The sequence below is a fragment of the Streptomyces sp. NPDC040410 genome (assembly GCF_055595715.1).
This window is the reverse complement of sequence record NZ_JBVIVK010000002.1, coordinates 57672-114528: the sequence shown is the minus strand read 5'-3', so window position 1 is coordinate 114528 and position 56857 is coordinate 57672. Positions and strand designations below refer to the sequence as shown.

The window sequence follows — 56857 nt, the reverse complement described above, 5'->3', positions numbered from 1 at the left end:
TGCCGGGCCAGGCGGTGACGCTCCGCGGCCTGCTGCTCGGCACCGGCCAGCCGGTCCCGCGTGGCGGCCAGCGCGACCTCGGTCCAGCGGTGGGGGGAGATGTCCTGGTAGGCGCCGCGCACCGCGACCAGGAGCCCGGAGGCGTCGCAGAGGGGTTCGGCGACCAGCCGCAGGTGACGGACCACCCCGTCGGCGCGCCGAAGCCGGAAGGTGATCGCGCTCTCCTCCCGCTGGTGCAGCACCGTGCGCAGGAAGCGCCCTACGGCGCCGGTGTCGTCGGGGTGCGTATGTCCGGAGAGCTGGTGCAGCGGCACCGGGGCCGCGCCGGGCGGCAGCCCGTACAGGGCGGACAGCTGCTCGGTCCAGGTGATCTCACCGGTGGTCAGGTTCTCCTCGAAGGCACCGATCTGGCTGACCCGCTGGGCGTGCTCCAGCAGTTCGGCCAGCCGGGCGTCGCCCTCCGGGAGCTGCCAGCTGAGCAGCACCACATCGCCGAAGCGGGCCAGCCCCACGGCAGCGATCACGGCCGGTGGCGCCGGGCTGCCCGGGAAGGTGAGCACCGTGCTCTGGCTGCGGTACGCGGTCCCGGTGCTGTGCACCCGCTTGATCCGCTCGAACAGCCCGCCCTCCGCAGCGAACAGCGGATACGCCTCTAGCAGTGGCAGCCCGGTCAGCGAGCTACGGGGACGACCGGCCGGGTCGGTGAAGCGCTCGTTGGTGTGTTCGATCATGAAGTCGGTGATCCGGCCGTCGCGGTCCCGCAGTGGCCGCAGCAGGGCGGCGGAGTCCAGCAGGCCGTCGAGCAGTCCGACGAGCCAGGCGGCAGCCCCGCCGGGAGGGCTGACCGACTCCACGACGTGGTCGGAGAGTGACAGGGCGGACAGCTGGGCCAGGGCGTCCAGCTGCCGCTGGAGGGCGAGCGCGGGGTGGGGGCCGGGCCAGTGGACCTCCAGGACGCCCACCCGCTGACCGCCGCCTTGAGCAGGCACGACGGCCCGTGTGCCGCTTCTGCCGCCGGCGATGGTGGGCGGCAGCGTGGCGCCGGACTCGGTGATCCACAGCGTTCGGTCCTCGGTGATGGCCTGCTGGGCCGGCGTGCCGAGCCCGGGCGGTACATAGCGCCAGCGGGCGGCCTCGGCCGGGCCGAACCCTGCCTCTCCCGCCAACGTGAGGGAGCCGTCGGGGGCGGCCGACCACAGGGCGGCGGCGGTGGCGCCCAATGGCCTCAGGCCCCGGTCGAGGAGGGCGCGGGCGAGAGCCTGGGTGTCGTCACCGGCCAGGATGGCGGCGGCCTCCGCCGTACGCAGCCGCAGGGCGGTCCCTTCGTCCTGCGGGCCCGCGGTTCCCTCTGCCGTCCGGCCCGTGCCGGGCGTGGCATGGGCGGCGCGGGCTTCCGCGACCGCGCGGGCGGTGGCGTCCGAGGCTGCCTGGTTGACGATGTCGGCGGCCAGTTCGGGCAGGGCCGTCCGGGCGTCGGAGGCGAGCCTCTGCAACTGCCGTGCGGCTTCGGCCGGAGCGCAGTTCAGCCGTTCCACCAGGACGCCCTCGGCGAGTTCCACCAGAACCCGGGCCTCGCGGTCCTCCCGCAGGGCGCGAATCTCGGTACTCAGCCGGTCGACCGCGGCCGCCAGCCCGGCCGCTCCGGTCTCACCGGGTGGTGCAGCACGCACGGCGGGTTCGGAAGGGGGCCGCTGCCGCGTGGGGTCGCGCTGCTGATCCACCATGGGGGTCACTCCTCGGCCCGGAGATCCGGGCGGGCGGCTGCTCGCCCGGTACCCAGCCCAAGCACATCACAGGTCGAGCCAGCGGCGCATGCAGGTGACGAGCTGCTGCGCGTCGACGGGCTTGGGCACGTAGTCGTCGGCCCCGGCGGCCAGGCACTTCTCCCGGTCACCGGACATGGCCTTGGCGGTGACCGCGATGATCGGCACACGGCGGCGCCTGGGCAGGGCGCGGATCGCCGCGGTGGCGGCGTAGCCGTCCATCTCCGGCATCATCACATCCATCAGGACCAGGTCGATGTCCTCGTCGGCCAGTGCGTCGACGCCTTCCCGGCCGTTCTCGGCGTGCACGACGCGCATGCCGTGCAGCTCCAGGATGCTGGTGAGGGCGAAGACGTTCCGGGCGTCGTCGTCGACGATCAGTACGGTGTGGCCGGCCAGCGCCTCGGCCTCCGGATGTGCGGGCTCCGGCATGGTTCCCGGCGTGTGTACCAGCGGCAGGGCGTCGCCGGGGCCCTCGGCGGTCAGGTGCAGCACGATGCGTTCGCGCAGCTCGTCCAGACTGGTGAGCACTTCGAGCGGCTGGGCGCCGGCGCGGGCCCGGAGCCGGTGCTCCTCCTCGGCCGCGGGCGCCGGGTGGCCGCAGTGGACCAGGACGGGGACATGGCGCAGGGCCTGGTCGGCGTCGAGGAGATGCAGCAGTTCGCCCGCACCCTCGCAGGGCAGGCCGCAGTCCACCACTGCGCAGTGGTGGGTCCGGCCGGCCAGTGCGGCCGCCGCCTCCCCGGGGTCGGCGGCGGTGCCCACCCGGACGGGCGAGGGGACCCCGGGCAGATCGGCGACGGCGCTCTCGGTCAGCAGGGACAGCAGCCCGCGCGGCCTGGCCTCGACGACCAGCACGCGGCGTTGCGCGGGTGGCGCCCCGTCGGCGTCCGCGGCGAGGCCGACTTCGCCTGGGCGTCCCAGGCCGCCGGGCGCGGTGCCCAGGCGGTCGCGTGGCTCGGCGCCGGGCACAGCCGCAGCAGGGGCTGATGCGGCTGCCGGTGGGGCCGCCGCGTCCTGGACGGCGGGGTGCACGGTCGGCAGGTACAGGGTGAAGCAGCTGCCCTCGCCGAGGGTGCTCCGGGCGTGGATGGAGCCGCCGAGCAGGTAGGCGATCTCGCGGCAGATGGACAGGCCGAGGCCGGTTCCTCCGTACTTGCGGCTGGTGGTGCCGTCGGCCTGCTGGAAGGCTCCGAAGATGTTCTCCAGGTGCTGGGCCGAGATGCCGATGCCGGTGTCGCTGATTCGGAAGGCCAGGGCGGGGCTGCCGCGGCGGACGGCGTCGGGCAGGTCGGAGGCGCCCGTGTCGACGGTTTCGATCCGCAGCTCGACATGGCCTGCCTCGGTGAACTTCACCGCGTTGGAGAGCAGGTTGCGGAGCACCTGGCGCAGCCGGGACTCGTCGGTGACCAGTTCGAACGGGACTCCGGCTGCCGTGACGACCCGGAACTCCAGTCCTTTCTGGGAGGTCAGGGGGCGGAAGGCGGCCTCCAGGTAGTCCAGCAGCTCACGCAGCTGGAAGCGCTCGGGGCTGATGTCCATCTTCCCTGCCTCGACCTTGGACAGGTCGAGGATGTCGTTGATCAGCTGGAGCAGGTCGGAGCCGGCGGAGTGGATGACTTCCGCGTACTCCACCTGCTTCGTGGTGAGGTTGCGGCCGGGGTTCTGGGCCAGCAGCTGGGCGAGGATGAGCAGGCTGTTGAGCGGGGTCCGCAGCTCGTGGCTCATGTTGGCCAGGAACTCCGACTTGTACTTGGAGGCACGGGCGAGCTCCCGGGCCCGGGCCTCGAGCTCCTGCCGTGCCTGCTCGATCTCCAGGTTCTTCGTCTCGATGTCGCGGTTCTGGCTGGCCAGCAGCGCGGCCTTCTCCTCAAGCTCGGCGTTGGAGTACTGCAGTTCCTCCTGGCGGACCTGGAGTTCCTCCGAACGGGCCTGAAGCTCGCCCGCGAGGCGCTGGGACTCGCCCAGGAGCTCGTCGGTGCGGGCGTTGGCGATGATGGTGTTGACGTTGACGCCGACGGTCTCCATCAGCTGGTCCAGGAAGGCCCGGTGCACCGGGGTGAAGCGGCCGGTGGAGGCCAGCTCGATGACGCCGAGCACCTGCTCCTCCGCCATGACGGGCAGCACGACCAGGCTGGCGGGGGCCGCATCGCCGAGGCCGGAGGAGATGGTGACGTAGTCGGCCGGGACGCGGTCCACCGCGATGGTGCGTCGGCTGCGGGCGGCCTGACCCACCAGCGACTCGCCGAGGCTGAACCGGGTGGGGCGGCGGGAGCCCTCGGGACGTCCGTAGGAGTCGATGAGGCACAGCTGCACGCCTTCGTGGGTGTCCTCGGTGAGGAAGAAGGCGCCGTACTGGGCGGAGACCAGCGGCACCAGCTCGTCCATGATCAGCCTGGCGACGTCGGCGAGATCGCGGCGGCCCTGTATCAGGCCGGAGATCCGGGCCAGGTTGGTCTTGAGCCAGTCCTGCTCCTGGTTGGCCTGGGTGGTCTGGCGCAGCGACTTCACCATGGCGTTGATGTTGTCCTTGAGCTCGGCGACCTCTCCGGAGGCGTCCACGGTGATGGAGCGGGTGAGGTCGCCCTCGGCCACCGCGCTGGTGACCCCGGCGATCGCGCGGACCTGCCGGGTGAGGTTGCCGGCCAGCTCGTTGACGTTCTCGGTGAGCCGCTTCCAGGTGCCCGAGACGCCCTCCACTTCGGCCTGCCCGCCGAGGCGGCCCTCGCTGCCGACCTCGCGGGCCACCCGGGTCACCTCCGCTGCGAAGGAGGACAGCTGGTCGACCATGGTGTTGATGGTGGTCTTGAGTTCCAGGATCTCCCCGCGGGCGTCCACGTCTATCTTGCGGGTGAGGTCGCCGCCCGCGACGGCGGTGGTGACCTGGGCGATGTTGCGGACCTGGCCGGTCAGGTTGTTCGCCATGGAGTTGACGCTGTCCGTGAGGTCCTTCCAGGTACCCGCCACATGCGGCACCCGGGCCTGGCCGCCGAGGATGCCGTCGGTGCCCACCTCGGAGGCCACCCTGGTCACCTCGTCGGCGAACGCGGACAGGGTGTCGACCATGGTGTTGATGACCTCTGCGAGTGCGGCGACCTCCCCCTTGGCCTCGACGACGATCCGCTGGGAGAGGTCTCCCCGGGCAACGGCGGTGGCCACCTGCGCGATGTTCCGCACCTGGCCGGTGAGATTGGACGCCATGACGTTGACGTTGTCGGTGAGGTCCTTCCAGGTGCCGGAGACCCCGCGGACGGTGGCCTGGCCGCCGAGGTTGCCCTCGGTGCCCACCTCGCGGGCCACCCGGGTCACCTCGTCGGCAAACGCCGAAAGCTGGTCGACCATCGTGTTGATGGTCTCCTTGAGCTCCAGGATCTCCCCGCGAGCGTCCACGGTGATCTTCTGGGAGAGGTCGCCGCAGGCCACGGCGGTGGCCACCTGCGCGATGTTCCGCACCTGAGTGGTGAGGTTGCCCGCCATGGCGTTCACCGACTCGGTGAGGTCCTTCCACGACCCCGACACGTCCGGCACCCGGGCCTGCCCGCCGAGGCGGCCCTCGCTGCCGACCTCGCGGGCCACCCGGGTCACCTCGGAGGTGAACCGTGACAGCTGGTCCAGCATGCCGTTGAAGACCATGGCGATCTCGCCGAGCAGCCCGTCGCCGTCTTCGGGGATCCGGGTGCGGAAATCGCCGTCCCGGACCGCAGTCAGACCGGCGAGCAGTCGGCGCAACCCGGTCTCGTCCATCTGGCAACCAACGCTCGTAGGTCCGTCCCGCGTGGCTGCTTCGGAAGCCTCAGCCATCTCCGCTCCCGCCGTACTGATCCGCCCGCCACCGGCCGGCCGGCCGGCCGGAAGGCAGCCTGGAGGAGCGGCCCTCGGCCCGCCCGGAGGCTGCCCGGCGGTCGCCCCGTCGTCTCCAGTGTGCCCCCGACGAGGCATGGCGGACAGCGCGCGCCGAGGTGCCACCGTGGCGCCCGTGGGCCGCCGACCAGCGCCTCACGGCAGGGGCGGTGTCGGACGCTGATCAAATAGTCGGCGCGCGGGTCGAGTGGGCGTCCGTCCGGTCGTGAGAACACGACGTCGTGGTCTTGCCGCCGTTCGCCGGCGGCGTCCCGCATCGCCTCTTGCTGGGTCTGTGGCCGTGATGAACCAGCACCTGAGCATGGATCCCGTCCCGCCGTCCGGGCTGTGTCCCCAGATCCCACCGGCTGTGGACGCCGTCATCCTGCGGGCCCTGGCCAAGAACCCCGAGGAGCGTTTCAGCAGCGCGACCAGGATGCGCCAGGCCCTGACCGAAGTGCTCGAAGACAGCGCCCCGGCACCAGCCACCGCCGCCGCTGGTGCTGCGGCAGGCCCCGGCTCCACGTCCGCCTGGCACGAGGCGCCGACCTCGGTTCTGGCCCCTCCGGCACCGCAGACCGCCGTACTCGATGCCCCAGAAAACCCTCAGAGCGGGGCAGGCACCGCCACACGGCCCGACTCGGCCGCCGCCGGGGCGGGCAGGTCAGGGCGCCCTGGCCTGCGGACTGACACTGACCGGGATGGGCGCCAGTTGGCTTGGGTGGGGCGGCGACGAACAGGTGGGCCCTGTACGGGGTCGTCTGGGTTCTGGCCATGGGTGCTGCCATCGTCATCGAGATACGACTCCGCCGCCGGGCCTGACATTCGGCCCTCCGCAGTCGTCCCGCGTCGCTCAGAGGGTGAGGCTGCGCCGCCCGTAGGCGTTCGGATCGCGGGACCGAGGCGGTAGGTTGATCGGATGTCGACCCTGCCGTTGATCATGTTGCTGTCGGGAAGTCTGCGAAACGGCTCCACCAACGAGGCCGTGCTGCGCACCGCGCAGGCCGTGGCGCCGTCCGTGGGGGTTGGCACCGTCCTGCACGAGGGCTTGGCCGACCTTCCACACTTCAACCCCGATGACGACGCCGACCCGTTGCCGGCTCCGGTGGCCGGGCTGCGGGCGGCGATCCAGCGGGCGGACGGGATCCTGATCTGCACCCCGGAGTACGCGGGCACCCTGCCGGGTTCGTTCAAGAACTTGCTGGACTGGACGGTCGGCGGCACCGAGATCTGCGACAAGCCGGTGGCCTGGGTCAACGCCGCCGCCCCGGGCCGCGGTCAGGGCGCGGAGGCCACGCTGAGGACGGTCCTGGGCTACACCGGCGCGGACATCGTGGAGCCGGCCTGCGTGAAGATCTCGGTGGACCGCGTCAAGGCCGACGCGGAGGGGCTCATCGCCGATCCGGGCGTGCGCCGGCAACTCGGCGACGTGCTCAGGCTGTTGGCGAGCGCGCGCCCGCGGCGCTGAACGACTGCGAGGAGCCGGGGGGACCGGGCTTCGAGAGTCATCGCCGCAGCAGCCGGATGCGGTCGTACGGCATGTGTTCGCGTCGGCAGTTCTGCCAGGTGCCGGGTCACGCGGAGGTCCGCCCCTCGCGTGACCCTGTGGAGGCGGCGGAACATGCCGTACTGCTTGGCGAGGGCCGCGGCGATGGCTGTCCCGCGGCGGTGATCCCGGGTTCCTCGGCGGTGGTCCCGGGTTCCTCGGCGACGGTCGCGCCTTCCGGACGGCGATGCTCCGTCAGATCGAGGACCGGCCGGCCGGGTCCTTCTTCGCACACGAGGAGACGGACCTGGCCTACCGGGCCGCGGACGCGGGCCGGCGGATCCGGTACGCGCCCGAACACGCTCGTAGGGGTCCGTTGGGCGGCCGGGCCGCGTGCCTGGTTCGGTGGGTTCGCGGAGGGTGTACGGGAGTCGGCCGGTGAGCGGCGGCCGATGCGCTGGGGGGACGGTGTGGCGGCTCCGCCGGCTGGGGCGGCCACCCGTCATCTGATGCGGGCCGGCGAGCGATTGGACGAGGGTCCCGGTCGTTCACCTCCGCCGACCGGGACCCTCTTGCGTCCCCGGATCCGGCCGCGACGGCGGCACTCCCCCGAGTTGCGCGTCATACGCGCGCGCCCTCCGGCCAGATCCGATGAAGTGATCACATCAGGCCGCACCAACGAATCGCTAACATGTGGCCAACGGTTCTCCCATTGGCGGGAACCGCCCTGCAGGGAGCGGAACTCCGCCAGGACCGCAGGCGCGCAAGAACGCGGTACCGCGGGTCCGCGGGACCCCGGGACGCAATGACGTCGGACCGCAAGGCCGGAAGGCACGCAGGAAGGCAGTGGACGGCGTGATGGGGTGCGCGCTGCGGTTCGGGCTGCTGGGGCCGCCGGTCCTGTACGACGCCCAGGGCGGTTCCGGCGAAGTCCAGCAGGGCGTGCGGACCATCCGAAGTCCCAAGGCACGGGCCCTGCTCGCCGCCCTGCTGCTCGAAGCCGGCCGGGTCGTCTCCGTCGACTCGCTCCAGGACGCGCTGTGGGGCGGCGCCCCGCCGCCGTCCGCCCGGGCCTCGCTGCACAACCATGTGACCAGGCTGCGGCGACTGCTCGACGCGCCCGAGCGGCTGAGGGCGGTGGCGCCCGGCTATCTGCTGCGGGTCGAGCCGGGCGAGTTGGACGTCCACGTCTTCGAACGGCATGTCGCCGCGGCGCGCGGGGCATACGCCGCCCGGAACTGGGAGCGGGTCGTGCGCGAGTGCGAGGCGGCGCTCGCGCTGTGGCGGGGCACGCCGCTGAGCGGCCTGCCGTCCGACTTCGGCGGGTACGCCTTCGTGCAGCGGCTGGAGGAGGCGCGGCTGCTTCTCCTCGAGTGGCGGTACGACGCCGAGCTCACCGCCCCCGGCCCACGACTCGACGCCCTCGTACCGGAGTTGGCGGCGCTCGCCGCGGAGCATCCGCTGCGGGAGGCGTACCACCGCCAGCTGATGCTCGCCCTGCACCGCACGGGCCGGCAGGCCGAGGCCCTGGCCGTCCACCGCGACCTGCGCACCCGTCTCGTCGAGGAACTCGGCATCGAGCCGGGACCGACAGTTCGGGAGGCGCATGTGGAGGTGCTGCGGGGCGCTCCCGACGCCGTCGCCTCCGATGCGGGCGGCAGACACGCCGCCGCGGGCAAGGCCGGCAGCCACGCCGCCGCCCACATGGCCCGCCCACCCGCCGCCGGCACGGCCCGCCTGTCCCCCTCCGGCACTGCAGACCCGGCAGCCGCCCCCGCCCCCACGGCAGCCGAGCGCGCAGTCCACCCGGCGTCCGAGCGCCCGGACACCCCGCCCACCGTCGTCCCGCCGCCACCGCGCCCTGCCCAACTCCCGCCGCCTCCCGGCCAGTTCACTGGCAGAAGCGCCGTACTGGACGGCCTGCGCCGCGCCGTCACCGCCGGCGGGCAGCCGTCCGTCGCCGTCATCAGCGGCATGGCCGGCGTCGGCAAGAGCGCGCTCGCCCTGTATGTCGCGCACGGGCTGCGGGAACGCTTCCCCGACGGCCAGCTCTACGTCAACCTGCACGGCGCCACCCCCGGCATGACCCCCCTCACGCCCGGTCAGGCGCTCAAGGCGCTGCTCCGTGACCTCGGCGCCGAAGCCCGCCGCACCCCCGAACACCCCGACGCCGCCGCTGCGTTGCTGCGCTCGCTGCTCGCGCCGACCCGCACGCTGATAGTGCTGGACGACGCCGCGAACGCCGCGCAGATACGACCGCTGCTGCCCGCCGGCGCCGGGTGCGCGGTGATCGTCACCAGCCGTTCGCCGCTCACCGCGCTCGACGGGGCCCGCCGCTTCCCGCTCGCCCCCCTGAGCGACGAGGACAGCGCGGCGCTGCTGCGGGCTGTCTCCGGCCGGGACGCCCTCCACGCGGGCCACCCCCTCGTCGAACTCACCGGCCGCCTCCCGCTCGCCCTGCGCGTCGTCGCCGCCCGGCTGGCCGCGCGCAGCGCCCTCACCGCGGACGCGTTGGCCGGCCAACTGGCAGCGACCGAAGGACGGTTGCAGCACCTGGAGTACGACGACCTCAGCGTCCGCCGCTCCCTGGCCGTCGCCCATGACGCGCTCGCCGCCTCGGACCGCCGCGCCGACCGGGACGCCGCAGTCGCCCTGCGCCGCATCGGCGGCCTCGACCTCCCCGCCTACGGCGCCCCTCTCCTCGCCCGCCTCATCGGCACCGACACGGCCCGCGCCGAGGCCGCCCTCGACCGCCTCGTCGACGTGGCCCTCCTGGAGGAGACCGCGTACGGCCGCTACGCACCCCACGACCTGGTCCGCGACTTCGCCCGCGAACTGGCCGGATCGGAACCCGACGCCAGCGCCGCCGAGGACGCCCTGAGCTGGTACGCCGCCGTCGCCGAACGCACCCTCACCGCGATCGTCGAACCGGGCCGCGACCAGGACGACCGCCGCCGGCCCACCGCGGCGCAGCTGCGCGAACACGCGGTGCACGTCGCCGCCGCCCGGCCGTTCGGCAGCTCCGAAGAGGCCTTCGCCTGGGGTGACCTGGAGCTGGAGAACATCGTGGCGCTGGTGGAGCGGTACGCCGATGCCCCCGACGACCGCACGGCCTCCCGCGTCTCCGCCCTCCTGCGCCTCTTCTTCCCGTACCTCCTGCGCAGCGGCCGTATGGCCGAGATGGAGGTCCTCGGCCGGGCCGCCCTCAAGGTGGCGCGGCGGCTCGGTGACGAGGCGGCCGAGGCGTACGCGCTGGGCGACCTCGCGGGCGTGCACTTCCTGACCGGCCGGCAGAGCGAGGCCCTCACCCTCAACGACCGGGCCCTGACGATCTGGCGGCGGCTCGGCGCGGTGTCCTGGATGCGGCGGTGCCTCAACAACCGCGGGCTGCTGCTCGAAGGGCTGGGCCGCTACGCCGAGTCCGCACGGGCGCTGCGCCAGAGCCTGGAGTACTCACGGGAGCTGAACGACCCGCACGGCGAGGCCGTGACATACAGCCACCTCGGCAACCTGTACGAGCACACCGACCCGCGGGCCGCCATCGAGCACCACCGGCGGTCACTCGCCATCGGCGACGAGATCGGCAACGTCATCGTGCAGCACTCCGCGCACTGCAATATCGGCTACGCGCATCAGGCCCTCGGCGAACCGGCCGCCGCCGTACCCCACTTCGAGGAGAGCCTGCGCATCCTCGGCGGCCGCGGTGACTGGCACGGCGAGTCGCAGACCCGGCTCGGCCTGGTTCGCTCGCTGCAACTGCTCGGACACGCGGAACGGGCCCGCCGGGAGTGCGCCGAGCTGCTGCGCCGCGCGGACGCCCGCGGCGACCACTACACGGGCGCTCTCGCCCGCCACCAGCACGGGCTCCTGCTGCGGGAACAGGGGCGCGCCGGGGAGGCGTACGAGGAGTGGCGGTCGGCCCTCGACGCGCTGGACGGGACGGACGAGAAAGCGCTGGTGGCGGAGTTGAGGGAGTTGCTGGGCGCAGCGGGTTGATCATCGCGCGGCAGCGCGCCGACCGCGGCCCGCCGCTCACCACCGGCCGGCGCAACGCCCGACAGCTGCCGCCCGCCACCGGTCGGCGCAACGCCCGACAGCTGCCGCCCGCCACCGGTCGGCGCAACGCCCGACAGCCGTCACTCGCCACATGGGTGCAACGCCCGACAGCTGCCGCCCGCCACCGGCCGGCGCAACGCCCGACAGCTGCCGCTCACTTCGCGTCCGCATAGCACTCCACCACCGCCGTCGTGAACGGAAACCGCACCGGCGTCTCGCCGAACGTCAGCCGGCCCGCCAGGTCCGCCGCCTCCCGGATCGCCGTCACGACCGCCTCGGCCTCCTCCTCCGGACAGTGCACGATCACCTCGTCGTGCTGGAAGAAGACCAGCTCGGCCGCCATGTCCGCGCAGGCCTGGCGCAGCGCGGCGAGCAGCAGCAGGGCCCAGTCGGCGGCGCTTCCCTGGACGACGAAGTTGCGGGCGAAGCGGCCGCGGGCCCGGGCGTCGGTCGAGGCGTATCCGGGAACCCACTCCTGCCCGCCCGCCTCGTCCTCCGTCGCCGGGATACCCGCCTCCTCCGCCGCGTCGTCGCCCGCCCCGGCCGCCGGCGGGCAGGTCCGCCCGAGCCAGGTGCGGACGAGCCGCCCCTCCTCGCCCGCGCGGGCCGCGTCGTCGACGTACGCGACCGCCCTGGGGAAGCGGCGTCTGAGCGCGGCGAGGTTCTTGAGGCCGTCGCCGGAGGTCTGGCCGTAGACCGCGCCGAGCACGGCGAGCTTGGCCTGGGCGCGGTCGCCGGAGAAGGCCCGGTCGGAGACGGACTGGTACAGATCGCTCTCCCGGCCCGCCACCTCCATCAGACCCGGGTCACGGGAGATCGCCGCCAGCACGCGTGGCTCCATCTGGTCGGCGTCGGCGACGACGAGCCGCCAGCCGGGGTCGGCCACGACGGCACGCCGGATGACCTTGGGGATCTGCAGGGCGCCCCCGCCGTTGGTGACCCAGCGGCCGGTGACGGTGCCGCCCGCGAGGAACTCGGGCCGGAACCGGCCGTCGCGCACCCAGTCCTGGAGCCAGGACCAGCCGTGCGCGACCCAGATGCGGTACAGCTTCTTGTACTCGACCAGCGGCTTCACCGCCGGATGGTCGATCGACTCGATCTCCCAGCGGCGGGTCGACCTGATCCTGATTCCCGCCTGCGCGAACGCCTTGATGACGTCGGCGGGCAGGTCGGGCCGGACGCGGCGGCCGAAGGCGGCGGACACCTCGTCCGCGAGCTCGGCCAGACGGCGGGGCTCGCCACCGCCCGCGTACCGCTCGCCGAGCAGTTCGTGCAGCACCTCGCGGTGTACGTCGGCGCTCCACGGCAGTCCGGACCGGTTCATCTCGGCGGCGACCAGCATCCCCGCGGACTCGGCCGCCGTCAGCAGTCGCATGCGCTCCGGGTGGGCGGCCCGGTCGTGCCGGCGCTGCTGGTCGGCGTACACCTCGGCGAGGTCGGCCAGCGGCAGGTGGACGGTCTGCGGTTCGAAGAGCGGGGACTGCGATCCGGGTTCGGCGGACCTCTGCGGCGGGTCGGGCGGTACGGGGCCGCCGCGCAGCCGGGCCAGGGCGGCGGCGGCCGAGCGGGGTTCGCCGTACCGGCCCTCGTGGCCGAGGAGGAGCGTCTCCGCGTCCTCGATGTCATAACACCGCTCCACTCGCACCCCCGTGGCGAGCAGACGCGGATAGACCTCGGCCGTCGACCGCCACACCCACCGCGTGACCCCGGGCCGCCCGCGCACGGCCGCGGCGAGGTCCGCCTCCCGCAGGACGGGCCCGGCGGGCAGCCCGCCGGGACCGAGGGGGGCGATCTCCACGCCACCGTCCTCGGCCGGAGCGAGAGCCCACCGGTCGGCCATGCTGCGAGTGTGGCAGGGGGGTCTGACAACGACCCCGGCCCTGCTCGGCCCGGCTTTGGGCGAGCCCTCACGGCTGCCTTCGCGCCCGACCCCGGCCCTGCTCGGCCCGGCTTTGGGCGAGCCCTCACGGCTGCCTTCGCGCCTGCTCGGCGCGGGGCCGCCCTTGCTCGGCGCGGGCCCACCCTTGCTCCGCGCGGGCCGCACGAGCCTCGCGGCCGGGGTCGGCCGCCATCCTCGAAGCCGCCCAGGGGGCGGGCGGCCGACTTCCGGGGAGTGAGACGATCGCCGGGTGAGTACGCCCAGCACCGTCGACCGCGCCTTCCAGGCCGCCCTCTACGCCGACACCGACTCCGCTCTCGACACCGGCGCGTCCCTGCTCGCCGCCGACCTGTCGGCGGACGCCGAACTCGCCTGGCGCGGCGAGGAGTTCGTGGCGGCGGCCTGGCGGCGCGGCTGGCAGCCCGCGGACGTCGTACGGATCGTGCGGCGTGAGCTGGACGACGTGCACACACGCCTGGTGTCGGCGCTGATCCACGCGCAGGCGTCGCAGGACCGGCCGCGTGGCCCCCGCTGGACCGCGCAGCTGGCACAGCTCGCCCAGCCGGACGGACCCGCCACCGAGGCGCCGCCCCGCGCCGACCGCTTCACGCACGCCACCGCCGTCCTGGAGCTGTACCGCCTGCTGCTGCGGCTGCCCGCGCTGCAACCGCTGGAGGAACCGCGGGAGGAGCCGCACCGTGAACGGCGGCCCGAGTCCCGCATGCTGTCCCGCATCCGTGCCCTGCTCGCCAAGGCGGAGGCGACCGGCTTCCCGCAGGAGGCGGAGGCGCTCAGTGCCAAGGCGCAGGAGCTGATGGCCCGGCACAGCATCGACGAGGCGCTGCTGGCGGCGCGGGCGCCGGCCGGGGACGCGCCCGGCGCCTGCCGGATAGGCGTCGAGCCGCCGTACGAGCAGGCAAAGGCGGTGCTGCTGGACGCGGTGGCCGGCGCGAACCACTGCCGGGCCGTGTGGAACGAACCCCTCGGTTTCTCGACGGTCGTCGGTTTCGAGGCCGACCTGGAGGCGGTCGAACTCCTCTACACCTCCCTCCTCGTACAGGCCCAGAGCGCGCTGACGAAGGCGGAGGCCGCCCAGCGGGCGGGCGGCCGCAAGCGGACCAAGACCTTCCGGCAGTCCTTCCTCGCGGCCTACGCCCACCGCATCGGCACCCACCTCACGGCGGCCGCCGAGACCCGGGTGGCCGCGGACCTCCTCCCGGTCCTCGCAACCCGCGAGATCGCGGTCGGCGACCGTCTGGACCGCCTCTTCCCGGAGACGACCACGACCCGCCTGCGCGGCGTCAGCGACGAGGCGGGCTGGACGGAGGGTTCCGAGGCGGCCGACCGGGCGCGGGTCAGGGCCCGGCGACCACTGCGCTGAGACCCGGGCCGCCCTTCTGAACCTCGGTCGCGCGCCCGCCAGGGACGCCGCCGCCGACGACCTCAGTCGCCCGCCTGCTGGAAGGGGCTCACCGAGGCGTCCGGTTCGCCCACGGCCTTCAACGCCACGTCGCCGTACGACCACGGGAAGCTGTGGGTGTCCGTGGCGCCGGGCAGGCTGAACTTCACCGTCTTCACGGCGAGGCTCTTCCCGCCCCCCGCCTCGCCCCGTACGTAGGTGATCGTGAAGGACACGGCGGCGCCCTTCGCGAGGGTCAGCTTCCGGGCCTTGGCGGCCTCGTCCGGTGCGACGGTGGCGGAGGTGCCGCCCGCGTGGAGGCCGACGGCGGGCAGGCCGTCGAGAGTGCACCCGGAGCCGCGGTTGGTGATCGTGACGGGGACGTTGCCGGTGTCGCCGGGGGCGGGAGCGGCGCTGGCGGGCCCGACGTCCACCGCGACCTCGTCGATCTTGCACGCCGTCTTGTCCTGGCCCGCGGAGGAGCCGTCGCCGCTGTCCCCGCTGTCGTCGCAGGCGGTCAGGAGGAGTGCCGCGGTGAGGGCGGTGACGGCGATGGGGATGGCGCGCATGTGGGGTCCTCCGGGGCGGGACGTCGGTACGTCGGTGATCTCGGGCATGGATCATCACGCACGGACCTGGGCGCCGGTTGCCCGCCCCGGCTGAGAGTCCCGTGCGGGCGCCCTACGACCCGAGGCCGGCCGTGGGCAGCCCCGACGGCAGCGTGCCGCCCTCGCTCTTGGTGTACGTCTCCGCGCCGAGACCGTTCTCCCAGGTCACCTTCAGCGTCTTCGTTCCGACGGAGTCGACCATGCCGCTGGACCGGTCCTTGCTGCGGTCCGTGCACTCGAGGTGGATCATCTGCATCCCCGCCTCCTCGCCCGCGGTGCCGCTGCACACCGTCCCGCCGGTGGTGAAGAGCCCGGCCCGGGTTCCGGTGATCACCAGCGCCACGGCCTTGCCGTCGGTCGTCGCGAGCCAGCTGCCCTCCAGCTTGCCGGCGGGGGACGCGGACGCCGACCCGCCGGTGCCGCCGCCCGTGTCCGCGCTCGCGGACGCGCTCGCGTCTGCCGGCGTCTCGTCGTCCGGGCCGCCGTCACCGCTGCACGCGGTCAGCAGCAGCGTGCCCGTGAGGCCCGCGGCTGCCGCGGCCGTCCGCGCCCGCCGACGGGTCGGCCGGCGCGAGGGACGCGGGACGGTCGCCGAAGTCGCCGTAGTCACTGGAAGCTCCCAAGCTGTAGCCGGTCGGGGCCGCCCGCAGCGGTCGGGCCCGCTGCCGGTCGGCCTTTGGCCGGAACGATCGCAGCAAGTTACCAGGGGGTCTACCAGGACGACTTGCGGACCCCCGGCAGATACCCGGCATGCGCCTGCTCCCGCAGACTCACCCGGGACAGCCCGAAGGCGCGGAAGTAGCCGCGGGGCCGCCCGTCCACCTGATCGCGGTGGCGTACGCGGGTGGCGCTCGCGTCCCGTGGCTGCCGGCGCAGTTCCCGCCCGGCGGCGAGCCGGTCGGCCTCCGTCGACGACGGCCGGCGGAGGATCTCTTTCAGCTCGGCACGGCGCGCGGCGTAGCGGGCGACGATCTCCTGTCGCCGCTCGTTCTTCGCGATCTTGCTCTTCTTCGCCATCAGACACGCACCCCCCGGGCCCTGATCCGGACCACGGCCGCCTCGATGCCGATCGCGTCGACGGTCTTGATCCCCTTGGCGCTCAGCCGCAGCCGTACGTACCGGCCCTCGCTCGGCAGCCAGTAGCGCCTGGACTGGATGTTGGGGTCGAAGCGGCGCGCGGTGCGCCGGTGGGAGTGGGAGACGCGGTTGCCGAAGCCGGGCTGGGCGCCGGTCAGCATGCAGTGCGCGGACACGGGTGACGTACCTCTCCTGGGTCGATGCCGTCCATTGTGATGCTAATGGAATTCATTTTCAGTAAGATACCAGCATGGCACGCAACGAACTCCGCCCGGTCATCAGGCTCCGGTCCACCGCCGGGACCGGCTTCACCTACGTGACCCGCAAGAACCGCCGCAACGACCCGGACCGGCTGACCCTGCGCAAGTGCGACCCGGTCCTCGGCCGTCACATCGACTTCCGAGAGGAGCGCTGAACCGCCATGCGCAAGGGAATCCACCCGCCATACGGCCCCGTCGTCTTCCGCGACCGCGCCGCGAACCACGCCTTCCTCACCCGCTCGACGATGACCGGCAGCAGGACGATCGAGTGGGAGGACGACGCCACCTACCCGGTCGTCGACGTCGAGATCTCGGACGTCAGCCACCCCTTCTGCACGGGCACGGCCCGCGTCGTGGACACCGCCGGGCGCGTCGAGCGCTTCGAGCGCCGGTACGGGAAGCGGGGCGGGGCATGAGCCTGTCGGTCGTGATCGTCGGCGGGCTGCACGCCGACGCCCGCGGCGCGGCCGTCGCGCGGCTCCTCGCCGACGTGCCCGGCAGCGTCGCGCTCCACCACGACCTGGCGACGGCCGCGGCCGGCACGGTCGTACGGACCCTCCGCGACGCCACCGGCGTCCTGTCCGTCGGCGAGACGCCCCTCGTCAACGACTGCGCGTGCTGTGCCCTGCGCGAGGACCTGGTGCCGGAGCTGCGCCGGCTCGCCGAAGGCGGCGCGACGAGCCTCGCGGTCGTCGAGCTGTGGGACTCCGTCGAGCCCAAGGCCATGGCCGAGGTGATCGCGGCCGGCGGGCTCACCGTCACCGGCGTGATCACCGCCGTCGATCCCGCGCTGCTGCTGCCGTGCCTCGGCAACGGCGACGACCTCGCCGAATGCGGACTCGCCGCCGCGGCCACCGACCGGCGGACGGTGGCCGACACCTTCGCACGCCAGCTGGAGTACGCCCCCGTCCTTGCCGTGGCCGACTCCCCGGAGGCCGACGACGAGGACCGCGAGCTGCTCGCCCAGCTGCATCCGACGGCCCGTCAGGTCCCGATCGGCCACGGTGACCTGACGGGCGCACGGTCGAGCGACCTGGCGGGCGCACCGTCCGGTGACCTGGCGGGCGCACCGTCGGCACTCGCCCGGGCCGCCCTCGCCGGCTTCGACGTGGAAGCCGCGGCGGCCGCCCAGCACCCCGCCTGCGCGCTCCTGCCCGCCGAGGCCGACGCGCACGGAGTGTCGACGCTGGTCTGGCACCGGCGCCGCCCCTTCCATCCGGAGCGGCTGTACGACGCGCTGGAGGACATCGCCTGCGCGGCCGCCCGCAGCCGGGGCCGGTTCTGGCTCGCCGACCGGCCCGACATGCTGCTGCACTGGGACGCCGCGGGCGGGGCCCTGTGCGTGGAGAGCGCCGGCCCGTGGCTGGCCGCCCTGCCGGACGCGGCCTGGGAGATGGTCCCGCCGGTGCGCCGCGCCGCCGCCGCGCTGGACTGGCACCCCGCGCACGGCGACTGCTGCCAGCACCTCGTCTTCACGTCCCCCGGCCTCGACCGCGACGGCCTTGAGCGACTTCTCGAGTCCTGCCTGCTGACCGACGCCGAGTACGCCGCCGGGCGCGACGCCTGGAAGCGGCTCCCGCCCGCCTTCGACACCCTCCTGGAGGTCTGACCACTCATGTCCCGCAAGGCCGACCGCAAGCCCGCCACGTCCCGGCCCAGCCCGCTGGACCAGGCCGTGGTCGAGTACATCGACTACAAGGACACTGATCTGCTGCGGAAGTTCATCTCCGACCGCGGCAGGATCCGCAGCCGCCGCGTCACCCGGGTCACGGCACAGCAGCAGCGGCTGCTGGCCCGCGCGATCAAGAACGCGCGGGAGATGGCGCTGCTGCCGTACTCCAGCCGCTGAAGGCGGCCCACAGGCAGGTCCCACAGGCAGGTCCTACAGGCAGGTCCCACAGGCAGGTCCCACAGGCAGGTCCTACAGGCAGGTCCCACGGGCAGGAGATGCCCCGGTTGGACGCATACGGCATCTCCTGCCTATCTCCGACCGAGCCCGAACTGCTCGTGCAGTGGCAGATGCAGAGTGCCGAGAACTTTCGGCCGGAGGCCGGGCACCGCAATCGAATGACCTCGGTACCGCGCCCGGACCTCGGTACCGCGCCCGGACCCGAGCTGCTCCAGCGTGGTTGACGTGCGGTTTTCTCGCCTTCGAGGTTGAGCGGATGCTGATCGTCCGCTGGGCCGACGCGGATCCGGCCGGTGCCGTCGACCGGACGATCACGTGGACGCCGGAACATGAAGGCCACGGAACGCGTCTGGTTCTAGTAGCAGGGTGGTCGATCCGGGCGATCCAGCTCAGTTGCGGCGCGCGGGATCATGGGCGGAGGCCGGCTGTCGCATGTACTGCGAGCGCCGGGGCAGACGCTGGAACGAGTTCGGTAAGGCGGTCGTCAAAGCCGTAACCGCAGGACCACCCCACGTGCACGTGCATCTGCCCATGCGTCTGCACATGAACAGGGTTATGATCCGGGTCTGTTGAGTACTGCATCAATGGCACACCAGCCAGTGCACCACCGGGGAGCGACCTGTGGACCACGACGTTGACGGCGTGTACGGGGGGTACAACGTGATCGACGTGCACAACGGCATGGCGGCCACGCACCTGCAGGGGGTGGCCTGGCAGAAGAGCCGGCACAGCAACTCGCAGGGATCCTGCGTGGAGTTCGCCCGGCTGCCTGGTGGAGACGTGGCCGTGCGCAACTCCCGCTTTCCCGACGGTCCCGCGCTCGTCTACACGCGCGCGGAGATCGAGGCGATGCTCCTGGGCATCAAGGACGGCGAGTTCGACCACCTGATAGCGGGCTGACGGCGGCCCGACCCGCGGAAGCCGCCGTCGGCGAACGGCTCCCCACGGGGCGCGGCGGAGTCTTGCGGTGCGTGACACGGGCTCCACGGTGTGTGACGCGCGTAGAACCGTGGCGTCAGAAGGTGCCGCGGTTCATCATTCGGCCGACTGGGGCTCCAGGAGGAACAGCGCCCAGACGACCTTGCCGCCCAGCGTGCCGGCGAGCGGGTGCCAGCCCCAGCTGTCGGCGAAGGAGTCGACGAGGAAGAGGCCGCGGCCCGACTCCGCCGAGCAGTCGTCGGCCGCGCGCGTCACCGGACTGTCGTGACTGGGGTCGCGCACCGCGCACACCAGCCGCTCGGTCCAGCGCATCAGGTGCAGCCGCACGGGCTGTTTCTGCTCCGGCACCCGCGGGGCGTTGGCCGGCAGTGCGTGCCGCAGGGCGTTGGTGACGAGTTCGGAGACCACGAGACAGACGTCGTCGAAGAGGTCGCCCAGCTCCCACTGTTCCAGCGTTCTGCGGGTGAACTGGCGTGCGTCGCGCACCGCTTCGTAGCGGGCGGGCAGAGCGCAGGAGGCGGCGCTGGACACGGCCGCGGGGTCCAGCGGCGGAAGGCCCTGCCGTAACGGCTCGAGCATGGTCGATCCATTCGTCCCCATGCGAGGCACTCCCGGGAATTCGCGGTCGGTGCGATGCAGCGGTTGCGCGGGACCATGGTTTCGGATGCGTACAGCAGATGCAAGGGCAGATGCACGTGCACGCGACCGAAATGGGCCCTCCCGTACCGCTTGTTGGTCATTTTTTCCGCCATATTCGCGTCCCGTGCTTGTCACTTCCTCCCCGCAACCCACCCCGGTCCTGTGCGGAATCTTTGACTTATTGCCATCTCTGTAATCGGGCGAGTACTGCTCGGAGTGATTTAGTGGCAGACTTCGGCCCCTGAAGACGGTTGGGGAGGCTGGCGAACGTGAGCGCGGGAGAGCCCGGATCGGTGGTGCGGCGCATGCTGCTCGGCTCGCAACTCAGGCGACTGCGTGAGGCGCGCGGCATCACGCGTGAAGCTGCGGGGTACTCGATCCGTGCGTCCGAGTCGAAGATCAGCCGGATGGAGCTGGGCCGGGTGAGCTTCAAGACGCGGGACGTGGAAGACCTGCTGACGCTGTACGGCATCACGGACGAGGCGGAGCGCAACTCACTGCTCTCCCTCGCCAGGGAGGCCAACGTCGCGGGCTGGTGGCACAGTTACTCGGACGTGCTGCCGAGCTGGTTCCCCACGTATGTGGGCCTGGAAGGCGCCGCCTCCCTCATCCGTGCCTACGAGGTCCAGTTCGTGCACGGACTGCTGCAGACCCCGGCGTACGCCCGCGCGGTCGTGCGGCGCGGCATGAAAGGCGCGAGCGAGGAGGACGTCGAGCGGCGCGTGGCACTGCGCCTGGAGCGGCAGAAGTACCTCCTGTCGGACAGTGCCCCGGAGTTCCACATCGTCCTGGACGAGGCGGCCCTGCGCCGGCCGTACGGCGACCGTGAGGTGACGCGCGGCCAGCTCCAGCACCTGATCGACCTCTCCGAACGGCCCAACGTGCGGCTGCAGATCATGCCGTTCAGCCTCGGCGGCCACTCCGGCGAGTCCGGCGCGTTCACCATCCTCAGCTTCCCGGAGTCCGACCTGTCGGACGTCGTCTACCTGGAGCAGCTCACCAGCGCGCTGTACCTGGACAAGCACGAGGACGTCGCCCAGTACGAGAAGGCGCTCAAGGAACTGCAGCAGGAGAGCCCGGGACCGGACGAGAGCCGGGACCTGCTGAGGGGGCTGCTCCAGCTCTCCTGAGGGTTCTCCCCATGTCCGCCTGCGGATCCCGTGCGCCCACCCCAACTCACTTGAAACACAAGTACGATGACGTGTGATCAGACCGTGAAGCTGATCAGGGTGTCTGCTTCGTCTGCTGCGGCTGCGTCCGCACGGCAGCAAGGGATTGAGGGATCACATGTCGTCGTCCTACTTCACCGACCTGGCCCAGCAGTACATCGACGGTGAGTGGCGCCCGGGCACAGGCTCCTGGGACATCATCGACTTCAACCCGTACGACGGCGAGAAGCTGGCGTCGATCACCATAGCCACGGTCGACGAGGTCGACGACGCCTACCGGGCGGCCGCGCGCGCCCAGAAGGAGTGGGCGGCGACCAACGCCTACGCCCGCCGCGCCGTCTTCGAGAAGGCCCTCAGAGTGATCGAGGAGCGCGAGGAGGAGATCGCCGAGGCGATCATCGCCGAGCTCGGCGGCACGCGTCTGAAGGCCGGCTTCGAACTCCACCTCGCCAAGGAGTTCCTGCGCGAGGCGGTCCACCTGGCGCTGCGCCCCGAGGGCCGGATCATTCCGTCGCCGATCGACGGCAAGGAGAACCGCGTCTACCGCGTGCCGGTCGGCGTCGTGGGCATCATCAGCCCCTTCAACTTCCCGTTCCTGCTGTCGATCAAGTCCGTGGCGCCCGCGCTGGCCCTCGGCAACGCCGTGGTCCTCAAGCCGCACCAGAACACCCCGATCGTCGGCGGCTCGCTGGTCGCGAAGGTCTTCGAGGAGGCCGGCCTGCCCGGCGGCCTGCTCAACGTCGTCATCACCGACATCGCGGAGATCGGCGACGCCTTCATCGGACACCCCGTCCCGAAGGTCATCTCCTTCACCGGCTCCGACAAGGTCGGCCGCCACGTCGCCACCGTCTGCGCCTCGCACTTCAAGCGCTCGATCCTCGAACTCGGCGGCAACAGCGCGCTGGTGGTCCTCGACGACGCCGACCTCGACTACGCCGTCGACGCGGCCGTCTTCAGCCGGTACGTCCACCAGGGCCAGGTCTGCATGGCCGCCAACCGTGTCCTGGTCGACCGCTCGGTCGCGGACGAGTTCACCGAGAAGTTCGTCGCCAAGGTCAAGACCCTCAAGGCGGGCGACCCGCGTGACCCCGAGACCATCATCGGCCCGGTCATCAACTCCTCTCAGGCGGACGCCATTTCGGCCGCTGTGGAGCAGGCGATCGCCGAGGGCGCCACGGCGCTGGTGCACGGCGCGACCACCGACAACCTGGTCGAGCCCTCCGTTCTCACGGGCATCCCCGCCGACTCGCCCCTGCTTCAGCAGGAACTGTTCGGCCCGGTCGCCTTCCTCGTCCCGTTCGACGGCGAGGAGGAGGCCGTACGCCTCGTCAACGACACCCCGTACGGCCTCAGCGGCGCGGTCCATACCGGTGACATCGAGCGCGGCGTGAACTTCGCCAAGCAGATCGACACGGGCATGTTCCACGTGAACGACGGCACGGTCCACGACGAGCCGATCGTCCCCTTCGGCGGCGAGAAGAGCTCCGGACTCGGCCGCCTCAACGGCGAGACGATGCTGGACGCGTTCACCACGCTGAAGTGGATCTCGGTCCAGCACGGCAGGAGCGGCTTCCCGTTCTAGGAAGAAGGTAGAGTTGTTTGGAGCGAATTCACGCCTTACCTGGCCTTCCCGCCGGAGGTAAGGAGGGTGGTCTACTCCACGATCCTGATCGAGTCGATCAACGCCCGGCTGCGGGAGACCACCCGCAACCGCGAGCACTTCCCCTCCGACCAAACCGCGTTGAAGGTGCTCTACCTCGCCGTCCGCGAGCTGATCACCCCCAAGCCCGCGATACCAACCACGTCGCGGCAAACTGGAAGACGGCGCTGAACCAGTGCTCACTCGTCTTCGAGGACCGACTCAACGCCGTGTGACCACCGAGGACTTGGCGGCGCGGGCCTCTTGTGGCGGGTCCGAAGCGTCGTGGTGCTGCCGGTCCCGGAGACCCTCGCCGACGGCTCCTACCTGTCGGAGATCGTCGCCGCGCGGGACAACTACCGGCGCGCGGACCCCGAGCGGGTGCGGGTGATCGAGTACACCGTCGGCCCACGCGGCGGTGACGACACCGTCTACCGGCTGATCACCACCCTCCTCCACCCCGTCCAGGCACCGGCCGAGGGGCTTGCCGCCCTGTATGCCCCATGGCGGGAGATCGAGAACACCCTCGACGGGATCAAGAGCCACCAGGGCGTCCCGGGGCTGGTGCCACGTTCCCAGAACCCAAGCGGCGTCGAACAGGAAATCCATGCGTTTCTGCTTGTCCACCACGCGCTGCTGGACCTGATGCACCAGGCCGCACTCAAGGCCGGCCACGATCCCGACCGGATCTCCTTCACCCGCACCCTTCGCGTCGTCCGCCGCCACGTCACCGGGCAGGCAGCGCTTTCCCCCTCGCGACTGGCCCGGTCCATCACCCCTGAGTGAGCTCACCGACGCCTACTGCCCGCACGGCGGTTGCGCTCCAACCCCCGCGTGATCAAACGCAAGATGTCCAACTGGGCTCTCAAACGAACCGAGCACCATAGCGCACCCCGGCCACACCCCCCGGACGGTCAGGCTTTTCGGGCCAACCAAAGCCACCTCGACCAGCCGGAAAACAACCTAAATCACCGGTACTGTCGCTAGGCCGTCTTTCCCGCGCCACCGCCGCTGAACCAGCGCGCGATCCCGGCCAAGGCCGCCTGGTACGACCCCTGGTGGTCGACGGCCCCCATGTCGAGCATCCGCACCGTCGCCCCGCGCTCGGCGAGGGTGCGCGCGCACGCCCGGGTGTTGTCGATCGGCACTTCCGTGTCGTCGTCACCGGCGTACAGCCGCACCGGCACGTCCGGCTTCCAGTCGCACGTGCGGTCGTTGGCCTCCAGCGCCTCGCGCAGCCCCCCGGTCGGGTGGCCGAGCTGCCGGTAGAAGTCGTCCGTCAGCAGCTCCTTCACGTTGGGCGCAAGCTGCCAAACGATGTCCTCGAGCTCGTGCCGCCCGTCGAAGAGCTGCTCCACGCGCCCGGCGTACGGCTGCCGGAACACCTCCGCCGGGTCCTTGTAGATGCGGTGCAGCCGGTTCTGCGCGACGAGGAAGTAGGAGATGTAGAACACCCCGCTGATGTCGTCGATCCGCCCGTCGGTGAGCGCGGGGACCTCGGTGCCCAGCAGGTCGTACGGCCCAGACACCGGCGCGAGCGCCTTCAGCCGGAACCCGGGCGCGTCCCCGCCCTGTACCGCCCTGGCCACCGCCATCGCGACCTGCCCGCCCTGCGAGTACCCGGTCACGTACAGGTCGTGGTTCACCGTGCGCCCCAGCCGTCCGACCGCGGTCCGGGCGGCCCGCAGCATGTCCACGGAGGCGGTCACCGAGGAGCGCGTGTCCATGTACGGATGCGGTCCCGGACCCTCGCCCAGACCCAAATAGTCGGGGGCCGCCACGGCGTGCCCGGCGGAGGCGAAGAGATACGACTGGGCGCGGGCGTCCTCGGAGACGGAGGGGGCGTGGGCTCGATTGACCATGGTCCCGTGCGCGTCCGAGACGAGTCCGAGGCTGGGGCCGCCACCCTCGGGGAGGGTGAGCAGCCCGGTGGCGGTGGTGGGCCGCCCGTACGGGTCCACCGTGCCGTACGTCACGCGGTACGCCCGGACACCGTAGCGCAGCGAGTCGGTGCCGACGTGCATCTGCTCCAACGCCTGCGCGATCTCCGCCTTGCTGTGCGTGGCAACCGGTACGACGGAGAGGACCCGGCCCCTGCCGCCCGCCCGGCATCCCTCGTCGGCTAAGGCGGCCGGAGCCGCGGCGGCGCCGACGAGCACCAGGGCGGCGAGCACGGCTGCCGTCCCCTTCCACACACCCCAACTGGAGTGCGGCGCAGTTGACTTTAGCGTGTCCTTTGTCATGCCTCGAACGCTATGCGCCCTACTTCTCCAGGCAGGTGCCCGTCGCTTCGTGGATATTGCCCGTTCAGATGTCGGAACCACACGGGTTCGTTCAGGTCATTGCATGATCGGCATCTCCCGTTAACCGAATGAGGCGGCTGCGGTGCCCGAACCGACAACAGCCACGATCCGATGGTCGATTTCCCAAAGGTCATCCAAGCAGGTAGTCGGCGACCGCCGTGTCGGTGACGATGCCAGGATCGACCGAGGGACGAACCAGGTCGATCCGGTGCTTCGGAAACTGGTCGTCAGACTGGAGGAGGTGGTCAGATCGGCGACTGTCCGGGGCGCTCCCGCGGCGGCTACACCACCAAGATCCACCTCGCCGCCGACGGACGATGCCGGCCCCTCGCCCTCCTGCTGACACCAGGACACTTCGGCGACGGCCCCCAGCTCGAACGCGTCCTGAACCAGGTTTCCGTGCCCCGCACCGGTGTCGGACGACCCCGCACCCGGCCCGACCACGTCTTGGCCGACAAGGCATACACCGCCCGCAGAAACCGCCGCTACCTGCGACGACGCGGAATCTCACACACCATCCCCGAACGCCTCGCCCAGCAAAAGCACCGGCGCAACCGCGGTTCCCAGGGCGGCCGACCCACCGGGTTCGACAGCGAGCGCTACAAGAAGCGCAACACCGTTGAACGCGCCATCAACCGGCTGAAGGGCTTCCTGGCCGTCGCCACACGCTCCGAGAAACGCGCCTACACCTACCTCGGCACCGTCACCCTCGCAGCCCTCATCATCTGGCTCCGCACATGATCCGAGAAACAGCGCCTGGTGCCGCGTCGCGACGGGACCACGCGGCACCAGTACTGCAACGGTGCTTGCCGTGACTGCCGGCCGGCTCAGTCGTGGCCCTCGGACGCGTCCTGCGGCTCCTCCGGTGCGGACGGTGCGTGCGGTGCGGCGGACCGGGCGAGCGCGGCGAGGTCCGGGACCATGGCGGCCAGTTCGTTCAGGAGCCTGCCCATGTCCACCACCTCCGGCATCGGGTAGACGAAGCACACCCCGTACTTCGCGTGCGAGACCGCCGGTGCGGCGAACCGCGTCAGCCGCTCCGGCAGATCCGAGGCGTAGAACCGCTCGGTCATCGCCGCCCGGTCGTCGCTCATCACCAGGTACGGAATATCCCCGGAGAAGCGGAGGTCGAGCTCCGCCGCGCTCCAGTGCCGCTCCAGACGCAGCATCGGCCCGCTGTCCGGCACGTCGAAGCAGACGACCAGCCAGTGCTGCATATCCCGTTGCCTGACGGGTTCCCAGAGCCTGGCGACGGTGACCACGTGCTCGCCGAGCGGGCCGGCGACGGCGGTGCCGTAATGGGTCCGCAGCAGCCAGGGGAAGTGGCCCGCGTACCCGGCCCACGGTCCGCCGTCCCTGGCGGGCACGAGCCGCCTCCAGCCGGGACGTTCGGCCAGCACGCGCATCGCCCGGTCCGCCTTGCTCGCCCGGCGGCCGGTACGGAACGCGAAAGTTCCTCCGACGACGAACGGCGCCAGGATGATGACCGACCACATGATCCACGGAAACATGGAAGCTGACGTCCTTCGCTCAGACCGGGGAAGTACGTGGGCACGCAATCCTCGCCGGAGCGGGCGCGTCGGCACATCGGGGGTTCTACGTAGGGGCCTACGCAGACGCACGTGGTTCCTCTCCAACCCGGTGCCATCGACGATCAGGACAGCCCGCGCGCCTGTGTCGAGGGGGCGAGCGCGCGGAGGCCCGAAGGGCTGAGGACGGGCGGGGCCCCTCGACACGGGCTGTAGCCCCGGAGACGAACCGAGCCCCAAAAAGACAGAGGACAGAAACTGTCCGCAAGGGCCCGTAGCTTCGTCGGTGTCAGGCAAACCCAAGCCGTCGGACCCGACGAAAGGCAGCCGGTCATGGTCACTCACGTGCGAGCAGAAGCGCAGGGCGACGAGCGCGGAGCGCTGCTCTCCTTCCTGGCGGAGCAGCGGGGCGGCATCCGCCGGGCCCTGCTCGGACTGACCGAGGAGCAGGCCGCGAGCAAGCCCAGTGCCAGCGGCCTCTCGCTGTCCGGCCTGCTCAAGCATGTCGCCGAGGTCGAACAGGGCTGGGTCGCCCGCGCGAAGGGCGAGCCGCCGGCCGTCCGGCGGGACGAGTCGAACTGGCACGAGTGTTTCGTCCTCACCGAGGGCGAGAGCGTGGAGCAGCAGCTCGCGTACTGGGAGAAGGTCGCCGCCGAGACGGAGGCGTACGTCCGCTCGGTCGCCGGTCTCGACGACACCTTCCCGCTGCCGAACGACCCGTGGTTCCCGCCGGACGAGCGCGTCTCCGTGCGCTGGCTGGTTCTGCACCTGATCCGAGAGACGGCCCGGCACGCGGGTCACGCCGACATCATCCGGGAGTCGCTGGACGGGAAGACCGCGTTCGAGCTGGTGGCACAGGAGCAGGGCGCCTCCTGGGGGTGATGTCCGCGGGCCCTACGCTGGACCGCATGTCAGCGATCCGTCTTCTCGTGCTCGGCGCGGTCCGCCAGCACGGGCGGGCCCACGGCTACCAGGTGCGCAACGACCTGGAGTACTGGGGCGCGCACGAGTGGTCCAATGCCAAGCCCGGCTCGATCTACCACGCGCTCAAGCAGATGGCGAAGCAGGGCCTGCTGCGCGCGCACGAGATCGCCCCGTCCACGGCCGGCGGCCCGCCGCGCACGGAGTACGAGATCACCGACAAGGGCATCGAGGAGCACCTCAGGCTGGTGCGCGAGGCGTTGACCTCGTACGACCAGAAGATGGACATCAAGTCGGCGGCCATCGGCTTCATCGTCGACCTCCCGCGCGGCGAGGCGGTGGCCCTCCTGAAGGAGCGGATCCGCCGTATCGAGGAGTGGCGCTCGGCGGTCACCGAGCACTACGTCCCCGAACAGCTCGGTCACATCGGGGAGATCATGAACCTCTGGATCCACACGGCCGACGCGGAGGCCGAGTGGACCGGGGGCCTGATCCGGCGGATCGAGGGCGGGGCGTACACGTTCGCGGGGGAGGGCGAGCCTTTCGTCGGCGTGCTGGCGGAGGGGCAGGAGAACCCGTACGCGACGGGGGAGCCGCATCCGGGAGATGCGCGCTAATCAAGTTTGACCAATCGGATCGAACGCGCTACGTTCGTCATGTAGTCAAGTTTGACTAGAGGGGAGTGCGGGCACGTGGCCGACACGGCGATCACCGTCGAAGGCGCTCACAAGACGTACGGCGACAAGAAGGCACTGGACGGGCTCGACCTCCGGGTCGCCCGCGGCACGGTGCACGGAGTGCTCGGGCCCAACGGCGCGGGCAAGACGACCCTGGTCCGGATCCTGGCGACCCTGCTCCGGCCCGACGCGGGCCGGATCGAGGTGGCCGGGCACGACATCGTGACCGAGGCGCAGGCGGTCCGCTTCCGCATCGGCCTGCTCGGTCAGCACGCGGCGCTCGACGAGGAACTCGGCGGCCGCCAGAACCTGGAGATGTTCGGCCGCCTCCACCACCTGGGCGCCCGCCACGCGCGCGTGCGGGCCGGAGAACTCCTGGAGCGCTTCGGCCTCGGCGACACCGGCCGCAAGCCGGTCCGCGCCTACAGCGGCGGCATGCGGCGCCGCCTGGACCTCGCGGCGTCCCTGATCGGTACCAAGGACAGCACCGAACCGGGGGTGCTGTTCCTCGACGAACCCACGACGGGCCTCGACCCGCGCGGCCGCGCGGAGGTGTGGGCCGCGGTCCGCTCCCTGGTCGGCGGCGGCACGACGGTCCTGCTCACCACCCAGTACCTCGAAGAGGCCGACCAGCTCGCCGACCGCATCTCCGTCGTCGACCACGGCCGCGTCATCGCCGACGGCACGGCGGACGAGCTGAAGGCGGCGACGGGCGGCGACCGCATCGACGTGGTCCTGCGCGACGCCGGCCAACTGGGCGCGGCCGTTGCCCTGTTGCCCCTGCCCAAGGACGGCATCTCCGTGGACGCCGACCGCCGCCTGCTCAGCGCCCCGGTCACCGACCGCATGGCGGCGCTCTCCGGCGTCGTACGGGCCCTGGAGGAGGCCGGCATCGAGGCGGTGGACGTCGCCCTGCGCCGCCCGACGCTGGACGAGGTGTTCCTGCACCTGACGGGACGGGACGACCGTACGAAGGAGGCCGTGTGACCACCTACGCGCTGACCGACTCCTGGACCATGACGCGCCGCGAACTCGCCCACTGGGCACGGCAGCCGGTGCAGGTTCTGGTCGCCCTCGTCTTCCCGGTGATGCTGCTCCTGATGTTCGGCTACCTGGTCGGCGGCGGCCGGGGCGTGAGCGGCGACTACCTCGACTACCTGGTCCCCGGCATGCTCGCCCTCACCATGGCCTTCGGTCTGGAGGGCACGATGCTCGCCGTCACCCAGGACCTCAACAAGGGGGTGATCGACCGCTTCCGGTCGATGCCGATGGCCAACGGGGCCGTCCTGGTGGGCCGTTCGGCGGCGGACATGCTCCAGTCGGCGCTGGGGCTGGCGGTGATGACCGGCGTCGGGTACGCACTGGGCTGGCGCGCGCACGGCGGACCGGCGGCCTTCATCGCGGCCATGGGCCTGCTCCTGCTGTTCCGCTTCGCGATGCTCTGGATCGGCATCCACCTCGCCCTGGTGGCCGGAAAACCGGAGCTGGTGCAGGCCGTGCAGATCCTGGTCTGGCCGGTCGGCTTCCTGTCCAACGCGTTCGCCACCCCCGGCTCCATGCCCGGCTGGCTGGGCACGGTGGTCGACTGGAACCCGATGTCCCAGACCGCCACGGCGGTACGCGACCTGTTCGGCGGCCCCGGCGGCGAGCCGGGGCACGTGTGGGCGGCCGTCGTCTGGCCGCTCGCGCTGCTGGCGGTGTTCTTCCCGCTGGCGGTACGGCGGTTCGCGCGCCTGAGCCGCTGAAGGCACCTGACGTTCCCTAATGGTGGAACCCGGTGGCGGCGCCCTTGTCCTGCGCCTGGGGACGCTCCTGCCGGCGCAGTTCCGGCAGGAGCTGTCCCAGGTCGTCCATGAACAGGTCGGCGAGGTCGGTCGAGAAGCCGTTGCGGCACACGACCCGCAGGACGGACAGGTCCTCGCGGTTGGGCGGGAAGGTGTACGCGGGCACCAGCCAGCCCCGTTCGCGCAGCCGCCGGGAGACGTCGAAGACGTCGTACGCCTTCACGTCCGGCGCGGTCGTGAAGGCGAAGACCGGCAGCTCGTCGCCGCGGGTCAGTAGCCGGAAGTCGCCGAGCGCCTCCACCCGGTCGGCGATGCTGCGGGCCACGTTCCGCGTGGTCTGCTGCACGGCCCGGTAGCCCTCGCGGCCCAGCCGCAGGAACGTGTAGTACTGCGCGGCCACCTGCGCGCCGGGGCGCGAGAAGTTGAGCGCGAAGGTCGGCATGTCGCCGCCCAGGTAGTTGACGCGGAAGACCAGCTCCTCGGGCAGCGCCTCGCTGTCCCGCCACAGCGCCCAGCCGACACCCGGGTAGACGAGCCCGTACTTGTGCCCCGAGGTGTTGATCGACGCCACGCGCGGGAGGCGGAAGTCCCACACCAGGTCCTCGTCCAGGAACGGCGCGACCATCGCGCCGGACGCGCCGTCCACGTGCACCGGGATGTCGAGGCCGGTCCGCTGCTGGAGGTCGTCCAGCGCGGAGCAGAGGTCCGCGATCGGTTCGTACGACCCGTCGAAGGTGGAGCCGAGGATGCCCACGACACCGATGGTGTTCTCGTCGCACAGCTCGGCCGCCGCCTGCGGGTCGAGATGGAACCGCTCGCCCTCCATGGGGACCAGGCGGGCCTCCACCTCCCAGAAATTGCAGAACTTATCCCAGCAGACCTGGACGTTGACCCCCATGACCAGGTTCGGGCGGACGTCCCGCCCCGGATACCGGTCGGCGTTGCGACTTGCCCACCGCCGTTTGAGCGCCATCCCGGCGAGCATGCACGCCTCGCTCGACCCGGTCGTCGAACAGCCCACGGCCGCCGAGGGGTCGGGCGCGTTCCACAGGTCCGCGAGCATCGCCACACAGCGCCGCTCCAGCTCGGCGGTGCGCGGGTACTCGTCCTTGTCGATCATGTTCTTGTCCCGGCACTCGGCCATCAGGATCCCGGCCTGCGGCTCCATCCAGGTGGTGACGAAGGTGGCGAGGTTCAGCCGCGAGTTGCCGTCCAGCATCAGCTCGTCGTGCACCACCTGGTAGGCCGTCGTCGGCGGCAGGGGAGCGTCGGGGAGCCGGTGTTTGGGCGGGGCCTCGGTCATGCCCCCGACCGGATTCGCCTCGCCGAAGAAGGGGTTGACGGACATCGGGCGCTCGTCGGGCTGCTCGGGTCCCTTGTGCAGCGGCATGACGTGTCTCCTTGAGAGGTTCAACGGGGATCAGCGGACGGAGGTTCCGTCCGCGCGCAACTGCATCTGCGGCCGCCCGGTGACCAGCAGCCAGGCGGGCAGCGAGGCGATGCACAGGACGGCGAGGATCGGGGGCGAGGCCACCAGGACGGCGGCCGTGAACAGGCTCACCCACCCCTGCCGGGTGATGGCGAGAAGGGTGCCCAGCACGCCGGCGGCGACACCGATCGCCTCAGGCACGGACGGCACCAGGGCGTGGGCGCCCAGGCCGAGGGCGGCGCCGACGAAGACGGCCGGGAAGATCCGCCCGCCCCGGAAGCCGCAGGACGCGGCGACGACCAGCGCGGCCAGCTTCACCACCGCCATCTTGGTGAACTCCCCGGCCGACCAGCCGTCGGGATCGCTCGCCAGCTCCCCGACCTCCTCCAGGCCTTTGAAGAGCGTCAGCTGGCCGCCCAAGGCTCCCAGAAGGCCCAGCACGAACCCGCCGGCCGGAAGCGCGAGCATGGGGTGCCGGAGGCGGGAGAAGGCCCGGTGGACGTACGGGAAGGCGTACACGGCGCACATGCCGAGCACCGCCGCCACGGACGCGATCACCACCGCGGCCAGCAGATCGCCCCAGCCCGGATGGCCGAACGGGGGCAGATGCAGGTCGAAGGCCGGCTCGGTCACCAGGTCGGTCGTGACGGCGCCCGCGGCGCCCGCGGCGAGTGGCGCGAAGACGCTGTCCCACAGCGGCCCCCGCATCCGGCGCCCGGCCATCGCCTCGGAGATGACCAGCGCCGCCGCGACCGGTGTACCGAACAGTGCGCCGATCGTCGCCGCCTCTGCCAGCACCACCCACACCTCTCCCGGGCTGCGGGGAAACAGCTTGCGGCCCGCCCAGAACGCCAGCCCGACGTTCACGGCGATGATCGGGTTCTCCGGGCCGAGGCTCGGTCCGCCCGCCAGCATCAGCGCCGCCGCCAGCAGCAGGCCCGGGAGCACGGCCGGCGGGAGCACGGGGGCGTTCAGCCCGACGGTGGCCGGGTCGGGCCCCGCATGCCCCGGCACCTTCCACACCACGAGACCCACGAGGATGCCGGTCGAGGTGAGCACGACGAGCATCCACAGCACGGAGTACCTGCCCACCCCCAGCGCGTCGGGCAGGTCCTGCCACAGCACGTCCTGGAGCTGCTCGGCCGCCGAGTCCACCCCGATCAGCAGCAGACTCGCCCCGACGCCCACGACGAGGGCGGGGAGGATCAGCGGCAGCAGAGTGCGCGCCGGTGTCGCCGGGGCGGTGGGCGCCTGCGGCGCGGTGTCCTGTGCCACGGGCTCACCATAAGCGGGCAAAACAGACAGAACATCTTGAGTGGGCGGGACTTGCACCTCACGTGGCGTAAGGCATCAGCGTGGAGGCGTACCGAGAAGGGAGCGGACGAAGTGAGCTACTCCGTGGGACAGGTCGCCGGCTTCGCCGGGGTCACGGTGCGCACCCTGCACCACTACGACGACATCGGCCTGCTCGCCCCGAGCGAGCGCAGCCATGCGGGGCACCGGCGCTACAGCGACGCCGACCTCGACCGGCTCCAGCAGATCCTGTTCTACCGGGAGCTGGGCTTCCCGCTCGACGAGGTCGCCGCCCTGCTCGACGACCAGGCCACCGGCAGAGCCGACCCGCGCGCGCACCTGCGCCGCCAGCACGAACTGCTGACCGCCCGGATCGAGAAGCTGCAGAAGATGGCCGCGGCCGTGGAGCACGCCATGGAGGCACGCACGATGGGCATCAACCTCACACCGGAAGAGAAGTTCGAGGTCTTCGGCGACAAGGACCCCGAACAGTACGCCGAGGAGGCCGAACAGCGCTGGGGCGGCACGCAGGAGTACGCCGAGTCGCAGCGCCGGGCCGCCCGCTACACCAAGGACGACTGGAAGCGCATCCAGGCCGAAGCGGCCGCATGGAGCGAGCGCTACGCCGCCCTCATGGCCGCGGGTGAGGAGCCGTCCGGCGAGGCGGCGACGGACCTGGCCGAGGAGCACCGGCAGCACATCTGCACATGGTTCTACGAGTGCTCGTACGAACTCCACCGGTGCCTTGCCGAGATGTACGTCTCGGACGAGCGCTTCAAGGCCTTCTACGACTCCGTGCGGCCCGGCCTCGCCGAGCACCTCAAGGAGGCGATCCTGGCGAACGCCGCCCGCCGCACCGCGTAGCGGCCCCCGGGAGGCCTACTCCCGGGCCAGCACCACCGCCGTGCCGTACGCGCACACCTCCGTGCCCACGTCGGCCGCCTCGGTGACGTCGAAGCGGAACATCAGGACGGCGTTCGCGCCACGCGCGCGTGCCTGCTCGACGAGCCGCTCCATGGCCTGGTTCCGGGTCTGCACGAGGGTCTTGGTGAGCCCCTTGAGCTCACCGCCGATCATCGACTTCAGCCCCGCGCCGATCTGGCTGCCCAGGTGCCGGGAGCGCACGGTCAGTCCGAAGACCTCGCCGAGGACCTCCTGCACGCGGTGGCCGGGTACGTCGTTCGTGGTCACTACGAGGACGTCGGGCTGGGGACCCTGACCGCCGCCGTATTCTTCGATGCCCATGGTCCCCAGCTTTGTCCCAGCCGGGGCACAGTGCATCCTGGGAGGGCCATCGGAACCGGGGCCGCCGGTGCCGCGTTGGTACTTTTGGGGCAGCCCGCCCCAGCCCGCCCTCCCCTGCAGGAGCCACAAACCCGTGACCACCCTTGCGCTCGGCCCCGAGTGGATCAGCCCGGACTACCTGATCGAGACCTTCAGCCTGGCTGGCATCCTGCTGATCGTCTTCGCCGAGTCGGGGCTCTTCGCCTTCCTGCCGGGCGACTCGCTCCTGTTCACCGCGGGCCTGTTCGTGGCCCAGGGGCAGTACATCAGCCAGCCGCTGTGGCTCGTCTGCTTCCTGATCGTGCTGGCCGCCGTCCTCGGCGACCAGGTGGGATACATGATCGGCAAGTTCCTGGGCCCGAAACTCTTCAACCGGCCGGGCTCCAAGCTCTTCAGACAGGAGAACCTGGACAAGGCCCACGAGTTCATGGAGAAGTACGGCCCCAAGGCGATCGTCCTCGCCCGGTTCGTGCCGATCGTGCGCACCTTCGCCCCCATCGTGGCGGGCGCCGGCCGCATGAAGTACCGCACGTTCCTCACGTACAACCTCATCGGCGGCGTGGCCTGGGGCACCGGCGTCACGCTCGCGGGTTACTGGCTCGGCCAGATCGACGTCATCAAGAAGAACGTCGAGGCGATCCTCGTCCTGATCGTCCTGGTGTCCGTGGTGCCGATCATCATCGAGTTCCTGCGTGAGCGCTCCAAGAAGAAGCGCGCCGCCGCCCAGGCCCCGGCGACCGCCCGGCATCAGCCCCCGGTCATGGACGACGCCACGACCCGGCTGCGCCGCATCCCCCCGACCGACCAGCCCCACAACGACCGGCAGCAGTACGGCAACCAGGGCGACCACGGCCAACAGCAGTACGGCTACGACCAGTACTACGGCCAGACCCCCCAGCAGCAGCCCTACGCCCAGCAGTACCCCCAGGGCTACGCCCAACAGCCGTACGACGCCCAGCAGAACCAGCAGCACCCGTACAACGAGGGCCACTGAAAACCCGGTCAGGGGCACGGGGCTGCGACGACGTACGGCTCCGCCGCGTGGGCACCGGTGCTCAGAACCCGCGCGTCCGCTTGGCGGCCCGCCGCTTGTCGGCGGAGCCGATCCGCAGGAACATCCGCGAGATCTCCGACCCGAGATTCACGCCGATGGCGATGGCCATCGCCAGTGCCACCGCCTTCGTCAGCGACACCAACCCCTCGTCCACCTCGTTCTGCGCGATCGACAACAGCCCGAAATACGTGGCGGACCCCGGCAGCAGGGGCCCGATCGCGGCGGTGGTGTAGGGCAGCGCGGACGCGAACCGGTACCGGGCCAGCAACTGCCCGAACAACCCCACCAGACCCGCCGCCGCGGCCGTGGAAGCCACCGGTGAGATACCGCCGGCGTAGTGCAGCGCGCCGTACACCGACCACGCGACACCCCCGTTCAGCGTCACCGCCAGCACGGTGGACCGCTCCTGCTGCAGGAGCACGGCGAAGGTCAGGGACAGCAGCATCGACGCGCCGATCTGCCACAGCGGCCGTTCGGCGATGTTCAGGGCCGCGTCGGGGTTGAGGTGGGCGCCCACCTGCACGCCCACGTAGAGCATCACCAGCACGCCGATGACGATGCCGACGAAGAAGTACATGACCTCCAGCAGGCGCGCCGACGCGGTGATGTAGAAGCCGGTCAGCCCGTCCTGGACGCCCGCAACCAGTGCCCGCCCGGGCAGCAGCGCGAACAGTCCACCGGTGATCACCGCGGACGCCTCCACGTCCACATGCGCCAGCGTCAGCGCGATCCCGATCGCGGCCGGCGGCATGGCGGCCACCGTGAACTGGTAGAACTCCGGCAGCCCGCGCCCCGCGCACAGCCAGGCCAGCCGGTCGCCGAGCATCGCGCCGAGCGCGGCCGCGACGAACACGATCAGGTCACCGCCGACGAGCACGGAGGCCGCACCCGCGAGCAGACCGCTCGCCCCGGTGAGCACCCAGGTGGGGTACGGGTGCCGGTTGCGGCGGATCTCCGCGAGCCGCCGGTAGGCCTCCTCAAGGGAGATGTGGGTCTCCGGGTCGCTGAGGTCGTCCACCAGCCGGAACACGGCCGCGAGGCGTGTGTAGTCGGTGGCCCGGCGGCGCACGGTCCGGGACGCCGTCACCGGGTCGTCGACGAGGGAGGGCTGGTACGAGATCGACAGCAGGGTGAAGGTGACGTTCGGTTCGCAGCGGTCGAGGCCGTAGGAGCGGCAGACCGCGAACATCGCGGCTTCCACGTCCTCCGCGCCCTCGCCGCCCGCCAGCAGGAGTTCGCCGATACGCAGCGTCAGGTCGAGCACGCGCGGGACGGCGGGGCCCACCTCCTCCGCCTTGGGCACCCGCTCCGGCGCGGGCCGCTCGGCCACCGGCATCCGCAGCATCGTGCGCATCCGGTCCTGCCAGGGCACGTCCTTGGTCAGGCTCACCGTGGGGATGCCCCCGGGCGGCGTGAACGCCGCCGGCGCCTGCCTGTCACTGTAGGTGCGCGGCGGGCTGAAGGCCGACCCCTCGGCGTCGGCGCCGGGCGGCTGCGGGACGTCGAGCCCGTCGGGGAGGGCGAACTCGGACGTCGTCTCCGGCTCCGCGCGGTCCCTGGGCACGGCGAGCCCGTCCGGGACGGCGAACTCGGACGTCGCCGACGACTCGCCGTCCGCCGACGGAGGTCCCGGAGGTGCGAACACACTCCTCGCCTCGTCCGATCGCGGCTTGCGGTTCTCCGCGTCCGTCACTCCCCAGCGCTCCCTGTACGACCCGTCCAGCAAGCCTCAGTATGCGCACAGACGCGCAACGGGCCGCACGCGTACGCGTGCGGCCCGTTCGCGACAGAGGGCTCAGTGACCGCCCTGCTCCTTGAAGCGCTTGTAGGACCGCTCGATCTCGGCCTCCGCGTCCGTACGGCCCACCCAGTTGGCGCCCTCGACCGACTTGCCGGGCTCCAGGTCCTTGTACACCTCGAAGAAGTGCTGGATCTCCAGGCGGTCGAACTCGGACACGTGGTGGATGTCGCGCAGGTGCTCGACACGCGGGTCGTGCGCGGGCACGCACAGCAGCTTGTCGTCGCCGCCGGCCTCGTCCGTCATCCGGAACATGCCGATGGCGCGGCACTGAATGAGGCAGCCGGGGAAGGTCGGCTCGTCCAGGATGACCAGCGCGTCCAGCGGGTCGCCGTCCTCGCCGAGGGTGTTCTCGACGAAGCCGTAGTCGGCCGGGTAGCTGGTCGAGGTGAAGAGGCGACGGTCCAGGCGGATCCGACCGGTCTCGTGGTCCACCTCGTACTTGTTCCGCGAACCCTTCGGAATCTCGATCGTGACGTCGAACTCCACCGGTGGCTCCTCCATGATCAGCACATAGTTCTGGTGGTTAAGTGTCCCTCACGCAGGTGTGTGATCGCGAAAGGGGCTGGTGATCGTGCCAGAGCTGAGGCCTTGGCGGACCGCGAGACCGCACGTGGTGCGGGCCGCGAACGCCGTACGACCGCGTCTGGCACGGGCCGCGGCGGCCGCGAAACCGCAGGTCGCGCGGATCACGAGGCCGAAGACCTGGCAGTACACCGCCGGTGCCGCCACCGCCGGGCTGGCGCTGGCCGCCGCAGTGGTGACCGCCGCCGGCCCCTGGGACTCCTCCGGTCAGCGTACGGCGGAGCGGGACAGGGCAGCAGCCCAGGGGGGCACGGGTGGCACAGATCACGGCGGGGAACCCGGCTCCGGTACGACGTCCTCGGCACCCCGACCCGCCCCCAGCGCCGTCTCCGTCCTCACCGGCCTCGGCGGCTCCGCCGGCACCGTCGAGGCCGCACCGGACGCGAAGGCCCTCGCCGCGGCCCTGGACCCGCTCCTGAAGGACGCCGCGCTCGGCACCAGCCGCGCCGCCGCGGTCGTGGACGTCGCCACCGGCGAACGCCTCTACGGCACCGGCGCCGACGTGTCGCTGACCCCCGCCTCCACCACCAAGATCGCCACCGCCGTCGCCGCCCTGTCCGCCATGGGCGCCGACCACCGCCTCACCACCCGCGCCGCCTTCGAACCCGACACCGACGAACTCGTCCTCGTGGGCGCCGGCGACCCCACCCTCACCGCCCACGAGGACGCCGAAGGCTGGGCCAGCCTGCGCACACTCGCCGACAGGACCGCGGCCGCCCTGAAGAAGAGTGACGTGCGCGAGGTGACGCTCTCGTACGACACCACCCTCTACTCGGGCCCCCGGACCCACCCGATCGGGGCCAACGACAACCTCGCCCCGGTCAGCGCCCTGATGGCCGACGAGGCCCGCACGGACGACTCCACCAGCGGCCCGGCGGCCCGCGTGCCGGATCCGGCGGCGGACGCGGCCCGCACGTTCGCCGACCTCCTCGGCGACCACGGCATCAGGACGACGTCCCCCGGCCCCTCCAAGGCCACCGGCCGCGCGAAAACCCTCGCCGCCGTCTCCTCGCCCCCGCTCTCGGACCTCGTCGAACGCATGCTCACCAACAGCGACAACGACATCGCCGAGGCCCTCGCCCGCCAGACGGCCGTGGCGACGGGCACACGCGCCGACTTCGCCGGCGCCGCCGCCGCCGTCAACGCCCAGCTGAAGAAGCTGGGGCTGCCGATGTCCGGCGCCGCCTTCCACGACGGCAGCGGCCTCGACCGCGCCGACCGGCTCACGGCGAACCTGCTCACCGCGCTGCTCGTCAAGGCCGGCGATCCCGCCCACCCCGAACTCCGCCCGGCCCTCACCGGCCTTCCGGTGGCCGGTTTCACGGGAACCCTGACCAGCCGCTACACGGACGGCGCGGCAGGCATCGTACGAGCCAAGACCGGCACCCTCACGGGCGTGAACACCCTGGCCGGAACGGTCGTCGACCAGGACGGCCGCCTCCTGGCCTTCGCGTTCCTGGCCTCGGACACGACGGATCGGGAGGCGGCCCAGTCGGCACTGGACAGGACGGCGACGGCGCTGGCGGGATGCGGCTGCGGATAGCCGCCGCCACAGCACGGCCTGCCCCCAGCGGCAGTGCTCACGTACGGTTGACGCATGACGAGCATCGGTGGTGCTGCTTCATCCGGCATGGTCGACTGGAATCTCGCGGTGGCGACCGCGACCCGGCTCGTACGGCCGGGTCCCGAGGTGAGCCGTGACGAGGCCCGCGCCATCGTCGCGGAACTGCGCCGACACGCCAAAGCCTCGGAGGAACACGTCCGGGGCTTCACTCGTATGGGCACGGAAGACATCCACGACACCCCGGTACTCGTCGTCGACCGCCCCGGCTGGGTCCGGGCCAACGTCGCCGGATTCCGCGAGATCCTCAAACCGCTCCTCGACAAGATGCAGGAGCGGCGCGGCAACACGCCCGGCGGCGCGGTCCTCGGCGCCTTCGGCGGCAAGGTCACCGGCGTCGAACTCGGCATGCTCCTGTCCTTCCTGGCCTCCCGCGTCCTCGGCCAGTACGAGACCTTCGCCCCGGACACCCGCGAACTGCCGGCCGGCCGGGGCGGCGGCGGCCGACTGCTGCTCGTCGCCCCGAACATCGTGCATGTCGAGCGCGAACTCGACGTCCAGCCCCACGACTTCCGCCTGTGGGTGTGCCTGCACGAGGAGACGCACCGCACCCAGTTCACGGCCGTGCCCTGGCTGCGCGACCACCTCGAGGGCGAAATCCAGTCTTTCCTCGGGGAGACCGACGTCGACCCCATGACTGTCCTGGAACGCATCCGGGAAGCCGCACAGTCCCTCGCCGGCGGCCGCCCCGAAGGCGAGGAGGACGACGGCGGACGCTCCCTCGTCGAGATCGTGCAGACCCCGGCCCAGCGCGAGATCCTCGGCCGCCTCACCGCCGTGATGTCCCTCCTCGAAGGACACGCCGACTTCGTGATGGACGGCGTCGGCCCCCAGGTCGTACCGACCGTCGCGGAGATCCGCGAGAAGTTCCAGCAGCGGCGCGCCAAGGGCGCCTCCCGGCTCGACCTGGCCCTGCGCAAACTGCTCGGCCTGGACGCGAAACTCAAGCAGTACCGGGACGGCGAACGCTTCGTACGGGCCGTCGTCGACCAGGTCGGCATGGACGGCTTCAACCGCGTGTGGACCTCCCCGAACACACTTCCGACCAAGGCCGAGATCGCCAAACCGGCGGACTGGGTCGCCCGGGTGCACCGCAAAGCCGAGTCGTGAACGCCGCGGGGCATGGTGAAACTAATCCGGCCGACGGCAGGCGAACGCCCCTTCAATCACCCGTTGGAGGGACCGTGAGCCGTGCGTAGGCGTGCAATGCTCGGGGAACGACCCGGTTCTGTCACCATCGACACACTCTGAGTGACCGAGCTCGGGCTCACCCCCCGACAACCTCATGAAGGGAACCGGACATGGGTCCCCATCCTGCGGTCGCGGCGATACGCCTGGCAGTGCGCCACGTCCTCCACGACATCCTCAACGACCACCAGACCACCGAGATCCTCGCCACCCCCGCACCGACCCCGCACGAGCGCCCCCCGTCGCCGCTCGTGCTCGTGGCATGCTCCGGCGGCGCCGACTCGATGGCCCTCGCCTCCGCCCTGGCCTTCGAAGCCCCCAAACTCGGCATCCGGGCCGGCGGCATCACCGTCGACCACGGACTGCAGGCCGGCTCCGACCTGCGCGCCGGGGAAGTCGTCCTGCGGCTGCGCGAACTCGGCCTCGACCCGGTGGAGTCGACCGCTGTGACCGTCGGCCGCGAAGGCGGCCCCGAGGCCGCCGCCCGCGACGCCCGCTACGCCGCGCTCGACGCCGCCGCCGTCCGCCACGGCGCCGCCGCCGTCCTGCTCGGCCACACCCGCGACGACCAAGCTGAAACCGTCCTGCTGGGTCTGGCCCGCGGTTCCGGCATCCGCTCCCTGTCCGGAATGGCCGCGGTCTCGGGGGCCGACGGCCGTTACCGCCGTCCCTTCCTCCAACTCGACCGGCAGACCGCCCGCACGGCCTGCATGGCACAGTCCCTCCCCGTCTGGGACGACCCGCACAACGCCGACCCCGCGTACACGCGTTCGCGGCTGCGCCACGAGGGCCTGCCCGCCCTGGAGAAGGCGCTCGGCAAGGGCGTCGTCGAGGCCCTCGCCCGTACGGCCCAACTCTCCCGCGACGACGCCGACGCCCTGGACAGCTGGGCCGGCCAGGCCGAGGCCTCCGTACGCGACGCCACCGGCCTCCTCGAATGCGCCAAGCTGCACGCCCTGCCGCCCGCCGTGCGCCGTCGCATCCTTCGCCGGGCCGCCATCGAGGCCGGCGCTCCGGCAGGCTCGCTCTTCGCCCGCCACATCGAGGAAGTCGACCGGCTGATCACCGGCTGGCGCGGCCAGGGGGCCATCAATCTCCCGGGCAAAGTCGTCGCCCAGCGGCAGGGTGGCAGACTGGTGATTCGGCAAGGCTGAATCCCACCCCGTTTCGGGGAGGACCGGGCCCCTCCGAGGGACCGGGCAGCCGGTGGGACGACCGAAAGTGATGCGGGTGGACGCGAAAGACATGGGTGCCGACCTCAAGCAGGTGCTCATCACCAAGGAAGAGATCGACGCGAAGCTGGTCGATCTGGCCGCGAAGATCGACGCTGAGTACGCGGGCAAGGACCTGCTGATCGTCGGCGTCCTCAAGGGCGCGGTGATGGTGATGGCCGACCTGGCCCGGGCGCTGTCCACCCCCGTCACGATGGACTGGATGGCCGTGTCCTCCTACGGCGCGGGCACCCAGTCCTCCGGTGTGGTGCGGATCCTCAAGGACCTCGACACCGACATCAAGGGCAAGCACGTCCTGATCGTCGAGGACATCATCGACTCCGGCCTGACCCTGTCCTGGCTGATCTCCAACCTCGGCTCGCGCGAGCCCGCCTCCCTGAAGGTGTGCACCCTGCTGCGCAAGCCCGAGGCCGCCAAGGTCGCGATCGACGTGGAGTGGGTCGGCTTCGACATCCCCAACGAGTTCGTCGTCGGCTACGGCCTCGACTACGCCGAGAAGTACCGCAACCTTCCGTTCGTCGGTACGCTCGCGCCCCACGTCTATGGCGGCTGACCCGAAGGGCCGGGCGCCTTCGGGACGCCCGTAGGACGATCGGGAACCCCGGCGGACCTCGCGCCGTTGGAGCATGCAGACGGGTTCGACAGCCGGTCCGTGCGCCTTCGCGCGACAAAGCTGGGGTACCGTCAGAAGAACTGTCTTTATCAAACTCACTATGGCAGGAGGGACGGGGCGGCACCGCTCCGTATGGATGGACGTGAAGCGATACTTCCGTGGGCCGGTCATGTGGATCGTGCTGGCCGTCCTTGCCGTGGTCGTGTTGATGCAGGTCGTCGGCTCGTCCGGCGGCTACAAGACGGTGGACACCGGCCAGGTCGTCCAGGCGATCAATGACAACAAGGTCGAGTCGGCCAAGCTGACCACCGGCGACGAGCAGATCATCAAGGTCCAGCTCAAGGACGGCGACAAGGTCGAGGGCAGCTCGAAGATCCAGGCGAGCTACATCGGCGACCAGGGCGTGGCCATCGCCAACACGCTGCAGACCAAGTACCAGGACAAGCAGATCCCCGACGGCTACACGGTCTCGCCGACGAAGCAGAACGCCTTCGTCGGGATCCTGCTGTCCCTGCTCCCCTTCGTCCTCATCGTGGTCGTCTTCCTGTTCCTGATGAACCAGATGCAGGGCGGCGGCTCCCGCGTCATGAACTTCGGGAAGTCCAAGGCGAAGCTCATCACCAAGGACACCCCGAAGACGACGTTCGCGGACGTCGCCGGCTCGGACGAGGCCGTCGAGGAGCTCCACGAGATCAAGGAGTTCCTCCAGGAACCGGCGAAGTTCCAGGCAGTCGGGGCGAAGATCCCCAAGGGCGTACTCCTGTACGGCCCTCCCGGCACCGGCAAGACCCTGCTCGCACGCGCCGTGGCGGGCGAGGCCGGCGTCCCGTTCTACTCGATCTCCGGTTCCGACTTCGTCGAGATGTTCGTCGGTGTCGGTGCCTCCCGAGTCCGTGACCTGTTCGAGCAGGCCAAGGCGAACGCCCCGGCGATCGTCTTCGTCGACGAGATCGACGCGGTCGGCCGCCACCGCGGCGCCGGCCTCGGCGGCGGGCACGACGAGCGCGAGCAGACGCTGAACCAGCTGCTCGTCGAGATGGACGGCTTCGACGTCAAGGGCGGCGTGATCCTCATCGCCGCCACGAACCGTCCCGACATCCTCGACCCGGCCCTCCTGCGCCCCGGCCGCTTCGACCGCCAGATCGCGGTCGACCGCCCGGACATGCAGGGCCGTCTGGAGATCCTCAAGGTCCACCAGAAGGGCAAGCCGGTCGCTCCCGACGTCGACCTGTCGGCTGTCGCCCGCCGCACGCCGGGCTTCACCGGCGCCGACCTGTCGAACGTGCTGAACGAGGCTGCGCTGCTCACCGCCCGCAGCGACCGCAAGCTCATCGACAACCAGATGCTGGACGAGGCGATCGACCGGGTGGTCGCGGGCCCGCAGAAGCGGACCCGGATCATGTCGGACAAGGAGAAGAAGATCACCGCGTACCACGAGGGCGGCCACGCCCTGGTCGCGGCGGCGTCCCCGAACTCCGACCCGGTCCACAAGATCACGATCCTCTCGCGGGGCCGTGCCCTCGGCTACACGATGGTCCTCCCGGACGAGGACAAGTACTCGACCACCCGTAACGAGATGCTCGACCAGCTCGCCTACATGCTGGGCGGTCGCGCCGCCGAGGAACTGGTCTTCCACGACCCGACCACGGGCGCGGCGAACGACATCGAGAAGGCCACGACAACGGCCCGCGCGATGGTCACGCAGTACGGCATGACCGAGCGTCTCGGCGCCATCAAGTTCGGCGGCGACAACACCGAGCCGTTCCTCGGGCGTGAGATGGCTCACCAGCGCGACTACTCGGAAGAGGTCGCCGCGCTGGTGGACGAAGAGGTCAAGAAGCTCATCGAGAACGCGCACAACGAGGCCTGGGAGATCCTGGTCGAGAACCGCGACGTCCTCGACAACCTGGTGCTTCAGCTGCTGGAGAGGGAGACGCTGGGCAAGGAGGAGATCGCCGAGATCTTCGCCCCGATCGTCAAGCGTCCCCCGCGGCCGGCCTGGACCGGCTCCTCCCGCCGCACGCCCTCGACCCGCCCGCCGGTGCTCTCCCCCAAGGAGCTGGCACTGACGAACGGCGCCAACGGCGCGACGCCGGCGATCTCCACCGCGAAGTCCACCGCGAGCGAGCCCGCCCCGGCGACGGAGACGGCCACCGAGGACCGTCCGGAGGCCTGACACCGGCCCCTGTGACCTCACGGGACCACGGACGGGACCCGGAATGAACGCCGCGGCCCCCAGGTTTTAGCCTGGGGGCCGCGGCGTTTCTGGCCGCATGCGAGATACACAGGAACGAGGCACCAGATGACCGACCCCGTGACGCTGGACGGCGAGGGCTCCATCGGCGAGTTCGACGAGAAGCGCGCCGAGAACGCCATCCGCGAGCTGCTGATCGCGGTCGGAGAGGACCCCGACCGGGAGGGTCTCCGCGAGACGCCGGGGCGGGTGGCGCGGGCGTACAGGGAGATATTCGCGGGGCTGTGGCAGAAGCCTGAAGACGTGCTGACGACGACGTTCGACCTGGGGCACGACGAGATGGTGCTCGTGAAGGACATCGAAGTCCTGAGTTCCTGTGAACACCACCTGGTGCCGTTTGTCGGTGTTGCCCACGTCGGGTACATTCCGTCCACCGACGGCAAGATCACGGGCCTCTCGAAGCTGGCCCGCCTTGTGGACGTCTACGCTCGTCGGCCGCAGGTGCAGGAACGCCTCACCACGCAGATCGCGGACTCCCTGATGAAGATCCTCGAGCCGCGTGGTGTGATCGTCGTCGTGGAGTGCGAGCACATGTGCATGTCGATGCGGGGGGTGCGGAAGCCCGGGGCGAAGACGATCACGTCGGCGGTTCGTGGCCAGCTGCGTGACCCCGCGACCCGGAACGAGGCCATGAGTCTCATCATGGCTCACTGAGTCATGGCTCACTGAGTCATGGCTCACTGATTCATGGGCCCCTGATTCATGGGGTACTGACGCTTCGGCAGGTCACGCCGCCGAAGTCGCCCCCGTGTTCCGGTCGTCGTCCTCCGGGAGTTTGCACACTCGCTCCAGGAAGATGGCCGCCGCTATGACACCGATGCCTGCCAGGACCGCGAAGCCCGCGTAGATGGCCTGGTCGCGGCGGGCGGGGATGTCCAGGGACTCCAGGAGGAAGGCGCCCGTGCCGCCGTACATGCCGGCGACGAGGGCGGCGACCAGGGCGCTGGCCTGGCCGAAGACGACCGCGCGGGCCGCCATCAGAGGGTCGACTCCCTTCGCCCCGGGGCGGCGCTCTCGCTGGGCCTTGAGGCGGGCGCGCAGAGAGAGCGCGGTGGCCAGGAGGACCACGGCGATCACCGCGAGGACGATGGGGGCGGCCAGGGGGACGCTGGGGAGGGTCCCGATCGAGTTCCAGAGGCGGGCGCCCGCCCAGGACAGGATCCCGGCGACGACGAACACGCCGGCCAGCACCCTGATGCGCAGCTCTCTCACGGTGTCCCTTCAGTTCCCCCGGGTCCCCACGGACCGTGGTCGGTCGTCTTGACCTTAACGACTATTCAGGCAGCCGGAGTTCCAGGTCCGCGCGGGGCTCGACGCCGTCGCGGGTGAGGGTGCCGAGGAGGGCGGCGACCGGGCCGCGGCCGGGCAGCTGGGCCTCCGGTTCCACGTCGTGCCAGGGGGCGAGGACGAAGGCGCGTTCGTGGGCGTGCGGGTGAGGGAGGGTGAGGTGCGGGTCGTCGGAGAGGACGTCGGCGTACGCGACGATGTCGACGTCGAGGGTGCGCGGGCCCCAGCGCTCGTCCCGGACCCGGTTGAAGGCCTCCTCGACGGCGTGGGCCCGCTCCAGGAGGGAGGACGGGGGGAGAGTGGTCTTCAGGATCACGACGGCGTTGTAGTACGACGGCTGGCTGCCGGGCTCGACGCCCCACGGCTCCGTCTCGTACACGGGCGACACGGCCTTGATGCGCACGCCCGGGGTGTCCTCGAGGGCGTCGACGGCTCCCTGGAGGGTCTCCAGGCGGTTGCCGAGGTTGGAGCCGAGCGAGAGCACGGCCCGTTTGGGGTTGTGCAGGGTGGTGTCGGCGGCGTCGACCTTCTCGACGACGGAGGCGGGTACCGGCTGTACGGTCGGGTCGCTGTGACCCTCGGTGAAGGACGCGGTCATACTCGGCTCCGGGTGATGGTGACGGTCACGTCGTCGAAGGGGACGGTGATCGGTGCGTCCGGTTTGTGGACGGTGACCGCGACCTCCCGGACCCCTTCGTGCTCCAGACAGGCCTGGGCGATGCGCTCGGCGAGGGTCTCGATGAGGTTGACGGGCTCGCCCTCGACGACGGCCACGACCTCCTCCGCCACGATGCCGTAGTGCACGGTTTTCGCCAGGTCGTCGTCGGCCGCGGCCGGTCGGGTGTCCAGGCCGAGGACGAGGTCCACGACGAAGGTCTGGCCCTCCTCGCGTTCCTGCGGGAACACCCCGTGGTGCCCGCGGGCCTTCAGGCCGCGCAGCGCGACACGATCCACGCGAATCACTCCTGCAATCGTCGGTGACGGCCGGTTCCTGCCGTGTGCGGGCGGCACACCGGCCTCGAACGAATCTACCTGCGGGCACTGACAGGGCCGGGCCACGGGGGCTCGGGCCCGAGCCGGGTCCAGGAGTCTTCACCGTGCGTTTCCCCTGGCGAACCCGGTGGCTTACGGGCTGGTAGCCGCCCCTACCCCGGGCTGCGTGATTCCAACCACGTCTTGCTCCTTGCGGGCGGCCTCCGGCGGTCCCGCGGCGGCCTCCTGGGGCCCGCCTACCCACTCAGGTGGGTGTGTCGTCGCCTTCGTCCTCGTCGTTTTCGGCCAGAACGGGGGAGGCGTGGTGCGACCAGAGTTTCCAGCCGTCGGGTGTGCGGCGGAACACATTCGTGGCGACGACCAGCTGGCCGACGAGCGGTCCGAGTTCCTCGCCGCCCTCGGCGGGGCCGCCGCTGAGGATGTTCTCGGTGCAGGTGACGAGGGCGGTGTCGCCGGTGACGGAGACGTGCACGTCGGTGAGGAAGAACTGGATGTAGTCCGTGTTCGCCATGATCAGCGCGTACGACCTCAGGACGTCGCCGCGGCCGGTGAGCACGGGCCAGCCGGGGTGCACGCAAGAGATCACGCCGGCGTCGGCCGGGTCGTGGTACTCCTCGTCGATGCCCAGGTCGGCCGGGGTGAGCCAGAGCGAGGTCAGCTCTTCGAAGTCGCCGCGTTCCATGGCCTCGTAGAAGGCGGTGTTGGCGAGTTCCACCTGTTCGACATCGGTGTGGGGGGCGCTCACCGCTCTCCTTCGGGGGAGTCCGCGCCCGGCGCGCCTCCTGCGGCGCGCGCTCCCTCGACAGCGCGTGCGACCCGTACCGCGTCCGCCGTCGCGCGTACCTCGTGCACACGTACCGCCCACGCGCCGGCCTGCGCCGCGAGCGCGGACACGGCGGCCGTGGCGGCGTCGCGCTCGCGTGCGGGCGGGGGCGCGCTCTGCGGTCCGGCGAGGACGCGGCCGAGGAACCGCTTGCGGGAGGCGGCCACGAGCAGGGGGTGGCCGAGGGCGAGCAGGCGGTCGAGGTGGGCGAGGAGCGTGAGGTCGTGTTCGGCGTCCTTGGAGAAGCCGAGGCCGGGGTCGACGACGAGGCGGTCCGGGGCGATGCCGCCGGCCAGGACGGCCTCCACGCGCGCGTGCAGTTCGTCGACGACTTCCGTGACGACGTCGTCGTACACGCCCTTGACGTTGCCGCCCTCCAGGAAGCCGCGCCAGTGCATGACGACGAAGGGGGCGCCGGCCTCCGCCACGACACTGATCATCGCGGGGTCGGCGAGGCCGCCGCTGACGTCGTTGACGAGGGCGGCGCCGGCGGCGAGGGCCTTCTCGGCGACGGAGGCGCGCATGGTGTCGACGGAGACGGTGACGCCTTCCGAGGCGAGACCGCGGACGACGGGGACGACGCGCCTGAGTTCCTCGGCCTCGTCGACGCGGGTGGCGCCGGGGCGGGTGGACTCGCCGCCGACGTCGACCAGGTCCGCGCCCTCGCTGACGAGGGCGAGGCCGTGTTCGACGGCGGCCGTCGTGTCGAACCAGCGGCCGCCGTCGGAGAAGGAATCGGGGGTGACGTTCACGACTCCCATGACCGCGCAGCGGTCCCATTCCGGAAGGCCCGCGACGCGCCCGCGTCCGCTCTGCTTGCTCATACGTTCAGCGTAGGCCCAGGGCGGGCCGGGTAAGCCGGCAAGCCCCGCGGCCCGAACGGAGGTCCCCGGGCTGGAGGAGGTGGTGGGGGCCTCCGTTCGGACCTGTCCCGGTCATGCCGCGCGGATGCCCCGTTCCGCGACGGTGTGGGCGCACGCGCGCGGGGCGGCCGTGCGGCGGCGCAGGAGACGCGGCAGTGGGAGGGCGAGGCTGACGAAGCCCTCCGCCTGCATGGCGGCGAAGCCGATGCGCGGCAGGTCGCCGGACGCGCGGTAGACGACGAAGCGGGGCTCCCAGCGGGGCCGGAACTTCGCGTTGAACTTGTACAGGGACTCGATCTGGAACCAGCGGGAGAGGAAGACCAGCAGCCCGCGCCAGGCGCGCAGCACCGGGCCGGCGCCGATCTTCTCCCCGCGGGCGAGTGCCGCGCGGAACATGGCGAAGTTGAGCGAGACGCGCGTGATGCCGAGGCGCGGGGCCGCCTGGAGGGCCGCCACGATGAGCAGTTCGTTCATGCCGGGGTCGGCAGAGCGGTCACGGCGCATCAGGTCCAGGGAGGCGCCGTCCGTGCCCCACGGCACGAAGTGCAGGATCGCCTTCAGGTCGCCGTACGGGCCCGGCTGGTCGTCCGCCCACCCGTCTCCCGCCGCCGCCCTGCCTGAGGCGCTTCGCGCCGGTCCCTCGATTCTGTGGGCGGTGGCGATGAGGCAGTCGCCGTCCGACGGATCGCCGATGCGGCCGAGCGCCATGGAGAAGCCGCGCTCGGTGTCGGTGCCGCGCCAGTCGTCGGCGGCGCGGCGGATCCGCTCCAGTTCGGCCTCGCCGAGGTCACGGACGCGCCGTACCCGGGTTTCGTAACCGGCTCGTTCGATGCGCTTGACCATCTGGCGCACGTTGCGCATCGCGCGGCCGGCCAGTGAGAAATCCGCGACGTCCACCACCGCCTCGTCGCCCAGTTCGAGGGCGTCCAGGCCGGTCTCGCGGGTCCACACCTCGCCGCCGGTCTCGGAGCAGCCCATGACGGCGGGCGTCCAGGAGTGGGCCCTGGCCTCGTCCATGAAGCGCTCGATGGCGCCTGGCCAGGCCTCGACGTCGCCGATCGGGTCGCCGCTGGCGAGCATCACGCCGGACACGACCCGGTAGGTCACCGCCGCCTTGCCGCTGGGCGAGAAGACCACGGCCTTGTCGCGGCGCAGCGCGAAGTGGCCGAGGGAGTCGCGGCCGCCGTGCTTGTCCAGCAGGGCGCGCAGGCGGGCCTCGTCCTCCTCCGTCAGGCGGGCGGCCGGGTGTTCGGGGCGGAAGGCGAAGTAGATCGTGGTCACCGCGGTGAGCAGGCCGAGGGCGCCCAGGGAGAAGGCGACCGTCCACGACGTGCTGCCCTGGTAGTCGACCGGGCCCTCGAAGCCGAGGAGGCCGTAGAGGACGTGGGTAATGCGATCGGCCAGGCTCGGGTCGCCGACGAGGCGGTTCGGGTGGACGCTGACGATGACCAGTCCGAGGACGAGGGAACCGGCGCCCATGAGGACGAAGTTGGCGAGAGCGCGCCACCGGCTGCGCGGGTCGGGCAGGGCCGCGAACTGGTCGCGGTGGCGCAGCAGCGGTGCGAGCAGCGCGAGCGAGAGAACCACGCCCAGCAGGGAGTGCCGGTACGTGAACTGCGTGACCGCGCCCGCCGGAAGCAGCGCCACGGCCGCCCGCCACGCGCGGCGTTTGCGGCGCCTGAGGCCGTGGGCGAGCAGCAGCAACAGGACGCCGGTGCTGAGCGAGAGCGCGGCCGCGAACGGGCCGAGCGCGCCCGGCAGCACCTCGGCGAGGGTGTGCATACGGCTGTGCCTGAAGCGCGGGAACACGCCCGCGGCGATGTCCAGGAGTCCCACCAGGGCACTGGCCCTGGCGACGAGGACGGGCACCACCTCGGGGCGCGGACCACGCAGGACGCGCTGCAGACGGTGTGATCGTTTCGGAACCTCGACCGACATTTCCTCATCTGTCCTGACAGACATCGCATCCCACTGGTTCTGCGAGTGACGTTGGATCCGGTGCCGATTCGGGCATCCGGCGACATTGCGCCCTCTAGGACGGTGTCTCGGGGGGAGAGGTTCACTCGCCTCCCCAAAGCCGGTTCAAAGGCCGAGGAAAGTCCCGGACAAGCCCTCGCGAAGGAGTGATGTCCGGGCGGAAAGCGCAGGCGGGAAGCAGCTCATGGGACTCACGAGCAATACGGCACTGGCGTTGGCGGTCTCGTTCGCCGTACTGCTGTTCGTCGTCACGGTGTGGCTGTGGCCGCGGCTGGCGCGGCGTGGCTGGCGGGCCGTCAGCGGCCGGATCGGATTGCTGCTGGCCACCCAGTTGGCGGTCTTCCTGTCGGTGGGCCTGTCCGCCAACCAGGCTTTCGGGTTCTACGCCACCTGGGCGGACCTGTTCGGGCAGGAGGACGGCCAGGGTGTGGTCGTCGACCACACGGCGGGCGCGGGCGGCCCGCTCCAGGTGGTCGAGACCCGGCGGGTGAGGGAGAAGGGCAGTTCCCGGCCCGAGGTCGGCGGGCAGATCCAGAAGGTCGACATCGTCGGCCGTACGACCCGCATCGCCACGCCCGCGTACGTGTACCTGCCGCCCGAGTACTTCCAGCCGCAGTACCGCACGCGTACCTTCCCCGCGGCCGTCGTCCTCACCGGCTATCCGGGCACCGCCCAGGCGCTGGTGGACAAGCTCCACTACCCGCGTACGGCCCTGGAGCTGGCCAAGGACGGGCGCGCGCAGCCGATGATCCTGGTGATGCTGCGGCCGACGGTGGCGCCGCCGCGGGACACGGAGTGTGTGGACATCCCGGACGGGCCGCGGACCGAGTCGTTCTTCGCCAAGGACCTGCCCGACGCCGTACTCGGCCACTACAGGGTGGGCGGGAAGCCCGGCAGCTGGGGCATCATCGGCGACTCCACCGGCGGCTACTGCGCGCTCAAGCTCGCCATGCACCACCCCGAGGCGTACGCGGCGGGGGCGGGTCTGTCCGCGTACTACAACGCGCCGATCGACCCCACCACGGGCGACCTCTTCCACGGGGACGGGGAACTGCGCGACCGCGCGAACCTGTTCTGGTACCTCGAGCACATGCCCGCTCCCGACACTTCGCTGCTAGTCACCAGCAGCCGCATCGGCGAGGCCAACTACAAGGACACGCTGAAGTTCATAGAGCGGGTGAAGGCCACGAAGCTGACGCGGATCTCGTCGGTCATCCTCGACAGCGGCGGCCACAACTTCAACACCTGGCGGCGGGAGATCCCCCCTACGCTGCAGTGGATCAGCGGGCGGCTGAGCGACCGATGACAGAGGAGCAGCCGGATTCGGCGGGGGCTTGATTCCTGATGTCATATGAAGGCTGCGGGATGGCTGTGTTTTTACGAGGCGGGGGCGCCAAGCCTCGCGTACGCGCGGTAAGTTTCTGGCCATGCCACGTGGACGTCACCGCCATTCCCCGCCCTTGCACAGGCTGCTGCCTTTCTCGGCGATCGCAGGCGTCTCCCTCGTCTGCGCCCTGGGCCCCTGGGTGTTCAGTCAGCCGACGGTGCTCCGGGGCCTCGCCGCGGCCGCCGCGGCGACGGCGGTCGGCGGCGCGGTCGTGATGCGCCGCTGGGACACCCAGGCCGGCAAACAGGTCGCCGATCTCACGCGCGCACGTGCGAGCGACGAGTGGCGGCACGAGGAACGGGTCGCCGAACTGGAGACCGACCTCGACGAGTCGCGCGAGCTGCGTGTGAAGCTGGAGCAGCGGCTGCGGGCGAAGCGCGGAGAGCTGGCCGGGCTGCGCAACGAGCACGCCGCGCTGCTGCGCAGGTACGCCACGGCGGAGACCGAGCGCGCGAGCGCCCTGGAGGGCCGCCGTCTGCTGGAGATCGAGGCGACCGCTCCGACGCCCGCGCTGCCGCCGGGGCCGGTGGCGGAGACGGCGCCCGAAGAGACGGCCGAGGCTGTGGCTGCCCCGGCCGACGTCAAGGCAGAGGAGAGGGCGACAGCGCCCGCGATCTTCTCGCCGGAGGGCTCGCAGCTCTTCCTGCGGGCGAAGACGGCGCTGGTCCGCCTCGACCGCGACGACGCCCCGTCTCCGAAGGACGAGCCGGAGCCGGCACGGACCGGCGACGCCTCCGGCTCCGATGCCAAGGCCGACGTCGAGCCCGACGCCAAGGCGAGCTACCAAGCCGACGTCACGCCCAACAGCACGTCCCACGGCACGTCCCACGGCAAGGTTGACGTCAGGGCCGACAGCAAGGTCGCCATTCCGTCGCCCTCGCAGGGCGAGCCGGTGGAGGCCACCGCCGTCGAGGCCGAGGCCGCCGGCGGGACCGGGGCGGAGGCCGCGCAGGAGGACGAGGCGCGGGGGAAGCCCGAGGCGGTCGACGAGCATGAGCACGCGGCCGCCACCCTCCCGGCCAGATCCGCCGACCAGCCCGTCCACCGGCCCTCCGGGCACTTCGTCGCGCCGACCGCCGTGGCCGTCGTACCGGCGACGCCCGTGCGGCGTCCCGTGGTGGAGGGCGGGTTCGACTTCTTCGGCACGAAGCAGGAGACGACGCCAGCGGCCCTTGAGGCCGTGCAGAACGAGGATCTGGCCGATGTGGTGGGCCAGGAGGCGCTCGCCGTCCACAAGGCCGAGTCCGAGTCGGAGTTCAAGCCGGCCGGCGAGGAGTCCCGGGGCGTGGGCCAGGTGATCGACCTGACGGCGCACGACGAAACGGAGCAGATCGACGTACAGGGCCTGCGCAGCGCGGTCTCGTGAGTGACGTCGGACAGGTGACGTCGGACAGGTGACGTCAGGCAGACCCGTCCGGCAGATGGCGTCCGGCGGGGGCAGCCCATCCAGCGATCCGGCCGTGCCCCCCGCCGTCCGGTCCGAGACCGCTCCGCCTGCTTCCGCAACAGCTCCGCGGCCTCCTGCGCGTCCCGCAGCCGCGCCGTCACCGTCCTGTTCGCCCCGGTGTCCACGTGCACGTCGGCGAGCCCCCGGGCGCGTCGGCGGATCCTGTGTCCTGCGCGCTCGCCGCACTCCCCGCACTCCCCGTCTCCATGTGGCAGGCGTACGTAGGAGAGACTGTGTCCATGACTCCTACGACGGAGACCATGGTCGGTATCGGCGGCGCCGCGGAGAGCACCGACATGGTGCTCAACATCGGGCCCCAGCACCCGTCCACACACGGCGTGCTGCGCCTTCGGCTCGTTCTGGACGGCGAGCGCATCACGCACGCGGAGCCGGTGATCGGCTATATGCACCGCGGCGCGGAGAAGCTCTTCGAGGCCCGCGACTACCGCCAGATCATCATGCTCGCCAACCGTCACGACTGGCTGTCGGCGTTCTCGAACGAGCTGGGCGTGGTCCTCGCGGTGGAGCGCATGCTCGGCATGGAGGTACCCGAGCGCGCGGTGTGGACCCGCACCCTGCTCGCGGAGCTCAACCGGGTGCTGAACCACCTGATGTTCCTGGGGTCGTACCCGCTGGAGCTGGGCGGGATCACCCCGATCTTCTACGCCTTCACGGAGCGCGAGGAACTTCAGCACGTGATGGAGGAGGTCTCCGGCGGGCGCATGCACTACATGTTCAACCGCGTCGGTGGCCTCAAGGAGGACCTGCCCGCCGGATGGACGTCACGCGCGCGTGCCTCCGTCGCGGCCCTGCGCTCCCGCCTGGACCGGTTCGACGACCTGGTGCTCGGCAACGAGATCTTCCGTGGGCGCACGCGGGGCGTGGGCGCCCTCGCGCCGGAGACGGTGCACGCGTACGGCGTGAGCGGCCCGATCGCGCGCGCCTCCGGCGTGGACTTCGACCTGCGCCGGGACGAGCCGTACCTGGCGTACGGCGAGCTGCAGGACACCCTCCAGGTCGTCACCCGGCAGGAGGGCGACTGCCTCGCCCGCTTCGAGTGCCTGCTGGAGCAGACGCACAACTCCCTCGACCTCGCCGACGCCTGCCTCGACCGGCTCGCGGACCTGCAGCCCGGGCCGATCAACCAGCGGCTGCCCAAGGTGCTCAAGGCGCCCGAGGGCCACACGTACGCGTGGACCGAGAACCCGCTCGGCATCAACGGCTACTACCTGGTCAGCAAGGGCGAGAAGACGCCGTACCGGCTGAAGCTGCGCTCGGCCTCGTACAACAACATCCAGGCGCTCGTGGAACTGCTGCCGGGGACGCTGGTGGCCGACATGGTGGCGATCCTCGGGTCACTGTTCTTCGTCGTCGGGGACATCGACAAATAGCGGCCACGAGCACGACCAGGGCGTCACAGCGGCGGGTCGAGCGGGTCCGGAATTCCTGCCGGCTGCATGAGCCACCCGAAGTCGCCGAGTCCGCCCGCCGCGGTGAGCTCGGCGGCTTCGCCGGCGCTCGCCAGGGCGCGTACGTAGGCGGCGGGCTCGGTGGAGGCGAGCGCGAGCGGGGGGCGTGCGCCCGTGATGCCCAGGGCGCTCAGGGCATCGCGTTGTGTGAGCAGTCGTGCACCGGGGAGCGCGCACGCGTCCAGTGCCACGTGCGCCGTGATGTCGCACGACCCGTCCGGCACGGGCGCCGTCCCGCGCCCCTCCCGGAAACCGGTGAGCGTTCCGAAGGGCGGCCGCGCGTCCGCGGTGTGCGCGTAGTCGACGGCGACCGCCAGCCCGCGGCGGACGGACGTGACCGCGCCGGCCCACGCCTGGTCCCTCGGCAGGCCGATCTCGGCGCGCAGCCCCTCCTCGGCCGGCAGCGGCCACCACCGTGCGAGCCAGTCCGCCTCCGTGCCGGAGACCGGGTCCCCGAGCCGTTCGCTCCCGTCCTCCCGCACCAGCACCAGCCGCGCCACGCCGGCTGAGTCCACCTCCGCGACCTCCACCGGTACGTTGTCCAGCCACTCGTTCGCGAACAGCAGCCCCGTGATGCCCTGCGGCGGCTCGGCCAGCCACTCGATCCGTGGGTCGAGGCCCTCGGGCCGGCCGGCGACCTCGACGGCGTACCCCCGCGCGCGGGAGGCCACGTCGGAGGGCAGCGCGGCAAGGACCCCGGCGACCAGCTCGCCCCGCCCCGCCGCCATGTCCACGAAGTCGAGCGCGGCGGGCCGCCCAAGGGCCTCGTCGACCCAGCACAGAAGCCGGGCCACGGCCCCGGCGAACAGCGGCGAGGCGTGCACGGACGTACGGAAGTGCCCGGCCGGGCCCTCGGGCCTTCGATAAAAGCCGTCCGGCCCGTAGAGGGCCGTCTGTGCCGCCGCCCGCCAGCCGAGCCACCGACCTGTCATGTCACCTGCCACGGGGCCAGGTTAGGCGTACAGGGGAACGGTGCCTCCACCTTGCGGAGTATGCGCGCCCGGTGCGGATCGGCCCTCCGGTTGACCCCTGCACGCATCGCGCTTCCCTACGCTGGGTTACGTGCAGCGCCTCTATGACTTTCTCCGCAGGCACCCGACATGGGTCGACGGCTTCTGGGCCGTCTTCCTGTTCGGGATCACCGTCGTGAGCGGGGCCGCCGGTGAGGACGCGAGGGGCACCGACTCGATGGCCGTGATCGTTCCGGTCACGCTCCTGCTGTGCCTGGTGATCGCGCTGCGCCGCCGTATGCCGGAGAAGATGCTGCTGCTGGCCATCGCCCTCGGCGGAGCGCAGCTGGCGCTCGACGTCGCGCCGATGGCCGCCGACTTCGCCATGCTGGTGATCGTCTACACCGTGGCCGCGACCGGTGCCCGCTGGGCCTCCCGGCTCGCCCTGACCGTGGGCCTGTGTGCGGCCCCCGTGGCGCAGCTGCGCTGGCCGCTGGAGGACACGAGCGCGCTGGGCAACGTCGCGAAAGCGATCTTCCTGACGGTGCCGTACGCCCTCGCCTGGGTGCTCGGCGACTCGATCCGCACCCGGCGCGCCTACTTCGCGCAGCTGGAGGAGCGGGCCGCCCGGCTCGAGAAGGAGCGCGAGGCACAGGCGAAGGTCGCGGTCGCCGCCGAGCGCGCCCGGATCGCGCGCGAGCTGCACGACGTCGTCGCGCACAACGTGTCGGTGATGGTGGTGCAGGCCGACGGCGCGGCCTACGTCCTCGACGCCGCCCCCGACCAGGCGAAGAAGGCCCTGGAGACCATCTCGTCCACCGGCCGGCAGGCCCTCGCCGAGATGCGCCGCCTGCTCGGCGTACTGCGCACCGGCGAGCACCAGGAGAGCGGCGAGTACGTTCCGCAGCCCGACGTCGAGCAGATCGAGGACCTGGTCGAACAGTGCCGCGGTTCCGGCCTGCCCGTCGACTTCAAGATCGAGGGCACCCCGCGCCCGCTGCCCAGCGGCGTCGAGCTCACCGCGTACCGCATCGTGCAGGAGGCCCTGACCAACACCCGCAAGCACGGCGGGCCGAACGCGGGCGCGAGCGTGCGCCTGGTCTACTTCGACGACGGGCTCGGCCTGCTCGTCGAGGACGACGGCAAAGGCGCCCCGCACGAGCTGTACGAGGAAGGCGGCGCCGACGGCCACGGCCACGGCCTGATCGGCATGCGCGAGCGGGTCGGGATGGTCGGCGGCACCCTGGACGCGGGCCCGCGCCCGGGCGGAGGATTCCGCATCAGCGCGCTGCTGCCGCTCAAGCCCGCGCACTGAGCGGGCGCACGCCGACCGCCGACACTGCGACGACCACGTGCAACGACCCTGCTGACAAAACCCGAAAAGACGGAAGAGGCCCGATGACGATCCGCGTGATGCTCGTCGACGACCAGGT

General features: G+C 71.4%; 50 protein-coding genes and 4 pseudogenes (2 of these 54 only partly in view). 31 read left to right on the top strand and 23 right to left on the bottom strand.

Annotated elements, in window-relative coordinates:
* Both ACZ562_RS04515 and ACZ562_RS04510 read right to left on the bottom strand, forming a co-directional pair.
* Positions 1 to 1724, bottom strand: partial view of a SpoIIE family protein phosphatase gene (locus tag ACZ562_RS04515; RefSeq protein WP_471174164.1) — the 5' portion only. Its footprint begins 685 nt before the window's first position; 1724 of the gene's 2409 nt are visible here — the first part of the coding sequence; it begins with the start codon at positions 1722 to 1724; the stop codon falls past the left edge of the window.
* A gap of 66 nt (positions 1725 to 1790) precedes the next feature.
* Complete coding sequence (locus ACZ562_RS04510; protein WP_471174163.1) at positions 1791 to 5564, bottom strand: HAMP domain-containing protein; 3774 nt, start codon at positions 5562 to 5564, stop codon at positions 1791 to 1793.
* A 958-nt stretch (positions 5565 to 6522) separates the two neighbouring features.
* Here ACZ562_RS04510 and ACZ562_RS04505 point away from each other — a divergent pair.
* From ACZ562_RS04505 to ACZ562_RS04495, 3 genes and pseudogenes are all read left to right on the top strand, one after another.
* Positions 6523 to 7071 (top strand): NADPH-dependent FMN reductase, encoded by a 549-nt coding sequence (locus tag ACZ562_RS04505; protein ID WP_471174162.1) that lies wholly within the window; start codon positions 6523 to 6525, stop codon positions 7069 to 7071.
* A gap of 199 nt (positions 7072 to 7270) precedes the next feature.
* Positions 7271 to 7599: pseudogene (locus tag ACZ562_RS04500) on the top strand (glycosyltransferase family 2 protein); the annotation flags it as partial.
* Between the two features lie 348 nt (positions 7600 to 7947).
* Positions 7948 to 11085 (top strand): AfsR/SARP family transcriptional regulator, encoded by a 3138-nt coding sequence (locus ACZ562_RS04495; protein WP_471174759.1) that lies wholly within the window; start codon positions 7948 to 7950, stop codon positions 11083 to 11085.
* Between the two features lie 214 nt (positions 11086 to 11299).
* On the opposite strand, the gene ACZ562_RS04490 is transcribed toward ACZ562_RS04495, so the two are convergent.
* On the bottom strand, positions 11300 to 12985 hold the full coding sequence (locus ACZ562_RS04490; RefSeq protein ID WP_471174161.1) for a bifunctional 3'-5' exonuclease/DNA polymerase: 1686 nt from the start codon (positions 12983 to 12985) through the stop codon (positions 11300 to 11302).
* 289 nt (positions 12986 to 13274) lie between these two features.
* Between ACZ562_RS04490 and ACZ562_RS04485 the strand changes: the two genes are divergently transcribed.
* Entirely contained in the window at positions 13275 to 14405 is a 1131-nt protein-coding gene (locus ACZ562_RS04485) for a DUF2786 domain-containing protein (RefSeq protein WP_471174160.1), read from the top strand.
* A 62-nt stretch (positions 14406 to 14467) separates the two neighbouring features.
* On the opposite strand, the gene ACZ562_RS04480 is transcribed toward ACZ562_RS04485, so the two are convergent.
* From ACZ562_RS04480 to rpmB, 4 genes are all read right to left on the bottom strand, one after another.
* Complete coding sequence (locus tag ACZ562_RS04480) at positions 14468 to 14992, bottom strand: DUF4232 domain-containing protein (protein WP_471174159.1); 525 nt, start codon at positions 14990 to 14992, stop codon at positions 14468 to 14470.
* A gap of 112 nt (positions 14993 to 15104) precedes the next feature.
* Positions 15105 to 15641: a hypothetical protein gene (locus ACZ562_RS04475; protein WP_471174158.1), complete on the bottom strand. Its 537-nt coding sequence runs from the start codon at positions 15639 to 15641 to the stop codon at positions 15105 to 15107.
* Between the two features lie 101 nt (positions 15642 to 15742).
* Entirely contained in the window at positions 15743 to 16048 is a 306-nt protein-coding gene (gene rpsN / locus ACZ562_RS04470) for a 30S ribosomal protein S14 (protein ID WP_471174157.1), read from the bottom strand.
* Positions 16048 to 16284, bottom strand: coding sequence for a 50S ribosomal protein L28 (rpmB, locus tag ACZ562_RS04465; RefSeq protein WP_471174156.1), 237 nt, complete (start codon positions 16282 to 16284; stop codon positions 16048 to 16050). The genes rpsN and rpmB overlap by 1 nt, the downstream gene beginning before the upstream one ends.
* Positions 16285 to 16358: 74 nt before the next feature.
* Here rpmB and rpmG point away from each other — a divergent pair, with 74 nt between their 5' ends.
* The 5 genes from rpmG (at position 16359) to ACZ562_RS04440 (ending at position 19177) form a co-directional block, all read left to right on the top strand.
* A complete protein-coding gene (gene rpmG / locus ACZ562_RS04460) occupies positions 16359 to 16523 on the top strand; it encodes a 50S ribosomal protein L33 (protein WP_471174155.1) in 165 nt (54 codons plus the stop codon).
* Between the two features lie 6 nt (positions 16524 to 16529).
* Positions 16530 to 16784, top strand: coding sequence for a type B 50S ribosomal protein L31 (locus ACZ562_RS04455; RefSeq protein WP_471174154.1), 255 nt, complete (start codon positions 16530 to 16532; stop codon positions 16782 to 16784).
* Positions 16781 to 17977 carry a CobW family GTP-binding protein gene (locus ACZ562_RS04450; RefSeq protein WP_471174153.1) on the top strand — a complete coding sequence of 399 codons (1197 nt, stop codon included), beginning with the start codon at positions 16781 to 16783 and terminating at the stop codon, positions 17975 to 17977. Before ACZ562_RS04455 ends, ACZ562_RS04450 begins: the two co-directional genes overlap by 4 nt.
* 6 nt (positions 17978 to 17983) lie before the next feature.
* On the top strand, positions 17984 to 18217 hold the full coding sequence (rpsR, locus tag ACZ562_RS04445; protein WP_471174152.1) for a 30S ribosomal protein S18: 234 nt from the start codon (positions 17984 to 17986) through the stop codon (positions 18215 to 18217).
* Positions 18218 to 18898: 681 nt separating this feature from the next.
* Complete coding sequence (locus ACZ562_RS04440) at positions 18899 to 19177, top strand: DUF397 domain-containing protein (protein ID WP_471174151.1); 279 nt, start codon at positions 18899 to 18901, stop codon at positions 19175 to 19177.
* A gap of 135 nt (positions 19178 to 19312) precedes the next feature.
* On the opposite strand, the gene ACZ562_RS04435 is transcribed toward ACZ562_RS04440, so the two are convergent.
* Positions 19313 to 19816, bottom strand: a complete 504-nt coding sequence (locus ACZ562_RS04435) for an ATP-binding protein (RefSeq protein ID WP_471174150.1) — start codon at positions 19814 to 19816, stop codon at positions 19313 to 19315.
* 344 nt (positions 19817 to 20160) lie between these two features.
* Here ACZ562_RS04435 and ACZ562_RS04430 point away from each other — a divergent pair, with 344 nt between their 5' ends.
* The 4 genes and pseudogenes from ACZ562_RS04430 to ACZ562_RS04415 all read left to right on the top strand — a co-directional run bounded on the left by ACZ562_RS04430 (position 20161) and on the right by ACZ562_RS04415 (position 23449).
* Positions 20161 to 20985 carry a helix-turn-helix domain-containing protein gene (locus ACZ562_RS04430; RefSeq protein WP_471174757.1) on the top strand — a complete coding sequence of 275 codons (825 nt, stop codon included), beginning with the start codon at positions 20161 to 20163 and terminating at the stop codon, positions 20983 to 20985.
* Between the two features lie 157 nt (positions 20986 to 21142).
* Positions 21143 to 22606 carry an aldehyde dehydrogenase family protein gene (locus ACZ562_RS04425; protein ID WP_471174149.1) on the top strand — a complete coding sequence of 488 codons (1464 nt, stop codon included), beginning with the start codon at positions 21143 to 21145 and terminating at the stop codon, positions 22604 to 22606.
* A 9-nt stretch (positions 22607 to 22615) separates the two neighbouring features.
* Positions 22616 to 22899: pseudogene (locus tag ACZ562_RS04420) on the top strand (transposase); the annotation flags it as partial.
* 49 nt (positions 22900 to 22948) lie between these two features.
* Positions 22949 to 23449 (top strand): hypothetical protein, encoded by a 501-nt coding sequence (locus ACZ562_RS04415; RefSeq protein WP_471174148.1) that lies wholly within the window; start codon positions 22949 to 22951, stop codon positions 23447 to 23449.
* A 197-nt stretch (positions 23450 to 23646) separates the two neighbouring features.
* Here the strand turns inward: ACZ562_RS04415 and ACZ562_RS04410 are convergent, their stop codons facing one another.
* Positions 23647 to 24906 carry an alpha/beta hydrolase gene (locus ACZ562_RS04410; RefSeq protein ID WP_471174147.1) on the bottom strand — a complete coding sequence of 420 codons (1260 nt, stop codon included), beginning with the start codon at positions 24904 to 24906 and terminating at the stop codon, positions 23647 to 23649.
* A gap of 294 nt (positions 24907 to 25200) precedes the next feature.
* On the opposite strand from ACZ562_RS04410, the pseudogene ACZ562_RS04405 reads away from it, so the two are divergent.
* Positions 25201 to 25707 (top strand): annotated as a pseudogene (locus tag ACZ562_RS04405) (IS5 family transposase); the annotation flags it as partial.
* 86 nt (positions 25708 to 25793) lie between these two features.
* Here the strand turns inward: ACZ562_RS04405 and ACZ562_RS04400 are convergent.
* Complete coding sequence (locus tag ACZ562_RS04400) at positions 25794 to 26477, bottom strand: hypothetical protein (protein WP_471174146.1); 684 nt, start codon at positions 26475 to 26477, stop codon at positions 25794 to 25796.
* A gap of 351 nt (positions 26478 to 26828) precedes the next feature.
* On the opposite strand from ACZ562_RS04400, the gene ACZ562_RS04395 reads away from it, so the two are divergent.
* The 4 genes from ACZ562_RS04395 (at position 26829) to ACZ562_RS04380 (ending at position 29838) form a co-directional block, all read left to right on the top strand.
* A complete protein-coding gene (locus ACZ562_RS04395) occupies positions 26829 to 27377 on the top strand; it encodes a DinB family protein (RefSeq protein WP_471174145.1) in 549 nt (182 codons plus the stop codon).
* Positions 27378 to 27403: 26 nt separating this feature from the next.
* On the top strand, positions 27404 to 28033 hold the full coding sequence (locus ACZ562_RS04390) for a PadR family transcriptional regulator (RefSeq protein WP_471174144.1): 630 nt from the start codon (positions 27404 to 27406) through the stop codon (positions 28031 to 28033).
* Positions 28034 to 28108: 75 nt separating this feature from the next.
* Complete coding sequence (locus ACZ562_RS04385; RefSeq protein ID WP_471174143.1) at positions 28109 to 29080, top strand: ATP-binding cassette domain-containing protein; 972 nt, start codon at positions 28109 to 28111, stop codon at positions 29078 to 29080.
* A complete protein-coding gene (locus ACZ562_RS04380) occupies positions 29077 to 29838 on the top strand; it encodes an ABC transporter permease (protein WP_471174142.1) in 762 nt (253 codons plus the stop codon). The genes ACZ562_RS04385 and ACZ562_RS04380 overlap by 4 nt, the downstream gene beginning before the upstream one ends.
* Positions 29839 to 29854: 16 nt before the next feature.
* Here the strand turns inward: ACZ562_RS04380 and ACZ562_RS04375 are convergent, their stop codons facing one another.
* Positions 29855 to 31267 carry a glutamate decarboxylase gene (locus ACZ562_RS04375; RefSeq protein WP_471174141.1) on the bottom strand — a complete coding sequence of 471 codons (1413 nt, stop codon included), beginning with the start codon at positions 31265 to 31267 and terminating at the stop codon, positions 29855 to 29857.
* 30 nt (positions 31268 to 31297) lie between these two features.
* Positions 31298 to 32581: an ion channel protein gene (locus ACZ562_RS04370; protein WP_471174140.1), complete on the bottom strand. Its 1284-nt coding sequence runs from the start codon at positions 32579 to 32581 to the stop codon at positions 31298 to 31300.
* 111 nt (positions 32582 to 32692) lie between these two features.
* Here ACZ562_RS04370 and ACZ562_RS04365 point away from each other — a divergent pair, with 111 nt between their 5' ends.
* Entirely contained in the window at positions 32693 to 33463 is a 771-nt protein-coding gene (locus ACZ562_RS04365; protein ID WP_471174139.1) for a MerR family transcriptional regulator, read from the top strand.
* Between the two features lie 15 nt (positions 33464 to 33478).
* On the opposite strand, the gene ACZ562_RS04360 is transcribed toward ACZ562_RS04365, so the two are convergent.
* A complete protein-coding gene (locus tag ACZ562_RS04360) occupies positions 33479 to 33844 on the bottom strand; it encodes a YbjQ family protein (RefSeq protein WP_471174138.1) in 366 nt (121 codons plus the stop codon).
* A gap of 133 nt (positions 33845 to 33977) precedes the next feature.
* Between ACZ562_RS04360 and ACZ562_RS04355 the strand changes: the two genes are divergently transcribed.
* Positions 33978 to 34877: a DedA family protein gene (locus ACZ562_RS04355; protein WP_471174137.1), complete on the top strand. Its 900-nt coding sequence runs from the start codon at positions 33978 to 33980 to the stop codon at positions 34875 to 34877.
* Between the two features lie 61 nt (positions 34878 to 34938).
* Here ACZ562_RS04355 and ACZ562_RS04350 read toward each other — a convergent pair whose 3' ends face one another.
* A complete protein-coding gene (locus ACZ562_RS04350; RefSeq protein ID WP_471174136.1) occupies positions 34939 to 36630 on the bottom strand; it encodes a threonine/serine exporter family protein in 1692 nt (563 codons plus the stop codon).
* 102 nt (positions 36631 to 36732) lie between these two features.
* Complete coding sequence (locus ACZ562_RS04345; protein ID WP_003991985.1) at positions 36733 to 37224, bottom strand: inorganic diphosphatase; 492 nt, start codon at positions 37222 to 37224, stop codon at positions 36733 to 36735.
* Positions 37225 to 37303: 79 nt separating this feature from the next.
* Between ACZ562_RS04345 and dacB the strand changes: the two genes are divergently transcribed.
* The 6 genes from dacB to folE all read left to right on the top strand — a co-directional run bounded on the left by dacB (position 37304) and on the right by folE (position 44882).
* Positions 37304 to 38863, top strand: coding sequence for a D-alanyl-D-alanine carboxypeptidase/D-alanyl-D-alanine endopeptidase (gene dacB, locus ACZ562_RS04340; protein ID WP_471174135.1), 1560 nt, complete (start codon positions 37304 to 37306; stop codon positions 38861 to 38863).
* Between the two features lie 54 nt (positions 38864 to 38917).
* Positions 38918 to 40051, top strand: coding sequence for a zinc-dependent metalloprotease (locus ACZ562_RS04335; protein WP_471174134.1), 1134 nt, complete (start codon positions 38918 to 38920; stop codon positions 40049 to 40051).
* A 191-nt stretch (positions 40052 to 40242) separates the two neighbouring features.
* Positions 40243 to 41283: a tRNA lysidine(34) synthetase TilS gene (gene tilS / locus ACZ562_RS04330; protein WP_471174133.1), complete on the top strand. Its 1041-nt coding sequence runs from the start codon at positions 40243 to 40245 to the stop codon at positions 41281 to 41283.
* 70 nt (positions 41284 to 41353) lie between these two features.
* Positions 41354 to 41914, top strand: a complete 561-nt coding sequence (hpt, locus tag ACZ562_RS04325; protein ID WP_471174755.1) for a hypoxanthine phosphoribosyltransferase — start codon at positions 41354 to 41356, stop codon at positions 41912 to 41914.
* A 196-nt stretch (positions 41915 to 42110) separates the two neighbouring features.
* Entirely contained in the window at positions 42111 to 44150 is a 2040-nt protein-coding gene (gene ftsH, locus ACZ562_RS04320; RefSeq protein ID WP_471174753.1) for an ATP-dependent zinc metalloprotease FtsH, read from the top strand.
* A gap of 126 nt (positions 44151 to 44276) precedes the next feature.
* On the top strand, positions 44277 to 44882 hold the full coding sequence (gene folE / locus ACZ562_RS04315; RefSeq protein ID WP_471174131.1) for a GTP cyclohydrolase I FolE: 606 nt from the start codon (positions 44277 to 44279) through the stop codon (positions 44880 to 44882).
* Between the two features lie 72 nt (positions 44883 to 44954).
* Here the strand turns inward: folE and ACZ562_RS04310 are convergent, their stop codons facing one another.
* From ACZ562_RS04310 to ACZ562_RS04285, 6 genes are all read right to left on the bottom strand, one after another.
* Positions 44955 to 45440: a DUF3180 domain-containing protein gene (locus ACZ562_RS04310; protein ID WP_471174129.1), complete on the bottom strand. Its 486-nt coding sequence runs from the start codon at positions 45438 to 45440 to the stop codon at positions 44955 to 44957.
* A gap of 61 nt (positions 45441 to 45501) precedes the next feature.
* A complete protein-coding gene (gene folK, locus ACZ562_RS04305; protein WP_471174127.1) occupies positions 45502 to 46113 on the bottom strand; it encodes a 2-amino-4-hydroxy-6-hydroxymethyldihydropteridine diphosphokinase in 612 nt (203 codons plus the stop codon).
* Positions 46110 to 46469, bottom strand: coding sequence for a dihydroneopterin aldolase (gene folB, locus ACZ562_RS04300; protein ID WP_471174125.1), 360 nt, complete (start codon positions 46467 to 46469; stop codon positions 46110 to 46112). The genes folK and folB overlap by 4 nt, the downstream gene beginning before the upstream one ends.
* A gap of 283 nt (positions 46470 to 46752) precedes the next feature.
* Positions 46753 to 47253, bottom strand: a complete 501-nt coding sequence (locus ACZ562_RS04295) for a nuclear transport factor 2 family protein (protein WP_471174123.1) — start codon at positions 47251 to 47253, stop codon at positions 46753 to 46755.
* Positions 47250 to 48155, bottom strand: coding sequence for a dihydropteroate synthase (gene folP, locus ACZ562_RS04290; protein ID WP_471174121.1), 906 nt, complete (start codon positions 48153 to 48155; stop codon positions 47250 to 47252). Before folP ends, ACZ562_RS04295 begins: the two co-directional genes overlap by 4 nt.
* A gap of 111 nt (positions 48156 to 48266) precedes the next feature.
* Positions 48267 to 50132, bottom strand: a complete 1866-nt coding sequence (locus tag ACZ562_RS04285) for a phosphatidylglycerol lysyltransferase domain-containing protein (protein WP_471174119.1) — start codon at positions 50130 to 50132, stop codon at positions 48267 to 48269.
* A gap of 223 nt (positions 50133 to 50355) precedes the next feature.
* On the opposite strand from ACZ562_RS04285, the gene ACZ562_RS04280 reads away from it, so the two are divergent.
* On the top strand, positions 50356 to 51477 hold the full coding sequence (locus ACZ562_RS04280; RefSeq protein ID WP_471174117.1) for an alpha/beta hydrolase: 1122 nt from the start codon (positions 50356 to 50358) through the stop codon (positions 51475 to 51477).
* Between the two features lie 121 nt (positions 51478 to 51598).
* The gene (locus tag ACZ562_RS04275) at positions 51599 to 52924 is read left to right on the top strand and encodes a hypothetical protein (protein WP_471174115.1); all 1326 of its coding nucleotides are present in this window, start codon (positions 51599 to 51601) and stop codon (positions 52922 to 52924) included.
* Between the two features lie 77 nt (positions 52925 to 53001).
* Here the strand turns inward: ACZ562_RS04275 and ACZ562_RS04270 are convergent.
* Positions 53002 to 53145 (bottom strand): annotated as a pseudogene (locus tag ACZ562_RS04270) (PH domain-containing protein); the annotation flags it as partial.
* 99 nt (positions 53146 to 53244) lie between these two features.
* Between ACZ562_RS04270 and ACZ562_RS04265 the strand changes: the two are divergent.
* Entirely contained in the window at positions 53245 to 54396 is a 1152-nt protein-coding gene (locus tag ACZ562_RS04265) for an NADH-quinone oxidoreductase subunit D (RefSeq protein ID WP_471174113.1), read from the top strand.
* Positions 54397 to 54419: 23 nt separating this feature from the next.
* Here ACZ562_RS04265 and ACZ562_RS04260 read toward each other — a convergent pair whose 3' ends face one another.
* Positions 54420 to 55406, bottom strand: coding sequence for an SAM-dependent methyltransferase (locus ACZ562_RS04260; protein ID WP_471174752.1), 987 nt, complete (start codon positions 55404 to 55406; stop codon positions 54420 to 54422).
* A gap of 130 nt (positions 55407 to 55536) precedes the next feature.
* Here ACZ562_RS04260 and ACZ562_RS04255 point away from each other — a divergent pair, with 130 nt between their 5' ends.
* A complete protein-coding gene (locus ACZ562_RS04255) occupies positions 55537 to 56739 on the top strand; it encodes a sensor histidine kinase (protein ID WP_471174111.1) in 1203 nt (400 codons plus the stop codon).
* A gap of 83 nt (positions 56740 to 56822) precedes the next feature.
* Positions 56823 to 56857: the beginning of a response regulator transcription factor gene (locus ACZ562_RS04250; RefSeq protein WP_471174109.1), read on the top strand. It continues 637 nt past the right edge of the window; only the first 35 of its 672 coding nucleotides appear in the window; the start codon lies at positions 56823 to 56825; its stop codon lies beyond the right edge, outside the window.

Bases quoted from the DNA above. Each gene is read 5' to 3' on its own strand.
- ACZ562_RS04395 (WP_471174145.1), top strand. From the start codon at position 26,829: ATGGTCACTCACGTGCGAGCAGAAGCGCAGGGCGACGAGCGCGGAGCG.
- ACZ562_RS04450 (WP_471174153.1), top strand. From the start codon at position 16,781: ATGAGCCTGTCGGTCGTGATCGTCGGCGGGCTGCACGCCGACGCCCGC.
- ACZ562_RS04260 (WP_471174752.1), bottom strand. From the start codon at position 55,406: ATGACAGGTCGGTGGCTCGGCTGGCGGGCGGCGGCACAGACGGCCCTC.
- folP (WP_471174121.1), bottom strand. From the start codon at position 48,155: ATGAGCAAGCAGAGCGGACGCGGGCGCGTCGCGGGCCTTCCGGAATGG.
- ACZ562_RS04360 (WP_471174138.1), bottom strand. From the start codon at position 33,844: ATGGGCATCGAAGAATACGGCGGCGGTCAGGGTCCCCAGCCCGACGTC.
- ACZ562_RS04400 (WP_471174146.1), bottom strand. From the start codon at position 26,477: ATGTTTCCGTGGATCATGTGGTCGGTCATCATCCTGGCGCCGTTCGTC.
- ACZ562_RS04265 (WP_471174113.1), top strand. From the start codon at position 53,245: ATGACTCCTACGACGGAGACCATGGTCGGTATCGGCGGCGCCGCGGAG.
- ACZ562_RS04280 (WP_471174117.1), top strand. From the start codon at position 50,356: ATGGGACTCACGAGCAATACGGCACTGGCGTTGGCGGTCTCGTTCGCC.
- ACZ562_RS04480 (WP_471174159.1), bottom strand. From the start codon at position 14,992: ATGCGCGCCATCCCCATCGCCGTCACCGCCCTCACCGCGGCACTCCTC.
- ACZ562_RS04435 (WP_471174150.1), bottom strand. From the start codon at position 19,816: ATGGGGACGAATGGATCGACCATGCTCGAGCCGTTACGGCAGGGCCTT.
- ACZ562_RS04275 (WP_471174115.1), top strand. From the start codon at position 51,599: ATGCCACGTGGACGTCACCGCCATTCCCCGCCCTTGCACAGGCTGCTG.
- ACZ562_RS04390 (WP_471174144.1), top strand. From the start codon at position 27,404: ATGTCAGCGATCCGTCTTCTCGTGCTCGGCGCGGTCCGCCAGCACGGG.
- ACZ562_RS04285 (WP_471174119.1), bottom strand. From the start codon at position 50,132: ATGTCGGTCGAGGTTCCGAAACGATCACACCGTCTGCAGCGCGTCCTG.
- ACZ562_RS04490 (WP_471174161.1), bottom strand. From the start codon at position 12,985: ATGGCCGACCGGTGGGCTCTCGCTCCGGCCGAGGACGGTGGCGTGGAG.
- ACZ562_RS04510 (WP_471174163.1), bottom strand. From the start codon at position 5,564: ATGGCTGAGGCTTCCGAAGCAGCCACGCGGGACGGACCTACGAGCGTT.
- ACZ562_RS04410 (WP_471174147.1), bottom strand. From the start codon at position 24,906: ATGACAAAGGACACGCTAAAGTCAACTGCGCCGCACTCCAGTTGGGGT.
- ACZ562_RS04335 (WP_471174134.1), top strand. From the start codon at position 38,918: ATGACGAGCATCGGTGGTGCTGCTTCATCCGGCATGGTCGACTGGAAT.
- rpmG (WP_471174155.1), top strand. From the start codon at position 16,359: ATGGCACGCAACGAACTCCGCCCGGTCATCAGGCTCCGGTCCACCGCC.
- rpsN (WP_471174157.1), bottom strand. From the start codon at position 16,048: ATGGCGAAGAAGAGCAAGATCGCGAAGAACGAGCGGCGACAGGAGATC.
- ACZ562_RS04430 (WP_471174757.1), top strand. From the start codon at position 20,161: ATGCTGCTCGGCTCGCAACTCAGGCGACTGCGTGAGGCGCGCGGCATC.
- rpsR (WP_471174152.1), top strand. From the start codon at position 17,984: ATGTCCCGCAAGGCCGACCGCAAGCCCGCCACGTCCCGGCCCAGCCCG.
- ftsH (WP_471174753.1), top strand. From the start codon at position 42,111: ATGGACGTGAAGCGATACTTCCGTGGGCCGGTCATGTGGATCGTGCTG.
- ACZ562_RS04505 (WP_471174162.1), top strand. From the start codon at position 6,523: ATGTCGACCCTGCCGTTGATCATGTTGCTGTCGGGAAGTCTGCGAAAC.
- hpt (WP_471174755.1), top strand. From the start codon at position 41,354: ATGCGGGTGGACGCGAAAGACATGGGTGCCGACCTCAAGCAGGTGCTC.
- tilS (WP_471174133.1), top strand. From the start codon at position 40,243: ATGGGTCCCCATCCTGCGGTCGCGGCGATACGCCTGGCAGTGCGCCAC.
- ACZ562_RS04425 (WP_471174149.1), top strand. From the start codon at position 21,143: ATGTCGTCGTCCTACTTCACCGACCTGGCCCAGCAGTACATCGACGGT.
- ACZ562_RS04375 (WP_471174141.1), bottom strand. From the start codon at position 31,267: ATGCCGCTGCACAAGGGACCCGAGCAGCCCGACGAGCGCCCGATGTCC.
- folE (WP_471174131.1), top strand. From the start codon at position 44,277: ATGACCGACCCCGTGACGCTGGACGGCGAGGGCTCCATCGGCGAGTTC.
- ACZ562_RS04455 (WP_471174154.1), top strand. From the start codon at position 16,530: ATGCGCAAGGGAATCCACCCGCCATACGGCCCCGTCGTCTTCCGCGAC.
- ACZ562_RS04495 (WP_471174759.1), top strand. From the start codon at position 7,948: ATGGGGTGCGCGCTGCGGTTCGGGCTGCTGGGGCCGCCGGTCCTGTAC.
- folK (WP_471174127.1), bottom strand. From the start codon at position 46,113: ATGACCGCGTCCTTCACCGAGGGTCACAGCGACCCGACCGTACAGCCG.